General features: G+C 69.2%; 54 protein-coding genes and 2 pseudogenes (1 of these 56 cut by a window edge). 31 read left to right on the top strand and 25 right to left on the bottom strand.

The annotated features are described in order from the left end of the window. Positions 1-1,018, top strand: the 3' portion of a protein-coding gene (locus HWV07_RS03640; protein WP_178332993.1) for a receiver/sensor box histidine kinase. It extends 758 nt beyond the left edge of the window; the window shows 1,018 of its 1,776 coding nt (coding positions 759-1,776); its start codon lies beyond the left edge, outside the window; its stop codon occupies positions 1,016-1,018. 157 nt (positions 1,019-1,175) lie between these two features. Here the strand turns inward: HWV07_RS03640 and HWV07_RS03635 are convergent, their stop codons facing one another. From HWV07_RS03635 to HWV07_RS03620, 4 genes and pseudogenes are all read right to left on the bottom strand, one after another. Beyond that, the gene (locus tag HWV07_RS03635) at positions 1,176-2,600 is read right to left on the bottom strand and encodes an MATE family efflux transporter (RefSeq protein WP_178335977.1); all 1,425 of its coding nucleotides are present in this window, start codon (positions 2,598-2,600) and stop codon (positions 1,176-1,178) included. A 235-nt stretch (positions 2,601-2,835) separates the two neighbouring features. Then, positions 2,836-3,655, bottom strand: a pseudogene (locus HWV07_RS03630) (enoyl-CoA hydratase/isomerase family protein). Then, entirely contained in the window at positions 3,652-4,533 is an 882-nt protein-coding gene (locus HWV07_RS03625; protein ID WP_178332992.1) for a 3-hydroxyacyl-CoA dehydrogenase family protein, read from the bottom strand. The pseudogene HWV07_RS03630 and the gene HWV07_RS03625 overlap by 4 nt, the downstream one beginning before the upstream one ends. A gap of 56 nt (positions 4,534-4,589) precedes the next feature. Further along, positions 4,590-5,876, bottom strand: coding sequence for an MFS transporter (locus HWV07_RS03620; RefSeq protein WP_178332991.1), 1,287 nt, complete (start codon positions 5,874-5,876; stop codon positions 4,590-4,592). A 208-nt stretch (positions 5,877-6,084) separates the two neighbouring features. Between HWV07_RS03620 and HWV07_RS03615 the strand changes: the two genes are divergently transcribed. The 6 genes from HWV07_RS03615 (at position 6,085) to HWV07_RS03590 (ending at position 11,597) form a co-directional block, all read left to right on the top strand. Next, positions 6,085-6,534 (top strand): hypothetical protein, encoded by a 450-nt coding sequence (locus tag HWV07_RS03615; RefSeq protein ID WP_178332990.1) that lies wholly within the window; start codon positions 6,085-6,087, stop codon positions 6,532-6,534. A 76-nt stretch (positions 6,535-6,610) separates the two neighbouring features. Then, positions 6,611-7,789 carry an alpha-hydroxy-acid oxidizing protein gene (locus HWV07_RS03610; protein WP_178332989.1) on the top strand — a complete coding sequence of 393 codons (1,179 nt, stop codon included), beginning with the start codon at positions 6,611-6,613 and terminating at the stop codon, positions 7,787-7,789. A gap of 470 nt (positions 7,790-8,259) precedes the next feature. Continuing rightward, positions 8,260-8,523 carry a hypothetical protein gene (locus HWV07_RS03605; protein WP_178332988.1) on the top strand — a complete coding sequence of 88 codons (264 nt, stop codon included), beginning with the start codon at positions 8,260-8,262 and terminating at the stop codon, positions 8,521-8,523. 76 nt (positions 8,524-8,599) lie between these two features. Beyond that, on the top strand, positions 8,600-8,788 hold the full coding sequence (locus tag HWV07_RS03600) for a hypothetical protein (RefSeq protein WP_178332987.1): 189 nt from the start codon (positions 8,600-8,602) through the stop codon (positions 8,786-8,788). Positions 8,789-8,931: 143 nt separating this feature from the next. Continuing rightward, positions 8,932-9,888, top strand: coding sequence for a transcription initiation factor IIB (locus HWV07_RS03595; protein ID WP_178332986.1), 957 nt, complete (start codon positions 8,932-8,934; stop codon positions 9,886-9,888). Positions 9,889-10,013: 125 nt separating this feature from the next. Further along, complete coding sequence (locus HWV07_RS03590; RefSeq protein ID WP_178332985.1) at positions 10,014-11,597, top strand: succinic semialdehyde dehydrogenase; 1,584 nt, start codon at positions 10,014-10,016, stop codon at positions 11,595-11,597. Between the two features lie 78 nt (positions 11,598-11,675). Here the strand turns inward: HWV07_RS03590 and HWV07_RS03585 are convergent, their stop codons facing one another. Together HWV07_RS03585 and HWV07_RS03580 are read right to left on the bottom strand one after the other, a co-directional pair. Beyond that, complete coding sequence (locus tag HWV07_RS03585; RefSeq protein WP_178332984.1) at positions 11,676-13,271, bottom strand: methyl-accepting chemotaxis protein; 1,596 nt, start codon at positions 13,269-13,271, stop codon at positions 11,676-11,678. 66 nt (positions 13,272-13,337) lie between these two features. Then, complete coding sequence (locus HWV07_RS03580; RefSeq protein ID WP_178332983.1) at positions 13,338-14,708, bottom strand: adenylosuccinate synthase; 1,371 nt, start codon at positions 14,706-14,708, stop codon at positions 13,338-13,340. A gap of 337 nt (positions 14,709-15,045) precedes the next feature. Between HWV07_RS03580 and HWV07_RS03575 the strand changes: the two genes are divergently transcribed. Continuing rightward, positions 15,046-15,351, top strand: a complete 306-nt coding sequence (locus tag HWV07_RS03575) for a hypothetical protein (RefSeq protein ID WP_178332982.1) — start codon at positions 15,046-15,048, stop codon at positions 15,349-15,351. A gap of 42 nt (positions 15,352-15,393) precedes the next feature. On the opposite strand, the gene HWV07_RS03570 is transcribed toward HWV07_RS03575, so the two are convergent. The 3 genes from HWV07_RS03570 to HWV07_RS03560 form a co-directional block, all read right to left on the bottom strand. Then, positions 15,394-17,547: a DUF7527 domain-containing protein gene (locus tag HWV07_RS03570; protein WP_178332981.1), complete on the bottom strand. Its 2,154-nt coding sequence runs from the start codon at positions 17,545-17,547 to the stop codon at positions 15,394-15,396. Between the two features lie 134 nt (positions 17,548-17,681). Continuing rightward, complete coding sequence (locus HWV07_RS03565; RefSeq protein ID WP_178332980.1) at positions 17,682-18,443, bottom strand: DUF7344 domain-containing protein; 762 nt, start codon at positions 18,441-18,443, stop codon at positions 17,682-17,684. A 105-nt stretch (positions 18,444-18,548) separates the two neighbouring features. After that, entirely contained in the window at positions 18,549-19,136 is a 588-nt protein-coding gene (locus HWV07_RS03560; protein WP_178332979.1) for a sulfite oxidase-like oxidoreductase, read from the bottom strand. Positions 19,137-19,315: 179 nt separating this feature from the next. Here HWV07_RS03560 and HWV07_RS03555 point away from each other — a divergent pair, with 179 nt between their 5' ends. From HWV07_RS03555 to HWV07_RS03525, 7 genes are all read left to right on the top strand, one after another. Then, positions 19,316-19,528 (top strand): ribbon-helix-helix domain-containing protein, encoded by a 213-nt coding sequence (locus HWV07_RS03555; RefSeq protein WP_178332978.1) that lies wholly within the window; start codon positions 19,316-19,318, stop codon positions 19,526-19,528. A 99-nt stretch (positions 19,529-19,627) separates the two neighbouring features. Further along, a complete protein-coding gene (locus HWV07_RS03550; RefSeq protein WP_178332977.1) occupies positions 19,628-19,906 on the top strand; it encodes a UPF0058 family protein in 279 nt (92 codons plus the stop codon). A gap of 78 nt (positions 19,907-19,984) precedes the next feature. Continuing rightward, positions 19,985-21,322: an isochorismate synthase gene (locus tag HWV07_RS03545; RefSeq protein ID WP_178332976.1), complete on the top strand. Its 1,338-nt coding sequence runs from the start codon at positions 19,985-19,987 to the stop codon at positions 21,320-21,322. Continuing rightward, the gene (gene menD, locus HWV07_RS03540) at positions 21,319-23,073 is read left to right on the top strand and encodes a 2-succinyl-5-enolpyruvyl-6-hydroxy-3-cyclohexene-1-carboxylic-acid synthase (protein ID WP_178332975.1); all 1,755 of its coding nucleotides are present in this window, start codon (positions 21,319-21,321) and stop codon (positions 23,071-23,073) included. Before HWV07_RS03545 ends, menD begins: the two co-directional genes overlap by 4 nt. A gap of 74 nt (positions 23,074-23,147) precedes the next feature. Continuing rightward, positions 23,148-23,735 carry an NAD(P)/FAD-dependent oxidoreductase gene (locus HWV07_RS03535; RefSeq protein WP_178332974.1) on the top strand — a complete coding sequence of 196 codons (588 nt, stop codon included), beginning with the start codon at positions 23,148-23,150 and terminating at the stop codon, positions 23,733-23,735. 89 nt (positions 23,736-23,824) lie between these two features. Further along, positions 23,825-24,085, top strand: a complete 261-nt coding sequence (locus tag HWV07_RS03530; RefSeq protein ID WP_178332973.1) for a DUF8066 domain-containing protein — start codon at positions 23,825-23,827, stop codon at positions 24,083-24,085. Positions 24,086-24,170: 85 nt separating this feature from the next. Continuing rightward, the gene (locus HWV07_RS03525) at positions 24,171-25,115 is read left to right on the top strand and encodes a 1,4-dihydroxy-2-naphthoyl-CoA synthase (RefSeq protein WP_178332972.1); all 945 of its coding nucleotides are present in this window, start codon (positions 24,171-24,173) and stop codon (positions 25,113-25,115) included. Positions 25,116-25,133: 18 nt separating this feature from the next. Here HWV07_RS03525 and HWV07_RS03520 read toward each other — a convergent pair whose 3' ends face one another. Then, the gene (locus HWV07_RS03520) at positions 25,134-25,754 is read right to left on the bottom strand and encodes a phosphoribosyltransferase (protein WP_178332971.1); all 621 of its coding nucleotides are present in this window, start codon (positions 25,752-25,754) and stop codon (positions 25,134-25,136) included. Between the two features lie 81 nt (positions 25,755-25,835). Between HWV07_RS03520 and HWV07_RS03515 the strand changes: the two genes are divergently transcribed. The 3 genes from HWV07_RS03515 to menE are packed head-to-tail and all read left to right on the top strand — an operon-like array spanning position 25,836 to position 29,275. Further along, the gene (locus HWV07_RS03515) at positions 25,836-26,777 is read left to right on the top strand and encodes a 1,4-dihydroxy-2-naphthoate polyprenyltransferase (protein WP_178332970.1); all 942 of its coding nucleotides are present in this window, start codon (positions 25,836-25,838) and stop codon (positions 26,775-26,777) included. Continuing rightward, entirely contained in the window at positions 26,774-27,781 is a 1,008-nt protein-coding gene (gene menC, locus HWV07_RS03510; protein ID WP_178332969.1) for an o-succinylbenzoate synthase, read from the top strand. Before HWV07_RS03515 ends, menC begins: the two co-directional genes overlap by 4 nt. A gap of 15 nt (positions 27,782-27,796) precedes the next feature. Beyond that, on the top strand, positions 27,797-29,275 hold the full coding sequence (gene menE, locus HWV07_RS03505) for an o-succinylbenzoate--CoA ligase (RefSeq protein ID WP_178332968.1): 1,479 nt from the start codon (positions 27,797-27,799) through the stop codon (positions 29,273-29,275). A 7-nt stretch (positions 29,276-29,282) separates the two neighbouring features. On the opposite strand, the gene HWV07_RS03500 is transcribed toward menE, so the two are convergent. After that, positions 29,283-29,525 (bottom strand): PRC-barrel domain containing protein, encoded by a 243-nt coding sequence (locus HWV07_RS03500; protein WP_178332967.1) that lies wholly within the window; start codon positions 29,523-29,525, stop codon positions 29,283-29,285. Positions 29,526-29,862: 337 nt separating this feature from the next. On the opposite strand from HWV07_RS03500, the gene HWV07_RS03495 reads away from it, so the two are divergent. Further along, positions 29,863-30,027 (top strand): DUF1328 domain-containing protein, encoded by a 165-nt coding sequence (locus tag HWV07_RS03495; protein WP_246279890.1) that lies wholly within the window; start codon positions 29,863-29,865, stop codon positions 30,025-30,027. Here HWV07_RS03495 and HWV07_RS03490 read toward each other — a convergent pair. Then, positions 30,022-30,615 (bottom strand): HVO_2922 family protein, encoded by a 594-nt coding sequence (locus tag HWV07_RS03490; protein ID WP_178332965.1) that lies wholly within the window; start codon positions 30,613-30,615, stop codon positions 30,022-30,024. The genes HWV07_RS03495 and HWV07_RS03490 overlap by 6 nt on opposite strands. 86 nt (positions 30,616-30,701) lie before the next feature. Here HWV07_RS03490 and HWV07_RS03485 point away from each other — a divergent pair, with 86 nt between their 5' ends. Continuing rightward, on the top strand, positions 30,702-31,451 hold the full coding sequence (locus HWV07_RS03485) for an NRDE family protein (RefSeq protein ID WP_178332964.1): 750 nt from the start codon (positions 30,702-30,704) through the stop codon (positions 31,449-31,451). Between the two features lie 29 nt (positions 31,452-31,480). Here the strand turns inward: HWV07_RS03485 and HWV07_RS03480 are convergent. Together HWV07_RS03480 and HWV07_RS03475 are read right to left on the bottom strand one after the other, a co-directional pair. Then, positions 31,481-32,717, bottom strand: a pseudogene (locus HWV07_RS03480) (RNA-guided endonuclease InsQ/TnpB family protein). Positions 32,718-32,721: 4 nt separating this feature from the next. Beyond that, on the bottom strand, positions 32,722-32,871 hold the full coding sequence (locus tag HWV07_RS03475; RefSeq protein WP_178332963.1) for a DUF2080 family transposase-associated protein: 150 nt from the start codon (positions 32,869-32,871) through the stop codon (positions 32,722-32,724). 163 nt (positions 32,872-33,034) lie between these two features. Here HWV07_RS03475 and HWV07_RS03470 point away from each other — a divergent pair, with 163 nt between their 5' ends. Continuing rightward, on the top strand, positions 33,035-33,391 hold the full coding sequence (locus HWV07_RS03470) for a helix-turn-helix transcriptional regulator (protein WP_178332962.1): 357 nt from the start codon (positions 33,035-33,037) through the stop codon (positions 33,389-33,391). 179 nt (positions 33,392-33,570) lie between these two features. Continuing rightward, on the top strand, positions 33,571-34,320 hold the full coding sequence (locus HWV07_RS03465) for a DUF2267 domain-containing protein (protein WP_178332961.1): 750 nt from the start codon (positions 33,571-33,573) through the stop codon (positions 34,318-34,320). A 26-nt stretch (positions 34,321-34,346) separates the two neighbouring features. Here the strand turns inward: HWV07_RS03465 and HWV07_RS03460 are convergent, their stop codons facing one another. Genes HWV07_RS03460 through HWV07_RS03450 form a run of 3 tightly spaced genes read right to left on the bottom strand, consistent with a single transcriptional unit; the run spans position 34,347 to position 37,237 of the window. Next, positions 34,347-34,811 (bottom strand): MaoC family dehydratase, encoded by a 465-nt coding sequence (locus HWV07_RS03460; protein ID WP_178332960.1) that lies wholly within the window; start codon positions 34,809-34,811, stop codon positions 34,347-34,349. Between the two features lies 1 nt (position 34,812). Further along, complete coding sequence (locus tag HWV07_RS03455) at positions 34,813-35,280, bottom strand: PaaI family thioesterase (protein WP_178332959.1); 468 nt, start codon at positions 35,278-35,280, stop codon at positions 34,813-34,815. Position 35,281: 1 nt separating this feature from the next. Next, positions 35,282-37,237, bottom strand: a complete 1,956-nt coding sequence (locus HWV07_RS03450; RefSeq protein ID WP_178332958.1) for a 3-hydroxyacyl-CoA dehydrogenase/enoyl-CoA hydratase family protein — start codon at positions 37,235-37,237, stop codon at positions 35,282-35,284. A gap of 181 nt (positions 37,238-37,418) precedes the next feature. Between HWV07_RS03450 and lrpA1 the strand changes: the two genes are divergently transcribed. Together lrpA1 and HWV07_RS03440 are read left to right on the top strand one after the other, a co-directional pair. Next, on the top strand, positions 37,419-37,844 hold the full coding sequence (gene lrpA1, locus HWV07_RS03445) for an HTH-type transcriptional regulator LrpA1 (protein ID WP_178332957.1): 426 nt from the start codon (positions 37,419-37,421) through the stop codon (positions 37,842-37,844). Positions 37,845-37,932: 88 nt separating this feature from the next. Beyond that, entirely contained in the window at positions 37,933-38,412 is a 480-nt protein-coding gene (locus HWV07_RS03440) for an SRPBCC family protein (RefSeq protein ID WP_178332956.1), read from the top strand. 21 nt (positions 38,413-38,433) lie between these two features. On the opposite strand, the gene HWV07_RS03435 is transcribed toward HWV07_RS03440, so the two are convergent. Both HWV07_RS03435 and HWV07_RS03430 read right to left on the bottom strand, forming a co-directional pair. Further along, the gene (locus HWV07_RS03435) at positions 38,434-39,324 is read right to left on the bottom strand and encodes an SDR family NAD(P)-dependent oxidoreductase (protein WP_211694210.1); all 891 of its coding nucleotides are present in this window, start codon (positions 39,322-39,324) and stop codon (positions 38,434-38,436) included. Between the two features lie 65 nt (positions 39,325-39,389). Beyond that, positions 39,390-40,250: a DMT family transporter gene (locus HWV07_RS03430; RefSeq protein ID WP_178332954.1), complete on the bottom strand. Its 861-nt coding sequence runs from the start codon at positions 40,248-40,250 to the stop codon at positions 39,390-39,392. Positions 40,251-40,354: 104 nt separating this feature from the next. Here HWV07_RS03430 and HWV07_RS03425 point away from each other — a divergent pair, with 104 nt between their 5' ends. Next, positions 40,355-41,215 (top strand): DMT family transporter, encoded by an 861-nt coding sequence (locus tag HWV07_RS03425; RefSeq protein ID WP_178335976.1) that lies wholly within the window; start codon positions 40,355-40,357, stop codon positions 41,213-41,215. 17 nt (positions 41,216-41,232) lie between these two features. Here the strand turns inward: HWV07_RS03425 and HWV07_RS03420 are convergent, their stop codons facing one another. Beyond that, on the bottom strand, positions 41,233-41,649 hold the full coding sequence (locus HWV07_RS03420) for a GIY-YIG nuclease family protein (protein ID WP_178332953.1): 417 nt from the start codon (positions 41,647-41,649) through the stop codon (positions 41,233-41,235). A gap of 81 nt (positions 41,650-41,730) precedes the next feature. On the opposite strand from HWV07_RS03420, the gene HWV07_RS03415 reads away from it, so the two are divergent. Both HWV07_RS03415 and HWV07_RS03410 read left to right on the top strand, forming a co-directional pair. Continuing rightward, complete coding sequence (locus tag HWV07_RS03415; protein WP_178332952.1) at positions 41,731-41,925, top strand: methytransferase partner Trm112; 195 nt, start codon at positions 41,731-41,733, stop codon at positions 41,923-41,925. An 88-nt stretch (positions 41,926-42,013) separates the two neighbouring features. Then, positions 42,014-42,577 (top strand): DUF7524 family protein, encoded by a 564-nt coding sequence (locus tag HWV07_RS03410; RefSeq protein ID WP_178332951.1) that lies wholly within the window; start codon positions 42,014-42,016, stop codon positions 42,575-42,577. Here the strand turns inward: HWV07_RS03410 and HWV07_RS03405 are convergent. From HWV07_RS03405 to HWV07_RS03395, 3 genes are all read right to left on the bottom strand, one after another. Further along, positions 42,566-43,663, bottom strand: coding sequence for a DR2241 family protein (locus HWV07_RS03405; protein WP_178335975.1), 1,098 nt, complete (start codon positions 43,661-43,663; stop codon positions 42,566-42,568). The genes HWV07_RS03410 and HWV07_RS03405 overlap by 12 nt on opposite strands. A gap of 1 nt (position 43,664) precedes the next feature. Beyond that, the gene (locus tag HWV07_RS03400) at positions 43,665-44,555 is read right to left on the bottom strand and encodes a CbiX/SirB N-terminal domain-containing protein (RefSeq protein WP_178332950.1); all 891 of its coding nucleotides are present in this window, start codon (positions 44,553-44,555) and stop codon (positions 43,665-43,667) included. 68 nt (positions 44,556-44,623) lie between these two features. Beyond that, a complete protein-coding gene (locus HWV07_RS03395; RefSeq protein WP_178335974.1) occupies positions 44,624-46,246 on the bottom strand; it encodes a long-chain fatty acid--CoA ligase in 1,623 nt (540 codons plus the stop codon). A 111-nt stretch (positions 46,247-46,357) separates the two neighbouring features. Here HWV07_RS03395 and HWV07_RS03390 point away from each other — a divergent pair, with 111 nt between their 5' ends. From HWV07_RS03390 to HWV07_RS03380, 3 genes are all read left to right on the top strand, one after another. After that, positions 46,358-46,825 (top strand): DUF7523 family protein, encoded by a 468-nt coding sequence (locus tag HWV07_RS03390; RefSeq protein ID WP_178332949.1) that lies wholly within the window; start codon positions 46,358-46,360, stop codon positions 46,823-46,825. A gap of 39 nt (positions 46,826-46,864) precedes the next feature. Further along, positions 46,865-48,358: a cysteine--tRNA ligase gene (gene cysS, locus HWV07_RS03385; protein WP_178332948.1), complete on the top strand. Its 1,494-nt coding sequence runs from the start codon at positions 46,865-46,867 to the stop codon at positions 48,356-48,358. A 133-nt stretch (positions 48,359-48,491) separates the two neighbouring features. Beyond that, positions 48,492-50,822, top strand: a complete 2,331-nt coding sequence (locus tag HWV07_RS03380; protein WP_178332947.1) for an alpha-L-rhamnosidase-related protein — start codon at positions 48,492-48,494, stop codon at positions 50,820-50,822. Positions 50,823-50,866: 44 nt separating this feature from the next. On the opposite strand, the gene HWV07_RS03375 is transcribed toward HWV07_RS03380, so the two are convergent. Both HWV07_RS03375 and HWV07_RS03370 read right to left on the bottom strand, forming a co-directional pair. Further along, the gene (locus tag HWV07_RS03375; RefSeq protein ID WP_178332946.1) at positions 50,867-51,349 is read right to left on the bottom strand and encodes a PadR family transcriptional regulator; all 483 of its coding nucleotides are present in this window, start codon (positions 51,347-51,349) and stop codon (positions 50,867-50,869) included. Between the two features lie 123 nt (positions 51,350-51,472). Then, positions 51,473-53,386, bottom strand: coding sequence for a metallophosphoesterase family protein (locus HWV07_RS03370; RefSeq protein ID WP_178332945.1), 1,914 nt, complete (start codon positions 53,384-53,386; stop codon positions 51,473-51,475). Between the two features lie 173 nt (positions 53,387-53,559). Here HWV07_RS03370 and HWV07_RS03365 point away from each other — a divergent pair, with 173 nt between their 5' ends. Continuing rightward, entirely contained in the window at positions 53,560-54,240 is a 681-nt protein-coding gene (locus HWV07_RS03365) for a DUF6517 family protein (RefSeq protein WP_178332944.1), read from the top strand. Positions 54,241-54,417 lie beyond the last annotated feature (177 nt).

The raw sequence follows: 54,417 nt of genomic DNA, 5'->3' as shown, positions 1-54,417 counted from the left end.
GGCGTGGCTCGAGGACGACACGACCGGCGGGGTCGCCGAGCGGGCCTGCGACCAGCTCGCCGCGCTCTTCGACGCCGAGACCGTCTGCATCTGCTGCCACGACGACGAGGGCGAACTCGTCCCCGCGGCGCGTAGCGGCCCCGATGCCGAGGGCGAGGCCGCGTCCCTGGAGGCGTGCGACTGCCCGGTCGAAGCCGTCGAAGCTGCCGAGACCCGACCGATCGAAGAACCGGACGGGCAGACCGGCAGCGAACTCCTCCTGTCGGCCGGCGACTACGGCGTCGCTCGGCTCACCAGCCCGGAACCGGACGCCTTCGACGACACGGACCTCGCCATCGGGCGGGTGTTCACCGCGAACCTCGAGGCCGTCCTCGAGAGCGTCGAGAACTACCGCGACCTGGAGCGACAGAACGAGCGGCTCGACGAGTTCGCCGGCATCGTCTCCCACGACCTCCAGAACCCCCTGTCGGTCGCGATGGGCTTCCTCGACCTCCTCGAGAACCGCATCGGCGAAGACGACGACCTCGAGCGCGTCCGGGAGTCCCTCGACCACATGGACGAGATCATCACCGACGTGCTCTGGCTGGCGTCCGAGGGCGACCAGGTCGGCGAGCTGGAGCCGGTCTCCCTCGAGCGGTCGGCCGAGCGGTCGTGGTCGCTCGTCGAGACCGGCGGCGCCACCCTCGCCGTCGACGGCGAACTCCGGTTCGAGGCCGACCCCGAGCACGTCCACCGCCTGCTCGAGAACCTCTTCGCCAACGCGGTCGAACACGGCGGCTCCGACGTCACCGTCCGCGTCGGCCCGCTCGAGGACGGCAGCGGGTTCTACGTCGCCGACGACGGCCCCGGCGTCCCCCCGGAGCGACACGACTCCATCTTCGACGTCGGTCACACGACCAGCGACGAGGGGACCGGCTTCGGGCTGGCAATCGTCGAGCGGATTGCGGAGGGCCACGGCTGGGCCGTCGACGTCGAGGAGAGCGACGCCGGCGGCGCCCGGTTCGTCGTCCGTACCTGATTGTCACTCCTCGCCCGTCGCGGCGGCGCTCGCTCGTGGTCGTGGAGGAGCTTCATCCGCGAGCGGACCGACTCCGCGCCGGTCGTACCGGTGGATACGGTAGCGGTAGCCGGGTAGCCGACGACCATCCCCCGAGAATCGGCATCCGGGACAGGGGTCAGTCGTCGACCGACTCGATCTCCTCCAGTTCCGTCTCTGGCCGGTCGCCCTCAATGACGCCCTCGGTCCAGCGGCCCAGCCGGAACCAGAAGACGGCGACGAGGAACGACGCGAACGCGCCGAACGAGAACGCCGCCCAGATCCCCTGGACGCCGATGGACGGGCCGACGTCGACCGTGACGCCGACCAGGGGGACCGTGACCGTGGTGAAGGCGAGCGCGACGGCGACCGGGACGCGGAACACCCACCGCGAGAGGAACGACAGCGCCATCGCGACCTTCGTCTGGCCGGCGCCGCGGAACGCGCCCTGTATCACCATCGTCCCGCCGAAGAACGCCCAGAACGGCGCGATGTAGCGCAGGAAGACCTGCCCCTCGGCGATCACGCCGGGGTCCTCGACGAAGACGCCGATGACGGGCTCCGGGACCGCGACGCAGAGCGCGCCCACCGCGAAGAGGACGACCATCGTCCCGGCGGTCGCGACCCACGTCACCGACTTCGCGCGGTCCGGCGTCCCGGCGCCGAGGTTCTGGCCGACGCCGGTGGAGGTGGCCTGCCCGACCGCGCCGGCGACCGTCCAGGTGACCGACATCAGCCGGACGCCGATGCCGTAGGCCGCGATGGCGGCGGTCCCGAACGGCGTGACGAACGCCGCCATCACCACCGCCGCGAAGCTCCGCGCCCAGCCGTCGATGGCCGCCGGGTAGCCGACGCCGACGAGCTTCCGGAGGAGTTCGACGTCCGGCCGCAGGTCGCGGACGCGGAGCTTGACGCCGAAGCCGCCGTGCAGCAGGACGGCGACGCCGGCGGCGGTGGCGAAGGCCCGCGAGAGGAACGTCGCCCACGCGGCACCGCGCGTCCCCATCGCCGGGAACGGCCCCCACCCGAGGATGAAGAACGGGTCGACGACGACGTTGAGCCCCGCCGACAGCAGCATCAGCCACATCGCAGTCTTCGTGTCACCCGCGCCCTGCAGCGACGCGCGGAACCCCAGGAACAGGAACGTCAGCGGCAGCGCGAGGAAGATGACCTCGATGTACGCCAGCGACGCGTCGAACACCGCGCCCTCGGCGCCGATGAGCGCCAGCATCTCCCGGCGGAACCACAGCCCGAGGGCCGCCAGCGCCGTCGAGACGACGAGCGTCAGCAGGATCGTCTGGGCCACGACCCGGTCGGCGCGGCGGTCGTCGCCGGCGCCGACGTACTGGGAGACGAGCGCGATCGTCGCCGCCGAGAGCCCCAGCGCCGTCGAGATGAACAGGTAGGTCAGCGGGAACATCAGCGAGACCGCCGCGACGGCGTCGGGACTCACCCGCCCCACCCAGAACATGTCCGCGAGGTTGTAGACCGTCTGCAGCAGGTTCCCGAGGACGAGCGGCCAGGCTAACTCGGCCAGCTTCGGGACGATCGGCCCGCTCGTCATGTCGACCCGCTTGCGCTCGGTCCCCGACACGGGCCCCTGCTACTCGGCCGGGGCGAATGAAACCCGCGTTCTGTGGTCTCCCGGTCAGCCGGGGCGGCCACTCGGTGCTGGCGGGGGAACGACGACGCTTGCTGTCCGATTCCCGCGGTTCGCCCCGACCCTCGCTCCGCCTGCCCACGGGACGATCAGCTACTCGTTCGCCTACTCGAAACCCCCTACTCTGCTAGGAGTCTCGCTAGTTCCCCTCGAACTCGGGGTCGCGGTCCTCGAAGAACGCGTCGATCGACGCCCTCCTGCATGTCGTGGGTGCCGAACAGCGAGCTGAACAGCTCGATCTCGTAGTCCAGTCCCTCATTGCGGCCCATCCGCGAGCCGGCGCGGACAGCCTCCTTGGCGTGCCGCAGCGCCAGCGGGCTCTTCTCGGCGATTGTGCCCGCCAGCTCGTAGACGCGGTCCTCGAAGTCGCCCTCGTCGTGGACCTCCTCGACGAGGCCGATCTCCTTCGCCTCGTCGGCGTCGATCAGCTCGCCGGAGAGGATGAGCTTCAGCGCCTGGCCCTCGCCGACGAGGTCGGGGAGCCGCTGGGTGCCGCCGCCGCCCGGGATGATCCCGAGGTTGATCTCGGGCTGGCCGAGCTTCGCGCCGTCCTTGGCGATCCGGACGTCGCAGGCCTGGGCGACCTCGCAGCCGCCGCCGAGGCAGTGGCCGTTGATCGCGGCGATCACCGGCAGGTCGGCGTCGGCGAAGGCCTCGTAGACGCGGGGCCGCTGGCTGATCTCCCGCTGCTCGACGTGGTCGCGCTCGCGGAACTCCGTGATGTCCGCGCCGGCGATGAAGGCGCCGCCCTCCTCGCTGCCGGTGAGGACGAGCACGCGGACGTCGTCGTCTGCCTCCGCGGCGTCGACGGCCGCCTGCAGCTCCTCGCGGACCGTCGCGTTCAGCGCGTTGCGGGCGTCCGGCCGCTCGATGGTGATCGTGCCGACCTTCGCGTCGGCGTCCACGTCGGTCCTGACGAACTCGAAGTTCGAACCGACGTCAGCGAAGGAGTCGCTCATCGGTCCACCTCCCCGCTGACGCCGACCGCTTCACCGTCCTCCCAGACGTAGAAGCCCTCGCCGGACTTCTTGCCGAGCTTGCCGGCCCGGACCTTCTTCTTCAGGAGCTGCGGCGGCCGGAACCGCTCGCCCAGTTCCTCGCGGAGGTACTCGGCGATGTCCAGGCGGACGTCCAGGCCCACGAGGTCGGTGAGTTCGAGGGGGCCCATCGGGTGGCTGTACCCCTCCTCCATCGCGGTGTCGATGTCCTCGACGCTCGCGACGCCGGACTCGACCATCCGGATCGCTTCCAGGCCGAGCGCGACGCCGAGCCGCGAGGAGGCGAACCCGGCGCTGTCCCGGACGACGACCGCCTCCTTGCCGAGCCCCTCGACGTACTCGACGGCGGCGACCTCGACGGCCTCGCTCGTCTGCTCGGCGACGACGATCTCGACGAGGTCCATGATGTGCGGCGGGTTGAAGAAGTGGAGACCGACGGCCCGCTCCGGCGACTCCAGGGCGCTGGCCAGTTCGGTCACCGACAGCGACGAGGTGTTCGACCCGAGGATGGCGTCGCCCGGGGCGGCCGCCTCGACGTCGGTGAAGATCCCCTTCTTGAGGTCCATGTCCTCCGGGACCGCCTCGACGACGAGGTCGGCGTCGGAGACCGCGGCCTCGAGGTCCGCGTCGCCGGTGATGCGTTCGAGGGCCTCGTCGCGCTCCGACTCCGAGACCTTCCCGCGCTCGACGCCGCCCTCCAGGTTCGACTCGATGCCGTCGAGACCCGACTGGACGCGCTCCTCGTCGACGTCGTTGAGCCGCACCTCGTGGCCGGCCATCGCCGACACCTGCGCGATGCCGTGGCCCATACTCCCGGCTCCGATGACAGTCACCTGCATGTGTGGATGTAGCGCGGGCGGGCGACGATAAACTTCCGTTCTCGCGAGCGGAGTTGTCAGTCTGCCGCGGGGGATGGCGTCGCCACGTCGCGGCGCAGCAGCGGCGCCGAGACGACGAGCAGGCACGCCAGGACGAGCAGCCCCGAGAGGACGTATGTGAGCTCGTAGCCGAGCCAGAGCTCGACGGCCGGGATGGCGATCAGCGGTCCGAGGCTGAGCCCGACGTCCCCGAAGACGTTGTAGACGCCTCCCATGCGCCCGAGCTCCTCGCCAGGCGTGATGTCCCCCAGGATGGCCAGCAGCGCGGGCGCGGCCCCGCCCATCCCTAAGCCCATCAGGACCAGGCTGCCGAACAGCGCCTCGATGGTCGGGACGTAGGCGATGACGGCGAAGCCGGCGGCGAAGGAGACGAACGCCGGGACGGTGAGGATAGCGCGGGAGCGGACGCGGTCGGACAGCCAGCCGCTGGCGACCGTCGTCGCGCCGGAGACGACGACGCCGACGCCCATGACGACGCCGCTGATGCCGGCGGCGCTGAGCGCCGAGAGCTGCATCTCGTTGACCGCCGCGTAGCGGACCAGCGTCGTGAGGATGACGCCGCCCCAGAGGAACCGCAGGGTGAAGTTGCCGAAGCCGATGGGGAGGATCCACGGCCGTTGCGCTATCATGCCGGGGACCTCCCGGAGCTTCGCGGTGCGGGCGTCGCCGTCGGCCTCACGGACCTCCGGCAGGACGAACGCGGCGATGGTCCCGGCGGCGAGCGCCAGGACGCCCGCGACGAGGAACGCCGTCTGCATGTCGGCGAGGTCGGTGAGGACGCCGCCGAGGATGAGCCCCGTGGGGAAGCCGAGCGACTGGCCGCCGCGCATGTAGCCGATCCACTGTCCCCGGTTGTCCGTCGTCGTGACGTGGGTGATCGTCGCGAACGCCCCGATGAACACGAATGCGCTGCCGACCCCCCAGAACCCCCGCGAGAGCACGAAGACGATGCCCGGCAGGGACACCTCACCGAGCAGCGGGACGGGCCCGAGCGGTATCGGCGGCGTGTGCAGCCCGAGGACGTACCCGAACGGCGCCAGCGCCTGCGTGAACAGTCCGAAGATCATCGGCTTGCGGGCGCCGACGCGGTCGATGACGCTGCCGGCCGGCGTGTTCATCACCAGTCGGGCGATGCGGTTCGCCGAGAGGATGAGGCTCAGCATCACGGCGCTGATGGCCAGCGCCTCGTCGAGCAGCGGCAGCGTCGGGAACGCGACGCCGGTGGCCACCCCGCCGAAGAAGACGCCGGCGATGATCGCCAGGGCGACCGTCCGGACCTCCGCGTTCGAGTACGTTCGTTCCATCTGGAGCGCGCGAACCGCGCGTTGCCGGCGGTTCGCCACCCCGCCGCAATAACGTTCTGATGGCGGCCAGACCGGTCGGGGAACCGACCGACGGCAGGCTCTCGGACGAGAGTCCGCCGATGGTTCGAGCGAGACATAGCCGAGGGGGTCGACTCAGCGAGTGAGCCGGCCGACCCCCTATATCATTCCTGGGACGATGTCGACTGCCATGGAGTGCGCCGTCTGCGGTTGCGGCGACGAACTCATCTACACCTGCGGACGCTGTGGGTCGAACCTCTGTGCGACCCACCACGGCCGGGGCTACCACCGGTGCGCCCCGACGTTCGACGACGACTGGACCCCGCCTGGGTCGCGCGACGTGACCGCCGACATGGGCCGGACCAGTTACCGACCCGGGGAGGCCGCGGCGGACGAGGACGGCGGAGCGGGCAAAGTCGGCGGGGAATCCCCGACGGACGACCTGCCGCCGGACGCCGCTCGTCCGGGGTACGGCCCGGACCGGTTCAGCGGCGCCCCGGTTGAGCCGGCCGAGACCATCGGCGAGTGGTTCCGCCGGCAGACCTACGTCTCGCTGTCGCTGAAAGTCGGGTTCGTCGCGACGCTGTGGAGCGCGTTCGTCTTCTCGGCGCTGGCGGTCGGCCTGTCCGTCGTCGGCTGACCGCCGGCGACCGCCACCGGGGATATCGACGCCGTTCGAGTGAAACTATATACCACGGCCGTCCCACGGTCGGCGCATGAGCGGATCCAACCGCGGTTCCGACAGGCAGGTGGAGGTCTACATGGAGGGGCTGGCGGACATCACGCCGGACGTCCCGCCCTCGTTCGAGGCGCTCGAGGAGGCCGCCCTCGAGGTGCTGGACGACGAGGCCTACGGCTACGTCGCCGGCGGCGCCGGCGGCGAGCGGACCGTCGGCCACAACCGCGACGCCTTCGCGAAGTGGCGGCTCTGGCCGCGGATGCTCCGGGACTTCTCGGAACGGGACCTCTCGACGGAGCTGTTCGGCACCGAGTTCTCCGTGCCGGTCCTGCTGGCGCCCATCGGCGTCCAGTCGATCATCCACGACGACGGCGAACTCGGGACGGCGCGGGCCGCCGACAGCCTGGACGTCCCGCTGGTGGCCTCCTCGGCGGCCTCCCACACGATGGAGGACATCGCCGAGGAGCTCGGCGACACGCCGGGGTGGTTCCAGCTCTACTGGCCGTCGGACGACGACCTCACGAAGAGCTTCGTCACCCGGGCCGACGAGGCCGGGTACGAGGCGCTGGTCGTCACGCTCGACAACAACATCCTCGGGTGGCGCGAGCGGGACATCGGCGACGCCTACCTCCCGTTCCTCGACGGCGAGGGAGTCGCCAACTACTTCTCGGACCCGGCGTTCCGCGACCTGCTCGACGCGCCGCCCGAGGACAGCGAACTCGCGGCGATCCGGACGTTCATCGACGTCTTCGGCGACCCGTCGCTGACCTTCGACGACCTGGAGTGGCTCTGCGAGTTCGCCGACCTCCCGGTCGTCGTCAAGGGGGTCCTCCACCCCGACGACGCCCGAGAGTGCGTCGCGCGCGGCGCCGACGGCGTCGTCGTCTCGAACCACGGCGGTCGGCAGGTCGACAACGCCGTCCCCGCGCTCGAGGCGCTGCCGCACGTCGTCTCGGCGCTCGACGCGGACGTCCCGGTGCTCTTCGACTCGGGCATCCGCCGCGGCGCCGACGCGCTCGTCGCGCTCGCGCTCGGCGCCGACGCGGTCCAGTTCGGCCGGCCGTACGCCTACGGGCTGGCCATCGACGGTGAGGACGGCGTCGAGGAGGTCGTCAAGAACTTCCTGGCCGACCTCGACCTGACGCTCGGGCTGATCGGCTACGACGACGTGGAGGACGTCGACCGCGAGGCCGTGGTCCGCGCCGACGAACTGTAGACTCCTGTCCGTCGGTGTACGACTCTGTACGCCCGCCAAACGGGTGCTAGTGCGTACCAATACCGCACAATAATTAATACCCTCCCGACTGCACGAAAGAATGACGCGGAGGACACCATGACCACCACCATTCGCTCCCCGACGTACGCCGCCGGCGTTCAGTGGCACGTGGCGGGGGCGAACGGGGTGGCCTACGCTCCGCTCGCATCCGCAATCCGCGCCGCGTGACGAGCTGACCCGGTTCGGCGGCGCGACGACGTTCTCCCGACCCCGACCACTGAGAACGTCGGCTCCGCGGGTGCGACCCGCCTTCTACGTCGCCGACCAGCCAGGTAGCGAGTCCCACGTCCGGCCGTCGCCGTCCCCGGCCGGGCGCCGCGCGGCGCGAACCGCCGACCAGTGACGTCTGACCCCCGATAGCCGCCGGTCTCGCGGTCGCGCGAGGCGGGTTCGACTCCCGCCGGGGGCGTATGCTCGCGGAGACCTGTCGAGCGAAGCTGTCAGTCCGCGTCCCGCGCGGCGCGGCCGGCGACGTCGAGGGCGGCGTCCGCGACGTCGTCTCGAGCGTCGACGGCGTCGCGCGCGTCGACGTCCACGATCTGGAAGGCGTCCGGCCCGACGCGCTGGACCTCTACGTCGAAGCCCGCGCCACCGTCGCCTTCGACGAGGCGGTGACCGACCCCGCCGTCCGCCTGGGCGACGGATTCGGCGTCCTCCAGGTCGACGTCGAGTGATCGACCGGTCCCGTGCCAGCCGGGGCAGTTCGGGTTCGACCCCTGACGGGACCCTGGGGCTCTGCCCCGTGATTCCATGCGACCCCCTGACCTTCGACCCTCCGACCGGTATCGCCCGGACGAACGCTCGCCGCCCGGCGCCGCCACCGTCGGCAGTTGCGTCGCCTTCGCGACGCTCGTCCTCCTGGCGACTTCGCCGATGTTGGTCGTCTCTGGCCTGTTCACGGCCGGCGTCTGCGTCGTCGCCGCGCGAGCGCTCCGGTGACCGAATCCCTCGGCTGGACGGCCCCGAACGGCCAGTTTTTGATTAGACGGGTCCGGAAGAAGTTGCTTTTACCGGAAAAGATGGGGCAAGAAGCCAGGGGTGCAAAGCATTTATATGTTGAGTAGGCAAACCATATAAGCATAATGCCAGGGCCCACCCGTCAGCGAGAGCGCACCAGCGAGGACGAGACGGAGAACGAGCAGGAAACCGGCTGTCCGGAGTGCGAATCGGACTCACTCGTCAGAAGCGCCGACGGCGGGGGTGAGCTCGTCTGCGAGGACTGTGGGCTCGTCATCGAGGAGGAGAACATCGACCGCGGGCCGGAGTGGCGTGCGTTCAACCACTCGGAGCGGCAGTCCAAGTCCCGCGTGGGGGCGCCGACCACGCAGACGATGCACGACAAGGGGCTGACGACCCAGATCGACTGGAAGGACAAGGACGCCTACGGTCGCTCCATCTCCTCGGAGAAGCGTTCGCAGATGCACCGGCTCCGGAAGTGGCAGGAGCGGATCCGAACGAAGGACGCCGGCGAGCGCAACCTCCAGTTCGCGCTGAGCGAGATCGACCGGATGTCCTCCGCGCTGGGCGTGCCGCGCTCGGTGCGTGAGGTCGCCTCGGTCATCTACCGCCGCGCGCTCGACGAGGACCTCATCCGCGGGCGCTCCATCGAGGGCGTCGCCACCGCCGCGCTGTACGCCGCCTGCCGACAGGAGGGCATCCCGCGCAGCCTCGACGAGGTCGCCGAGGTCGCCCGCGTCGAGCAGAAGGAGATCGGCCGCACCTACCGCTACATCGCCCAGGAGCTGTCGCTCGGCCTCGAGCCGGTCGACCCCGTCCAGTACGTCCCGCGGTTCTGCTCCGAACTCGGCCTCAGCGAGGAGGTCGAGCAGAAGACCCGCGAGATCATCGAGGTCACCGCCGAGAAGGGCATGCTCTCCGGGAAATCGCCGACCGGCTACGCCGCGGCCGCCATCTACGCCGCGTCGCTGCTCTGCAACGAGAAGAAGACCCAGCGCGAAGTCGCCGAGGTCGCGCAGGTGACCGAGGTCACCATCCGCAACCGCTACCAGGAGCAGATCGAAGCGCTCGGCATCCACTGATCGGTCCGTAACCCACCTCGTTTCTTCGCCGCCACGCCGCCTAGCGGCGGGGCCGCCAGCGAAACTGCCGTGTCGTTGTTACTCATTCCCGTACGATTATCACCGGGTAGTCACTAAGGGGGGACATGACAGTATCAGAGTCCGCTGCGGAGGCCGAACTGGAGGTGGAGGCCGAACTGCTCGCCGGCCTGGAGTCAGGCGTGACGACCGCCGGCGCCCCCGAGGAGCGCTTCGACGTCGAGGCGCCGTTCCGGGGCACCAAGATCGGCGACCTCCCGGCCTGCGGTCCCGACGACGTCGAGGTCGCCTTCGAGCGCGCCCGGCAGGGCCAGGAGGCCTGGGAGCGCCGGAGCGTCGCCGAGCGCGCCGAGGTGTTCAAGCGCTACCACGACCTCGTCATCGAGAACTGCGAGGAGCTGCTCGACATCGTCCAGCTGGAGAGCGGGAAGGCGCGTCGCCACGCCTACGAGGAGGTCCTCGACGTCGCGATGACCGCGCGGCACTACGCCTACCGCGCCGAGGACTACCTCGAGAGCGAGGAACGGGAGGGCGCGCTGCCGGGGCTGACCGAGACCGAGGTCCACCACCACCCCGTCGGCGTCGTCGGCATGATCACGCCGTGGAACTATCCCCTGTCGCTGGCCGTCTCCGACGCTATCCCGGCGCTGCTCGCGGGCAACAGCGTCGTCATCAAGCCGGCCGAGCAGACCTCCTACACCGCGCTGAAGGCCATCGAGCTGCTCCGTGAGGCCGGGTTGCCGCGCGACGTGTTCCGCGTCGTGACGGGTCACGGGAAGGTCATCGGGGAGCCGCTCGTCGCCGAGTCGGACTTCGTCTGCTTCACCGGCTCCACCGAGACCGGCCGCATCGTCGCCAGCCAGGCCGGCGAGCACCTCACGAAGTGCTCGATGGAACTGGGCGGCAAGAACCCGGGTATCGTCTGCGACGACGCCGACGTCGACCGCGCCGTCGAGGGGCTCATCCGCGGGTGCTTCACCAACGCGGGGCAGCTCTGCATCTCCATCGAGCGGCTCTACGTCCACGAGGACGTCTACGGCCAGTTCGTCGAGGCGTTCGTCGACGCCATCGAGGGCCTCCACGTCGGCGCCGGCTACGACCACGACGTGGACGTCGGGAGCCTCATCTCCGAGGAGCAACTCGAGAAGGTGACCGACCACGTCGAGGAGGCGAAGGCCCAGGGCGCGACGGTCCTCACCGGCGGCACCGCCCGGCCCGACCTCGGGCCGTACTTCTACGAGCCGACCGTCCTGACGGACGTCGACGAGTCGATGACACTCTGTGCGAACGAGACGTTCGGTCCCGTCGTCGCCGTCTACGAGTGGAGCGACGAGGACGACGTGATCGAGCGGGCCAACGACTCCGACTACGGTCTCAACGCCTCCATCTGGACGGAGGACCACGAGCGCGGCCGCGAGATGGCCACGCAGATCGAGACCGGGACCGTCAACGTCAACGAGGGCTACGCCGCCGCGTGGGCCTCCCTCGACGCGCCGATGGGCGGGATGAAGAACTCCGGCATCGGCCGCCGCCACGGCGACGAGGGCATCATGAAGTACACCGAGTCACAGACCGTCTCGGTCCAGAAGCACCTCGGCATGACGAACCCGCCGGGGGTCCCCCACTGGCTGTACGCGAAGCTGATGAACAAGACGCTGAAGATCCAGCGGCACATCCCCGGCATGCGGTAAGCAGCCGCCGGGACGGTTTCTCGCGGACGAATTACGGGAATCGGCGCGCGAAGAGAAAAACCAGGGACCGCAGCCGCGTCAGTCGGTCTTCATCCCGTCGCGGAGCGCCCGGACGTGCGAGACGAGGTCGTTCAGCACCTCGTCCTGCTCGTCGGCCGCCGCGACGACCGCCTCGGTCGCCTCCTCGGCGCGCTCGGCGCGGTCGCGGGCGTTCTCCAGGGTCGCGGTGACCTCCTCGACGGCGGAGGCCTGCTCGTCGTTGGCCCGGGAGACCTCGGCGATGCCGTCGGCGGCCTCCTCGACCGCCTCGGCGATCTCCTCGAAGGCCAGGAGGAGGTCGTCGATCTGGTCGCTGGCGTTCTCGATGCGCTCGCTGGAGTCGACGGCGGCGTCGACCGTCTGCTCCGTCTGGGCGCGGAGCTCGGCGATGTTGTCGGTGATGTCCTCGGTGTGCTGGCGGGTCTCGTCGGCGAGCGTCTTGACCTCCTCGGCGACGACGGTGAACCCGTCCCCGTCGGAGCCGGCCCGCGCGGCCTCGATGTTGGCGTTCAGCGCCAGCAGGTTCGTCTGCTCGGCGACGTCGGAGATGACCTCAACGACCTGCTCGATGTCGTCCATCCGGTCGTCGAGGGCGGTCATGCTCTCGACGAGTTCGTCGCCGATCTGGGTGACCTCGTCGGTGGCCTCCCGGGCGTCCTGGCTGGTCGCCACCCCGGAGTCGGCGACCTCTCTGGCCTGCGAGGCGGCCTGGTCGACCTCCTTGGCGGTGGCGGCGACCTCCTCCATCCGCGCGGAGAACGACTGCATCTCGCCGACCGTCTCGCCGAGCATGTCGTTCTGCTCGTCGACGTGGGTCGCGATGTCCTGGGCGCTGGCGACCACCTTCTCGACGGTCCCCTGCAGCTGGTCGACCTTCTCCTCGACGCGCCCGCTGAGGTCCTCGAACTCGCCGACGAAGGCGTTGAACTCCTCGACGATGGCGAGGTCGACGTCCTCGGTCGCGAGGGCCGCCCGGTGGGCGTCGTCGAGCGACGCGCGCGCCGCGAGGTCGCCGCTCCGCACGGCTCCCAGGGTGGTCGACAGCTCGTCGACGAGCCGCTCGATGGCGACCCGGCGGCTCACCTCCTCGGTCCGGTCGACGACCGTCTCGATGACGCCGACGAGTTCGCCGTCCTCGTACTGCGGGGTCGCCGCGAAGTAGATGTGCTTCTCGTCGCCGTACTGGTCGACCATCGTGCTGGTGTCGGCGACGCGGTTCAGCGCCGGCTCCTCGAGGTCGACGTCGTGGATCTCGTGGGCCGACTCGGGGTTCTCGAGTACCTTGTCGGCGAGGGTCTTCGCCCGCCGGCCGTCGGGGTAGAACATCTCGCTGGCGTGCTCGTGGCCGACCGCCTCCTCGGCCGACGCGCCGGTCAGCTCCTCGATGGCCGCGTTCCAGGCGACGACGCGGCCGTCGGCGTCGAGGACGAACGTCGGCTGTGCGAGGCCGTCGAGGAAGCGCTCCATCCGGTCGTCGACGAGCTCATCGTCCCGCCCCGCCTCGAGGTCCGGCCCCGCGTCGGGACGGACGTCGGGTCCGCCCCCGACGGCCGCCCGCTCGGTGCCGCCGTCGGTGACGCGTCGATCCCCGCGGCCGACCGCGGCGTTCAGGACTCGCCGTACTGTTCGAAGCATACCGGACAACCGCCACAATCGTCCTAAAAACCGCGCAGCGCTTCGAGGCCCGAAACGCGGGCGGCCTCAGAAGGGAGATTCGACGACGATGGTCTCCTCGCGGCCGGGCCCGACGCCGACCGCGTAGACGGGGGCGTCGAGTTCGTCCTCGAGGTACTCCAGGTAGGCGCGCGCGTTCTCCGGGATGGCGTCGTAGCCCTCGTCGGCGACGGCGGCCCAGTCGACGTCCGGCCAGCCGTCGAAGCTGCGGAACACCGCCTCGCAGTCGCCCCACTTCTCGGTCGTCGGGGGCATGGTCAGCAGCTCCTCGCCGTCGAGTTCGTAGGCGTGGCCGACCTTCACCTCGTCGAGGCCGGCCAGCACGTCGAGGTGGTTGACCGCGAGGCCGGTGAAGCCGTTGGCGCGGGCGGCGTGCCGCAGCATCGGCACGTCGAGCCACCCGACCCGGCGGGGCCGGCCGGTCACGGTCCCGTACTCGCCGCCCTCGTCGCGGATATACTCGGCGAGGTCGGCCTCCTCGGGCCGGCCGCCGTCGGGCGGTGTCTGGCCGTCGACGGAGCCGAGTTCGGTCGGGAGCGGGCCGGTGCCGACGCGGGAGAGGTAGGCCTTGACGATGCCGATCACCTCGCCCTGGCCGACGACGCCCGGGCTGACGCCGGTGCCGACCGCCGCGCCGCCCGCGGTCGGGTTCGAGGAGGTGACGTAGGGGTAGATACCGTGGTCGATGTCGATGGAGGTGCCCTGGGCGCCCTCGAACATGACCTCCTCGCCGTCGTCGAGACGGCCGGCGAGGAACTCCCCGCAGTTGACGGTCATGTCCTCCTCGGCGAGGCGCTCGCCGAAGGTCCGGTACCGTTCGAAGAGAGCGTCGACGTCGAAGGCGTCGGGGTCGTCGAGGTCGGAGACGTCGATGCCGTAGACGTCCTCGAGGAGCGCGCGCTTCTGGGGGACGACGTACTCGAGGCGGTCCCGGAGGACCTCGGGGTCGAGGAGGTCGCCGATCCGGACGCCGCGGCGGCCCGCTTTGTCCTCGTAGGTCGGGCCGATGCCGCGGCCGGTGGTGCCCGCCGCGAGGTCTTCGTCGGACTTGACGTCCTCCTCGATGCCGTCGAGGACGCGGTGGTACGGGAGGATGGCGTGGGCGCGCTCGGCGACGCGGACGTCGGGGTCGAGGCCGCGCTCGCGCAGGCCGTCGAGTTCCTCGAAGAGGGTCGCGGGATTGACGACGCAGCCGTTGCCGAGGACGCCGATCTTCCCGCGGACGGCGCCGGAGGGGACCAGGGAGAGCTTGTACTCGTCGCCCTCGTGGACGACGGTGTGGCCGGCGTTGTCGCCGCCCTGGTAGCGGGCGACCACGTCGACGGGATCGCCGAAGACGTCGACGATGCCGCCCTTCCCCTCGTCGCCGAGTTGCGAACCGACGATGGTTACGGTCATCGGACGGGAGTTCCGCCCAACGTGGTAAACCGATTACGGTATGAAAGGGGGCGTCGACCGACCGTTCCAGCGGGTGAAACGGGCACCGAAGGCGGGCTCGAAAGGGCTGACGAGAAGTCCCGCACGTCGGCGGGGAGTCGCCCGTCCGTCGAACGAACCGGCCGTCATCCGGGCGTACGTCCGGCGTCGTCTCCCCTGAACCTTTCGCACGTGTGCCGGGTTCACAAGGACTATAAGCGTCTCACAACCATTACCTACGTACGGAACCGGCCGAACCCCCTCGGCCGTCGAACGGACAGCAACCTTTAAAACCTCCAAACACAAGTTAACAAATGCCATGATAGACCGGCTTGAGAAAGAAGTGGACATGCTGGAGCGCCATCTGCAGGTTTTGCGGATGGTCATCGAGAACGAGCCGATCGGTATCGTGAAGATGTCGAACGAGACTGGCTACCCGCACCACAAGGTGCGGTACTCCCTGCGAGTCCTCGAGGAGGAGAACCTCATCGAGCCGTCGAGCCAGGGTGCCATCACGACCGAGGACACCGTCGAGTTCGTCGACGACCTGGACTCGAAGGTCGACGACATCATCGACAAGCTCGAAGGGATGAAGATCGACGACGTCCCCGAGATCGAAGGGTAACCGCTCTCTTCTTCTCGTCTTCCCGACGGTCGCGAGCCCCGGCTACAGCTCCGGGACCGAGAGGTGGAACGACTCCTCGCGGGACTCGACCAGACAGAGGTGGAAGCCGTTCTTCCGGGCCAGCTTCACGAAGCTGCGGTACTTGTCGCGGCCGAGCAGGCTCCCGCTGGTCGCCTCCCGGGCCGCGTCGAGGGCGTCCGGCTCGAAGAAGCTCGAGGTCACGGAGAACGCCGCCGCGAGCGTCTCGTGGTCCATGCAGACGTCCTCGGTGTCGCCGATGAGCGGCCGGATCGAGTCCGCCCGTGTCGGGTCCCGGCTCTCGTCGATGTCCGCGACGACGAGCGGTTCGCCCATCCGGTTGCGCGCGACCACGTCGAAGGTGACCTCCCGACCCTCCTCGCCGTCGCCGACGGTCACGGTGTCGTCGAAGCCGATGCGGTCGATCTCGGGGAGGGCGTCGTAGAGGTGCCGGAGGCCGGCCCCGGAGCCCGTCGATTGGATCTCGAACAGCAGGTCCTCGATGAGCCACTCGACGAACTCGTGGGGCGCCGACGACCGGAGCCACGACTCGAAGGGTTCGCCGTCGACGGTCGCGTCAGCGTCGTCGAACTGGGTGTGGTACTCGATGCGGAGGTTGTTCGCGAGCGTCTCGCGGTCCGTCCGGCCGGCGTGGGCGTCCTCGAGGGTGGCCTCGCCGCGCGTGCCCTCGCGGACGAAGAGGCTCGTCCCGGCCAGCGCCTCGGCCGGCGACAGCATCGGCCCGTCGCTGGCGGTTCCGTCCGAGGCGGCCGACTCGAGGTTCGAGACCCGCTGTCGCAGGTTGTCGCGCTCCTCGCGGACCGACTGGAGTTCCGACTGGAGCTCCTCGATCCGGTTCTCGTACTCCCGGCTGACCTCCCGGCGGGTCTCCTCGCGGACCTCCTCGAGGCGGTCCTCGTCGACCGGCTCGGGGTCGCTCTGCGTTCCGCTCGCGGACTCGGGTCGAGGGGTGGTTTCCTGGCTCTTCGTCGGCTGTGCGGTGGGTTCTTCCATCGAGCCATCGGGGCTGTTCGACACCGCACGGCCCGTCCGCTCGGGGTCGAGCGATGGGACGGACCGGGTGGTGACTCCCGCTAGCTCGGGTTCGCTGGAGCCACTGCTTCCGGTCCCGGCGGCGGATGACTCGCCATTGGTCTCGACATCGGGGTACTCGAGCCGTTCTTCCGATTCGTCGTCGTCCGGCTCGGGAGTCGGCCCGGAACGAGCCTCCGGCTCCGATTCGGGTTCGGGTTCGGGCTCCGGGGCTCGTTCGGGAGTCGTGGCCGGCTCCGATTCGGGCTCGACCGCGGTCTCTGCTTGCGTCTCCTGCTCCTGCTCGGGCTCCTCGGGAATCGGAGCGGCGGTCTCTCCGGGAGATTCCGGTTTGGATTCCGCCGTCTCGTCGGCGTCGGCTTCCGGTTCGACGGTCGCCGCTGTCTCGACGTCCGGCTCGGTCACTGCGGCGGCACCGTCGTCCGCAGCCGGCATGGGCTCGGGTTCGGATTCGCTCTCGGACTGGTCCAGCGGGTCCTCCAGACCGGACGACTCGGCCGGTTCGTCCGCGGCATCGGACGGCCCCGCGGCGACCGTCTCGCCGGCGTCGTCCGCGGGTGCCGACTCCGGTTCCGGGAGTTCGATATCGGGGAGGGAGACGGCGACGACGCTGTAGATGCCGACCTCGCCTTCGGCCTTCGACTGCGCCTCGTCGTCGGTGATGAGCCGCTGGCTCGACCCGAGCACGCCGAGGTAGTCCTCGTCGCCCTCCTCGTAGACGACGTAGTAGTCGCCGCTGAGGACGTTCTCGGAGAGTTCGACGTAGCCGGTGAAGCCGCCCTCGGAGAGCGTGTCGTGGACCGTCGAGAGCGGGGTATCTTCGGTGAAGTACTGCCCCCTGACCTCTCCGCCGAGGGCCAGCATCGCCGCGAGCGCGGCCGTCGCGGGGTGGGTGGCCTCGTGGATGCGTCCGCTGGCGCCCTCGAACGCGGCGACGTCGCCCGGGCGGGGGTCGACCTCGAGGTCGTCGACGGCGGCCAGCGGTTCGCCGTCGCGGAGGAAGAGCCAGGAGCCACCCGCCTCGACGGCGCCGCTGAACCGCCGCGACGCGAGGTCGCGGAGTCCATCGAAGCCGCCGTCGAAGGGGGACACCTCCCAGTCTTCCATCAGGGTGTGGGCGTCCATACAGGCGGGAAGCCACAGGAGCGGCATATAGCTACCGCCCAACGTCTTTCGTGAGTCGCAGGCGCGCTCGACGCGGCCGCTACGGAGCGTCCCGGTTCCGTCGCCCGCTCGACGCCCCGTGACCCGGCGTGATTCTAGTCGCCGGCCTCGTCGAACGTCGTCTGCGGGCGCTCGACGGTCCCGCTCTCGTCGCGTGTCCCCGATTCGGCGGCGCCGGGGGTAGCCATCTCTCCCGGCGAGGCCAGGTCGATGGAGACCCACGATGCATCGAATTCGGAGTGGCCGTCGTACGTCACCGTCTCGCCGTCGGTTTCGACCAGGCCGCATCTGCGGAGCGCGGGGAGGTGGACGTGGTAGAGCGACGTCTCGACGGTGTCGACGGTCGGTTCGGAGACCGCCGAGCGGGCTTCGTCAGCCTCGCGTGCGGCGACGCGACGCGCGAGCGCGCGCCTCTCTACCGTCCCCTCGGCGTTCTCGAGGGTGGAGACGAGATGCCGGCGGCGGGCGTCGGCCAGGCTGCGGATGAGGGCGTCCCAGTCGTCGATAGCTGCGTCGGCGGAGAGCAGTTCGGCCAACTGCTCGTCGTCGAGCGCCGGGTGGTCCGTGAGGGCGACGGTTTCCTCGCCGGGCGTCCAGTCGACGAGGTCGGCGTCGGCGAGGGCCGGGAGGTGGGCGTGGGAAAGTTGCACGGCGACCGAGGTTCGGTCGGCCTCCGGGACGTCGGCGACCGGGCGCTCGTCGCGGCGGGCGACGACGACGGCGGCCAGTTCCTCCACGGAGACGGCGGTCGTCCGGTCCCGAAGTACGGCGACGGTCTCCCGCCGGGTCTCGTGGGCGAGACAGCCGAGTACCCGATCCGTCGTCGACTCGCTCCGGCGCGTGCGCGACTCGTTCATCGTGACACCCGTTGGAGAAGCGACAGGATGAGGGGCCCTCCTAAATGTTTAGGACCCCAGTTCGGGTCCCGGAACCGGAAGTGCCGTTACCTGCGGTTGCTCGGGCTACGAGTATCGTTCCTCGTTCCAGGGGTTCGCGGTGTTCGAGTAGCCCCGTTTCTCCCAGTAGCCCCGTTCGGGTTCGGTGAGGAACTCGACGCCCGAGACCCACTTCGCGCCCTTGTAGGCGTACCGGTGGGGCGTGACGACGCGGAGCGGGCCACCGTGGTCCGCCGGGAGCGGTTCGCCGTCGAGTTCCCAGGTGAACAGCACCTCCTCGCGCATGCAGTCCTCCAGGGTGAGGTTCGTGGTGTAGCCGTCGTGGGCGTGGAACATGACGTGGACGGCGTCGTCGCGGACGCCCGCCCGATCGGCGAGCGTCGGGAAGGTGACGCCGCGGAACTCGCAGTCGAAGCGCGACCAGCCGGTGACGCAGTGGAAGTCCTGCCGCTGGGTCTCGCTCGGGAGCGCCTTGAACTCCTCGAACGGGAGGGAGAGTTCCTCGTCGACGGCGCCCCAGACCTCGAAGGACCAGTCGTTCGGGACCGACGGCGTCCCGCCCTTCGAGAGGACGGGAAAGCGGCTCGTCTCGCGCTGTCCAGGGGGGAGGCGCTCCCCGTCGAACTCGGCGTGGAGGTCCGTGACGTCCTTCATGCCCCATCGTAGCCGGGACGGACTGGTAGGCCTGTCGCTCCGGATTGCGTTTCGGCACCCTCTTAAGCGGGGTGAACGGTTCCCCAAATATACTTTCGAAGCCGCGTGCTCGTGTTCGCCGCGCGCGAAAATCCCCCGTCAGGATTAAATACCCCATCCCCGAACTTCAATACGTTCCGATGCCGAAGGTACAACTAACGATCCCGGAGCACCTGGAGATGCAGGTCGCCCAGCTCGTCGAGAAGGGTGAGTTCGTCAACCGGGAAGAGGCCATTGAGGAACTGCTGTCGACGGGGCTCCGTGCCTACAAGACAAGCGGTCCGATGGAGGACGAGGAACCGGGACTCGAAGAGGACGGGATGATGGGTCACGACGACGAGTACGTCTTCTGACTCCCTCTTTCGTGCAGTATCAGTCGTCGGTAGCGATGCGTGTGTGGTACGTTGCCGCGCAAAGACTAAGCGGTCCCTGCCGATAGAACACCCAAGAACATGCACAAAGACGAACTCCTGGAGCTACACGCGAAGATGGTGTCGATCATGGAGCACTTCCGCGGGATGGAGGACGTCGACGCCTCGGCCTTCGACCCCTACGACGAACTCGACGTGACGCCCGACGACGTCCACAAGTCGAAGAGCGAGCACAAGCACGCCGTCTTCGTGCTGGGCAACGCCCTGGCGAACGTGATGGCCGAAGACGAGTTCTCCGACGCCGGCCGCATCGGCAAGCGGATGGCGGAGCTCGCCGAGGACGCCGAGTCCAAGCTGTAGACCGGGTCTCTTCTGTGCGCCGCCGGCCGCCGGCGACGAACACGTAACCTAAAATGGTGGGGTACCAACGGGTAAGCAATGGAACCGTTGCGGAGCGAGGAGGCGGTCCCCGACGGCGAGGGGCTCGTCTGCCGAACCGAACGCCTCCGTGAGCCGCCACGCCCGCGCGCCGCGCTCTCGGCGGCCGACGCCCCCCGGACGCTCTGGGCCGCCCCCGCCGAGGCGACCGTCGTCGGCAGCGGCGCGGCGGCGACCATCGCGGCCGACGGCCCCGACCGCTTCGCGGCCGTCCGCGAGGCGGCCGACGACCTGTTCGCCACCGGCAATGTCCACGCCGGCACGCTCGCGGCGCGACCCCGGCTGTTCGGCGGCTTCGCCTTCCACGACGAGCACGCCGCCGACGGCCCGTGGGACGGCTACCCGGGCGCCGAGTTCGTCCTGCCGCGCGTCCAGGTGACCTACACCGACGACGAGGCGTGGCTCTCCGTCAACGCCGTCGGCGCCGACCCCGACGACGTCGAGACCCGCCTCGAGACAGCCCGCGAGGAACTTCTCGACCGTCCCGACCCCGGCCCGGTCGCGGACCCGCCGGGCGTCGTCAGCCGGGCGCGGACCACGTCGAAGGCGGAGTGGCGCGAGAGCGTCACGGCAGCCGTCGACCGCATCGAGGCGGGCGAACTCCGGAAGGTCGTCCTCGCGCAGGCCCTGGAGGCTCGCCTGGAGCGACCCCTGGACGTCCCCGCCGCGCTGACCCGGCTCTCGGGGACGTACCCGGACTGCTTCCGCTTCCTCGTCGAGCCGCGCGACGGCGAGGCGAGCTTCTTCGGTGCGACGCCCGAGCGGCTCGTCGGCCTCCGCGGCCGGACCGTCGAGACCGGCGCGCTCGCGGGCACGACCGGCCGCGGCGACACGCCCGAGGAGGACGAGTGGCTCGCGGCCGAGCTGCTCGACGACGACAAGAACGTCCACGAGCACGAACTCGTGGCGGACGCCATCCGCGAGCAGCTAGCGCCGTACGCCTCGTCCATCCAGTCGGGGCGCCGGGACGTCCGGCGGCTCGCGACCGTCCAGCACATCGAGACGCCGATCACGGCCGAACTGGCCGCCGACGAGCACGTCCTCACCCTGGTCGAGGCGCTGCACCCGACGCCCGCCGTCGGCGGGCTCCCGCCGGACGAGGCGCTCCGCACCATCCGCGACACCGAACCCTTCGAGCGCGGCTGGTACGCGGCGCCGGTCGGCTGGTTCGACGCCGCGGGCTACGGCTCCTTCGCCGTCGCGATCCGGTCTGCGGTCGCCCGCGGCGACGTCGCCACGCTGTTCGCCGGCGTCGGCATCGTCGCCGACTCGGACCCGGACCGCGAGTGGGACGAGGTGCAACTGAAGTACCGCCCGATCCTCGACGAGCTAGAATGACCGTCAACGAGCTGTGGGGGACGGCGATCGCCGACGAACTCGCGAAGGCGGGCGTCGAGGCGGCCGTCCTGTCGCCGGGGAGCCGCTCGACGCCGCTGACCGTCGCCCTCGCCGACCACCCGGATATCGAGACGTACTCGCAGCTCGACGAGCGCTCGGCGGCGTACTTCGCGCTGGGTCGCGCCAAACGGACGGGGGAGCCGACGCCGCTGGTTTCGACCTCCGGGACCGCCCTGGCGAACTTCCACCCGGCGGTCGTCGAGGCCGACAGCGCCAGGGTGCCGATGCTCCTGTTGACCGCCGACCGGCCGCCGGAACTGCAGGACAGCGGCGCCAACCAGACCGTCGACCAGGAGAAGCTCTACGGCGATTCGGTCCGGCAGTACCGCAAGCTCCCGGAACCGGAGGCCGCCGACCGGAAGCTCAGGTCGCTCCGGACGGCAGTCTGTCGCGCCATCGCGACCGCGGCGGGGACCGAACCGGGACCGGTCCACCTCGACGTCCCCTTCCGCAAGCCGCTGGAACCCGGCGCCGGCCCCGGTGCCGCGCCGAAGGGCGTCCCGGACGGCTCGGTTCCGGCCGGGTTCCCGGAGGCGTACCCCCTGGCCGTCGAGGGGCGGGACGGCCCCTTCGTGGAGACGACACGCGGGCGCGCGGCTTTGGCACAGGGTGACCGTCGAGCACTCGCCGAGGCGATCTCGGGGGCGGGCTCGGGGCTGATCGTCTGCGGGCCCGCGGACCGACCGTCGCCGGCCCGCGACGCCCTGCTCGGCCTCGCCCGCGCGAGCGGCTTCCCGGTCGCCGCCGACCCGCTCTCGGGGGCCAGGTTCGGCGTCCACGTCGGGATGGACGGGGCCACCGTCCTCGGCGGGTACGATACCTACCTGCCTACGATCGACGCCGACCCCGAGGTGGTCGTCCGCTTCGGCGCGTCACCGACCTCGAAGCCCCTCCGGCACTACCTCCGGGACTCCGGGGCCCGACAGTTCGTCGTCGACCCGGCGGGCGGCTGGCGGGAGGCGACGTTCACCGCGACAGACCTCGTGGTCGCCGACGAGACCCGGCTGGCGACCGAACTCGCGAGCGCGGTCGACCGCGACCCCGGTGGCTACGCCGACCGACTCCGCGCGGCCGAACGCGACTACTGGGAGCTCGTCGCCGGCGCGGAGCCCGAAGAGGGCGCCGTCCTCGCGGAGGTCGTCGACGGCGCCCCGGATCCGGCGACGCTCTTCGTCTCGAACTCGATGCCGGTCCGCGACCTCGACCGGTTCGGGCGGCCCCGGACCGCGAACCTCACCGTCCTCGGCAACCGCGGCGCCTCGGGCATCGACGGCATCACCTCGACGGGCCTCGGCGCCGGGTCGGCCACCGACGACCCGCTCGTCATCGTGACCGGTGACCTGGCCTACTACCACGACATGAACGGGCTGCTCACCATCTCGCGGTGCGACGTCGACGCGACGATCGTCTGCGTCAACAACGACGGCGGCGGCATCTTCCACCTCCTCCCCATCGAGGAGCACGACGCCTTCGACGAGTGGTTCCGGACGCCGCACGGGCTGGACTTCGAGCACTCCGCGGACCTCTACGGCCTGGAGTTCGCCCGCACCGACGACCGCGCGGAGTTCCGGGAGCTGTACGCGGAGTCCGTCAAGATCGACGGCTCGCAGGTCATCGAGTTCGTCGCGGACAGCCAGCGGAACCACGACGACCGGCGGGCGTTGCAGGAGCGGGTCCTCGACTCGATGTGAAAACTGCGACTCGGTCGTGTCCATCGCGACACGACCGGCGCATCCCTATCCGTCCCACGGCCGTTCTCTCCGACATGACGAACGTCATCGTCGTCGGCGGGGGCCCCGCCGGCCTGAGCGCTGCACTGTTCGCCGCGAAGAACGGCCTCGAGGCGACGGTCTTCGACACCGACGAGACGTGGCTCCACAAGACCCACCTCCTGAACTACCCGGGGATCGGCTCGCAGGACGGGACGGCGTTCCTGGAGACGCTCCGCGGACAGGTCGACACCTTCGGCGCCGAGCGGCGCCAGGGGGAGGCGGTCACGGACGTCGCCGAGAGCGGCGACGGCTTCACGGTCACGACCGAGGACGACGAGTACGACGCCGACTACGTGGTCCTCGCGACCGGCGCGAACCGCGACCTCGCGGAGTCGCTGGGCTGTGCCTTCGACGGCGACGTCGTCGACGTGGACGTGACGATGGAGACGAGCGTCGACGACGTCTACGCCACGGGCGCGATGGGGCGGGCCGAGGAGTGGCAGGCGGTCATCTCCGCCGGCGACGGCGCCGCCGCGGCGCTGAACATCCTCTCGAAGGAGCGCGGCGACAACTACCACGACTTCGACACGCCCGACCAGGTGGAGTCGGTGTTCGAGGCTGCTATCGACCGCGGCGAGTAACGCGCTCGGCGACGCTCCTGTCTGTCGCCTGTAACCTTCCTTACGCGGGGCGACGCAACGGTTAAATCCGACGGCGACCACGAGCAGCCATGTCCTCCGGTACGGCCGACTCATGGCTCGTCGACGTCCTGTTACGACCCGCGTTCGTCCTGGGTGTCCTCCTGGTCGCCGCGTTCGCCTACTCGATACTGGTCCTCAAGAGCATCCTCCTCTTCGTCTGGCTCGTTGTGGCGCTCGCGAGCGTCGTCCTCACCGCGTTCGTCGTCTGGCTGCTCTACCGGCTGGTCGTGGCCGTCGAGGACCTGGCGGGCACCGCCCGGCGGATCGAGACGTCGCTCGACGAAGACTAACGCCTGGCATCGACCCCGCAATCGCCTCCGAGGCCGCGGGGACGGGTCGGGTGGCTTTTTGCTCGCAGGGGTCCCATCGCCGCCAATGGTATCCGAACTGTTCGACGAGGACCGCTGGGAGCCCGTCACCGACGACTTCGAGGACCTCACCTACCACAGGTCGACGGAGACCGGCGCCGTCCGCATCGCCTTCGACCGCCCCGAGGTGCGCAACGCCTTCCGGCCGGAGACGGTCGACGAACTCTACACCGCCCTCGACCACGCCAAGCGCCAGACCGACGTGGGCTGCGTCCTGCTCACCGGCAACGGCCCGTCGCCGAAGGACGGCGGGTGGTCGTTCTGTTCCGGCGGCGACCAGCGCATCCGGGGCGACGCCGGCTACGAGTACGAGGATAGCGAGGCGCGGCGCGCCTCGGAAAACGCGAGCGGGGAGCAGAGCGACCCGCGAGCGACTCCCGACGAGGAGCGGCAGGACGCCCCACGGCTGCACATCCTCGAGGTCCAGCGGCTCATCAGGCACATCCCGAAGCCGGTCATCGCCGTCGTCCCGGGCTGGGCCGTCGGCGGCGGCCACTCGCTGCACGTCGTCTGCGACATGACGCTGGCCTCCGAGGAGCACGCGAAGTTCCTCCAGACGGACCCCGACGTCGCCTCCTTCGACGCCGGCTTCGGCTCGGCGTACCTCGCCAACCAGATCGGCCAGAAGAAGGCCCGCGAGGTGTTCTTCCTCGGGAAGACCTACTCCGCCGAGGAGGCCGTCGAGATGGGGATGGCCAACGAGGCGGTCCCCCACGAGGAACTGGAGGACGTCGCCCACGAGTGGGCGGAGGCGATCCTCTCGAAGTCCCCGATGGCCATCCGGATGCTCAAGTACGCGTTCAACATGGACACCGACGGCCTCGTCGGCCAGCAGGTCTTCGCCGGCGAGGCGACCCGCCTGGGCTACATGACCGAGGAGGCCCAGGAGGGCCGCGACGCCTTCAACGAGGACCGCGACCCCGACTTCGAGCAGTTCGACTGGTACTACTGATTCCGCGCACCCGGACGATCACGGCTCGAGGTACGCCATCACCGCCTCGTCGCTCACCTGCGAGAAGTCGCGGTAGTGGCTGCCGACGGCGCCGAACCGACGGGGAGTCTCGAGGACGACCACCTCGTCCGCCTCCGCGGCGGCCTCGTCGACCGAGCCCGGGGCTCCGACCGGGACGGCGAGGACGACGTGACTCGCTCCCTCCGCCTTCGCCTTCCGGATGCAGGCGATGGCGGTCGCGCCCGTCGCCAGGCCGTCGTCGACGACGACGACGCGCTTGCCGCCCAGGTCCGGAGCCGCTCCCGTTCGGTACGTGGCCTCCTTCTCGCGGGCGGTCGCGGCCGCCTTCTCCCCCTCGTTCTCGACGTACGTGTCGCTCAGGTCGAGGCGTTCGACGAGGTCGTCGTTCAGGTATAGGCTCCCGTCGCTGGCCGCGGCGCCGACGGCGAGCTCGGGGTTTCCGGGCGCGCCGAGCTTCTTCGCGGCGACGATGTCCAGCGGCGCGCCGAGGCGGTCGGCGACGGCCCGCCCGAGCGGCAGGCCGCCCCGGGGGACGGCGAGGACGAGGTCGGCCGCGACGCCCCGCTCCTGCAGTTCCGCGGCCAGTTGTCGGCCGGCGTCCGCGCGGTCTGCGAACATACGAAAAAGTAGGCTCCGGGGCGGTGAAAAGCTCGCGGGCAATCCCGCCCGCTTAAGCCGCCGCCGCCCCGAGCCCCGACAATGACGGAGACGGTCTCCCCGGCGAAGGCGTGGCTGATGGCCGCGCGGCCGCAGACGCTGCCCGCGGGCGCCGCGCCGGTCGTCGTCGGCACCGGGCTCGCGGTCCACGAGGGCGTGTTCGCAGCCCTGCCGGCGCTGTTCGCACTCGTCGGCGCGCTCCTGCTGCAGATCGGCACCAACTTCGCCAACGACTACTACGACGCCGTCCGAGGCGCCGACACCGAGGACCGCGAGGGGTTCACCCGCGTCACCGCCGGCGGCATCATCGAACCCGCCGCGGTCAAGCGCGCCATGTACGCCACCTTCGCGCTCGCCATCCTCCTCGGCGTCTACCTCGTCTACGTCGGCGGCGTCCCCATCCTCGTCGTCGGCCTCGCCAGCGTCGCCGCCGGCATCACGTACACCGGCGGGCCCCTCCCCTACGGCTACCGCGGGCTGGGCGACCTCTTCGTGTTCGTCTTCTTCGGGCTGGTCGCGGTGACCGGCACCTACTACGTCCAGGCAGTCGTCCACGTCGCGGACCCGCTGCCGCTGTGGGTGCCGCCGGAGGCACTCCCTGCCGTCGCCGTCGTCGCCGCCCTCCCCGCGGCCGGGCTCTCGACGGCTATTCTCGTCGTCAACAACATCCGCGACCGCGAGACCGACGCTGCGGCCGGCAAGCGGACGCTCGCCGTCGTCCTCGGCTACCGGCTGTCCCGGATCGAGTGGACCGCGATGGTCGGGCTGGCCTACGTCACCCCGGTCGCACTCTGGCTCGACGGCTTCCACCCGGCCGTGTTGCTCCCGTTACTGACCGCGCCGCTGGCGGCGACCGTCGGCCGCACGGTCTGGACTCGCACGGAGGGCGAGGCGCTGAACCCCGCCCTGGAGCGGACCGGGCAGCTTCTGTTCGCCCACTCGGTGCTGTTCGCCGCCGGGTTCGCGCTCCCGGCGCTGCTATGAACGTCGAGCCGTTCTCGCTGCCGCTGTCCAGCCCGCTGGAGACCGCCGCGGCCACCATCGACAGCCGGGAAGGGTTCCTCGTCCAGGTGGACGTCGACGGGGTGACCGGGCTGGGCGAGGCCACACCGCTGCCGGGCTGGACGGAGTCGCTCGTGGACTGCGAGACCGCACTCCGGTCGGTCGAGGACCCGGCGGCCGCACTCGATAGCGGTCAGCTGGACGAGACCCCCGCAGCGCGCCACGGCGTCTCCCTGGCGGTTCTCGACGCACGGGCCCGCGCGTCGGAGCAACCGCTCTACCGGTACCTCGGCGGCGAGGCACAGGTCGACCGCGTCCCGGTGAACGCGACGGTCGGCGACGGCCCAGCGGAGGCGACGGCGGCAGCCGCCGAGTCCGCGGTCGACGCGGGGTTCCGGGCGGTGAAGGTCAAGGTCGGCGCGCGCGCCCCGGATGAGGACCTCCGGCGACTCGAAGCCGTCCGGGAGCGGTGTCCCGACGTCGAACTCAGAGCGGACGCCAACGGCGCGTGGGACCGGTCGACCGCCGAGCAGCTGCTCTCGCGATTCGCCGCGCTCGACGTCGCGTTCGTCGAACAGCCGCTGCCTGCTGCGGACCTCGCTGGTCACGCCGCACTACGCGAGACAGTCGGGGTTGGTGTCGCCCTGGACGAGGGAGTCGTCGAACACGGGCTCGACGCGGTCCTCGAGGCGGGGGCCGCCGACGTCGTCGTCTGCAAGCCGATGGCGCTGGGGGGCGTCGACGCGGCCCGGGGCGTCGCGATGCGCGCCCGCGACGCGGGCGTCGAACCCGTCGTCACGACGACCGTCGACGGCGCCGTCGCGCGCGCGGCCGCCGTCCACCTCGCGGCCTCCGTCCCGGACGTCCGGGCCTGCGGGCTGGCGACGGGCGACCGCCTCGCCGCGGATCTCCGAGAGGGCGTGGCGACGGTCCGGGCGGGGAGCGCGGTCATCCCACACGGAAAAGGCAATATTCCCCCCTCGTGAAGCGTCGACCGGAACATGCGCGACTGGCTGGCCGTCCGGGCGGACGCGACGCCGGCAGCGACGGCGCTGGCGGGCGCCGGCGACGTCGCGTCCGCCGTCACCTACGACGCGCTGGACGAACGCGTCGAGGTCCTAGCCGGCCGGCTCGCCGCGAGGGGCGTCGGCGTCGACGACAGGCTGGCGGTCTGTGCGGGGACGCGCCCGGCGTTCGTCTCGCTCGTCCACGCCGCACAGCGACTCGGCGCCGTCCTCGTCCCGCTGAACGCCCGCTCGACCGGCACGGAGTTGGCGGAACGACTCGAGCGCGTCGACCCCGCGGCCGTCGTCTGCGAGCGCGAAACCGAAGCCGCCGTCGCCGACGCGACGGGCGGCACGGCGCTCTCGCTGGACGACCCCGCGGCGGGCGCCGAGGAACTCTCAGCCATCCAGCCCGAGCCGTTCGACCTCCCGGAGTGGGAGCTCGACGACCCGCTGGTCGTCATGTTCACCTCCGGGACGACCGGCGACCCCGACGGCGTCGTGCTCACGCTGGGGAACGTCCTGGCGAGTGCGACCGCCTCTGCGTTCAGACTCGGACTCGTCCCCCACGACTGCTGGCACGTCCCGCTGCCGATGTACCACATGGGCGGGCTCGCGCCGGTGTACCGCTCGGTGCTCTACGGGACGGCGCTGTCGCTCCAGCGGGACTTCGAGCCCGAGGCGACGCTCGCCGCGATGCGTGAGGCCGACGCGACGGCCGTCTCGCTCGTCCCGACGATGCTGGAGCGGCTCCTCGACGCCGGGTCGTTCCCCGACCTCCGGTTCGTGCTGCTCGGCGGCGCCGCCTGCCCCCCGGAACTCCTAGCGCGGGCACAGGAGCGCGACGTCCCGGTCGCGCCGACCTACGGGATGACCGAGGCGGCCTCCCAGATCGCGACGGCGCGACCGGACGAGGCGAGGGCGAACCCGGCCTCGGTCGGCAACCCGGTGATGTTCGCCGAGGTCACCGTCGTCGACGACGCCGGCGGCGTTTGCGAACCGGGCGAGGAAGGCGAACTCGTCGTTTCGGGGCCGATGGTGACGCCGGGGTACCTCGACGCGGACCGGACCGCGGAGGCGTTCGCCGCCGCCGGCCTCCGGACGGGCGACGTGGGTCACCGCGACGAGACCGGGCGCCTGTACGTCCACGGCAGAGCGGACGACCGCATCGTCACTGGCGGCGAGAACGTCGACCCGACAGAGGTCGCCGACGCGCTGCAAACACACCCGGCGGTCGCGGACTGCGCGGTGGTCGGGCTGCCCGACGAGGAGTGGGGCGAACTGGTCGCGGCGCTCGTCGAGCTAGCAGACGGCCGAAGCGCCGCTGCCGAGGAACTCCGCGAGCACTGTGGGGACCGGATCGCCGGGTACAAAATTCCCAGAAAAATCGGGTTCGTTGACGACCTCCCCCGGACGGCCTCCGGAACCGTCGACCGGACGGCCGTCCGGGACCGGCTGCTCGACCGCCGCGACTAGCGGCCGATCAGAAGTCGCTTCCGAGTCGGATCTCGTCGTCGGTGACCGACTCGACGTGGGCGTCGTCGAGCGGGTAGTCGTCCTGGTCGACGTCGCCCCAGCCGAGGCGGCTCTTCAGGCTGTCCGTGAGCCCCGGGTCGGGGTCCACGTAGGCGGTGCCGCCGCGGACGCCCGACACGATGCCGATCTCGTCGCCCGTCGTTCCGACGACCTTCTTCCCCTCGTCTTCCTCTGTGAAGTTGTGTTGCATGATTGAGTCACGCTCCGTGTGCCCGCCCGCTCGGCTGCACTCACGGCTCGGGGGGCGGGCGAGGATAGACCCGTCGGGTGGATTGTAATATTTGCGTGATGGTTGTGGCCCCGTTCGTACGGTCACCCTGTCCCCGGCCGGTTTGTGTATATGGTGACATTTCGGCAGACGGCTCGGCGACGAAACGACCGCGCTGGGGCCCGTACAGGGGCGGTCCGGGTATTCTCCCTATAACGAAGGGCAGAACTAGCATAGTGTCAACCGAAGCACGATGACTGTACCAACTGTCGCGGCCGACGTCGGCGTAGCGAATCTGCTGGGCTTCCTCGGGACGCCCATGCAACTGACAGGTGACTTCCTCGAACTGGCGATCCTGTTCTTCGTCCTGGCGCTGATCGCCGCCGTCGTCGGGGCCCGCGACATCGCGGGCGTCAGCATGCAGATCGCGAAGATCCTGGTCGCCGTCTTCCTGATCCTCGCGATCGTCTCGCTGTTGCTATAGGTCGTCGACCACGTCGGCCCCCGGAGCGTTCTCGACGACGCTCCGGAGTCCTTTCTCGGCGTTTCTTCGGCGCGTGTACCCCTCGCCGCTAGTGGCGATGACGTTCCCGTTGCGGTGGACCAACCGCCAGCGCCACTCGCCGGCGCGGTCCTCGAACACCTCGAAGGTCCCGAGGCTGCCGACGGCCTCGGCGACGCCCTCCTCCGGTTCTGCCGGTGTGTGGTCCGCTTCGAGGTCGACGACGTCCGCCTCGCTCTCTGCTTCGTCGGCTTCCCCCACGGGCTCGGTCGTTTCGGATTCACCGTCCGAGGAGACCGCACCGCCAGCGGACCCCGTTTCTCCGTCCGCCTTCTCCGGCCACTCGAGTTCGATCTCCAGTTCGATTTGACGCTCCCCGTCCTCGCCCTCTCGTTCGACCTCGACCTCGAAGTCGATCGATTCTGCCGGCTGGACCGAGACGGTCTCGTCGCCGGCGGTCAGCGAAATCGGTCCCGAACCCGACAGCTGGGCCGTGATGGCGCGCAGCGACGCCGCGATCTCCGCTCGACTCCCCGATCCCTCGAACTCGAATACCGTCTCGTCGTCCATACGACCCGTAGGGCCGCCAGCACGTTAAGCCTCCCCGGGAGCCGGCCCCGACGGAATTTAAACCCGTGGCGACCGTACGGACCTCCGTGTGCACTCTCATCGTCGCGTGGCAGGTGTTCGACGACGCCCCCGTCTGCGTCGCCGCCAACCGCGACGAGGCGACCGGCCGCCCCTCGTCGCCGCCCTTCGTCTGGGAGACGTCGCCGCGGATCCTCGCCCCCCGCGACGAGCGGGCCGGCGGCACCTGGCTCGGTTACAACGAGCACGGCGTCCTCGCGGCCGTCACGAACCGCTGGGTGAGCGGCGAGGGCGAACGCTCCCGCGGCCGCCTCGTCACTGACGCCCTCGAGGAACCGTCGGCGACTGCCGCCCTCGCCCGCGTCGAAGACGAACTCGGCGCCCGCGAGTACGCGCCGTTCCACCTCCTCGTCGCCGACCGGGAGGACTGCGAACTCGTCGTGAACGGCGGGTTGGGCGGCGACGACGCCGGCTTCGAGCGACGACGCCTCGACCCGGGGGTCCACGTCGTCGTCAACGTCGGCTTCGACGGCGACTGGTTCGTCCCGCCGGCCCGCCCCGACGCGGGACGCCAGCAGGCTGCCAACGCCGACCGCGTCCGCGAGGTGCTCCAGCCCCGGGACGGGGAGACGGGCGCCGACTGGACCCGCCGGGCCGGCGAGGTCCTCGGCGACCACGAGTACGGCGTCTGCATCCACGGCGATGGCTTCGGCACCCGGTCGTCGACGCTCGTCCGCCTCGGCGACGACGCCGTCGTCGAGTTCGCCGACGGGCGGCCCTGCGAAACCTCGTTCAGGCCCGTGGATGACACGATGTGAACTACCCCACTTTACTCGCTCGCTTGCGCTCACTCGTTCCGGGAGGGGCTTCCTGTTTCGACGACACACTTTGCATCCACGACGGCGGGATCACCACCAGTCATGGACGTAGTGAGTGCAGTCTCCGCAGGCGTGACTTCGGCGTGTCCCACACCTAACTCCTGAAGACCGCGTTTCAATACGTTGTAGGCAGAGTTCTCATCACGATCAGTCTCGAATCCGCATGTCGGACAAGAGTGCTCGCGAACCCACAACTCCTTTGCAACTTTAACCTCGCACTTTGCACATTCCTCTGTCGTCCCCTTCGGTTCGACTTGCACGAAGTGAGTCCCTTCGCGGTCGCACTTGTATTCGAGGAAGTCGATGAATGTCCGCCATGCCGCGGAAGCTCTGTTCTGGCTATTAGATGGGAGCTGCATCATCCCGTGAACGTCGAGGTCTTCGACGGCCACGAGGTCGTACTCCCGAGCGTAGTACGCAGATAATTTGTGCAAAAAGTCTCGCCGTTTTCGGACGATACGGGCGTGGACGCGCGCCATGCGGCGACATTGTTTGTGCCAGTTTTGCGAGCCTTCTTCTTTGCGACTCAACGCTCGCTGCTCACGTTCTAGCCGTTCGTACTTCTGCTTCGAGGTCGAGACTGCCGACCATCGTACTATCGGTGTCGTGAGTATATTTGAGGATGCCAACATCAATGCCGACCATAGCATTGCGATCAACGTCGTCCAACGCGGGTTTCTCAGGTACGTCCTGTTCGGTTTCGATGCCGAAGATAGCGTACCACTTGCCCGTTTTCTCTTGCTTAATAGTGACTTGTTTGACACGGGAGTCGTCGGGAATGTCCCTGTGGAGGTGTATCGGCATCTCACCAATTTTGGAAAGGGAGAGAACAGTCTGCTCACTCGTGTTCTTGAGCTCGAAACCAGACTGGTTGTAAGTGAGGCTCCGATATTCTCTTGGGCGCTTCCACACGAGTTTCCCGACACTCTGGCCGTTTTCTTTCTTTTCTTTGAGTCGATTGATGTTGTCACTAATGCGTCGAGCGACCATCTGCAACACTTTAGAGTAGACGTCGTTCAACTGATCCCACCAGTCCTTCAGACCGGGCAGCATATTTTGCATCGCGGTGTACGACAGGTACTTATCGGTGGTACGAAGTTCGTACAGAAAATGGTTATAGAGCTGCCTACAGGTATCAATATGATATTCTAACTCGGCTTCAACAGCCTCACTCGGCTCGATTCGATACCTGTAGTTGTAATTCATCGCGTTACTCGCCTTGGTTGTCGGGTTCGGTGATGCGGATGACTTTCACGTCCGCACCACGCCAGTCTTTGGGAACGGTGACATGGGCACTCCCGCCGAACTCCTTTGCCTCACGGTCGATGACTTCTTCACCTTCTAGTTCGAAAGTGCCCATACCAACCTATATATTCAGTATATATTTAGGGTCTTCGGTGGGTGCTAACAGCTGTCCTTCTATCCAAATGAGAAAATCACTTGTTGATACTCTTTGTATTGCTCTCCCGGGCCGTGGACACAGCTTACAAAAATTAAAGGGTTCGCGGCCCCAGTATACGACAATGAGTAGCGCCGCCGAGGAGGAACTCTCGGACGTCGAACGTGCAGGGCTGGAACTGATCCGCGACGTCGGGGGGATCCACCAGAGCGAGTTCTGGAAGGAACTCGACGTCGACTCCCGGAAGGGCAGCCGCATCATCGACAAGCTCGAGGAGCGCGGGCTCGTCGAGCGCGAGGACACGGTCTACGACGGGCACAATACCTACCTCATCACCCCGGTCCGCGACCCGGCCGACCTCGAGTTCTCGCTGCTGATGGCCGGCGACATGCTCTCGCCGTTCGTCGGCGACGAGGAGATCGACGCCCAGAGCGACGCCTTCTCGCAGTGGGTGATGAACCTCGCCTACGAGGAGTACTAGTCGCGCGGCGCTTCGCCGACTTTCTCGGCCCGATTGGGGACCGTCGTTCCGGCGCTTTCACCCTGAAAGTTACCCGTTCTCGGTCTGTCACCGGCGTCAATACAGGCAACCGAACGCCGACCAGACGCCGACCGATTGGGAACTACGCTTTCAACCGTTCGCCAGAAAGTTTCAATCGAATGACTGAACCCGAGTTCCTCGCGTCCGTCCGGCGGTCCGGGCCACTGGAGTCCGACGAAGCGGCCGGTCGAGTCTCCGAGGCGGTGCTCGCGGAACTGGGGCGATGCATCTCGCGAGCGCAGGCCGAGGAGCTGGCCGCCCGGCTCCCGGCCAGGTTCGGCCGCGCGCTCACGCGGGTCGACCGCGAGGAGGCCTGTCCGGAGCCGTTCGAGCGGTTCGTCGAGAGCGTCGCCGACGACGCGAACCTGGACGGCGACGTCAGGGCGGCCATCGGGAGCGTCGTGGACGCCGTCGCCGAGCACGCCGGCGGCGACGCGCTGTCGAACGCCACCGCGCAGCTCCCGCCGGCGTACGGCGAGGTGATCGAACCCGAGTCGGTCCCGGTCGCCGAGACGTTCACCGACGCGGTCGAGGAGGCGTCCGCGCTCGACGGCGAGGAGGCCGCCGTCGCCGCCGAGGCGACGCTCACGACGCTCGGCGAGCGGCTCTCCCAGCGGAAGGCCGAGGACGTCGCGGTCTACCTCCGCGGCGACGCCAAGGAGTGGCTGGTCGAGTCCCACACCGAGGACCTCGCGGTCGACACGTTCGTCGACCGGGTGGCCGCCCGGGCCGACGTCCCGCCGGACCGCGCCCGCGAGTACGTCGTCGAGGTGACGGACGTCCTCGGGAAGGTCTCGCTGGACCACGAACTCGACATCGCAGTCGACCAGCTCCCCGACGAGTACGGAGAGGTCCTGGCCATCAACTGAGACTGGGGCGAAAAAGGGAGGGGCGGCTACTTCAGCAGCGACGTCATCTTGCAGGAGACGACCGTCTGGTCGCGCTGGTTCTTGATCTCCGCGAGGTACTGGACGGTGCCGTTGCCCGGGCTGTCCTCGCCCTTCTCGCGGGTCTCGAGGACCTCCAGTTCGACGCGGATGGTGTCGCCGATGTAGACCGGCTGGCGGAACCGCAGGTCGTCCATGCCGTAGAAGGCGACGACGGCCTCCCGTTCCTCCTCGGAGCGGTTCTGCCAGAGCAGCCCCGTCGCCGCGCTGACGACGAGCATCCCGTGGGCGATGCGCTCGCCGAACGGCGAGTCCGCCATCCGCTCTTCGTCTGTGTGGAGGTGGTTGAAGTCGCCGGAGACGCCGGCGAAGTTCGTCACGTCGGCCTCGGTGATCGTCCGGCCCTGCGTGACGTCCGTGTCACCCTCCTCGATGTCTGCGAAGACGCTTGGTTCGTCGGTGGTGTCGCTCATATCAGTCTCTGAAGAGTCGGTAGCTGGTGCCGCCCGTCGCGACGACCTTCTCCTCGCCGTCGTGCATCGTCGTGACCTCGCTCTCGGTGAACCCCATCGACCCGCCCGCCCGGACCACCTCGGCCTCGACGCGGAGGTCGTTCCGCGCGGGCCGGACGTAGCGGACGTTGAGGTCGGTCGTCGTCAGCCGCGCGGAGGCGGGGTCGTCGAACGTCGACCGCAGGGCGAAGCCCGAGGCGGTGTCGATGACCGTCGCGGTGACGCCGCCGTGGACCGTCCCCGACGCGAGGTTGGCGAACTTCTCGTCGAACGGGAGGTCGAAGACCACGCGACCGGGTTCGACGATTTCGATGTCGAGGTTCAGCCACTGGAAGAGCCCGTGCTCGCGGAGCGCCTGTTCGAGGGCGTCGTCGCGGTGCTCCGCGTCGGAAGGGTCGGTGCCGGCGTCACCGGCTTCGCAGCCGCCCATCCTACTGCCCCTCGAACTCGGGTTCGCGGTCCTGCATGAACGCGGTGGCACCCTCCATCATGTCGTCGGTCGACAGCAGGAGGCCGAAGGCCTGCGACTCCAGTTGCAGGCCCGCGGAGATGTCCTGGTCCCGACCCTCGTTCATGACCTGCTTGGCCTTCCGCAGGGCGATCGGCGGGCCGCCGACGAGGTCGTCGACGAACTCCTGGACGGTGTCGTCGAACTCCTCGGCGGGGACGGCGCGGTTGATGAGTCCCCAGTCCTCCGCGGTCTGGGCGTCGATGCGCTCGCCGCGGAAGATGAGCTCCTTCGCGCGTGCCTCCGTCAGCATCCGGATGGCGCGCTGGGTGCCGCCGCCGCCCGGCAGCAGCCCGAGGTTGATCTCGGGGAAGCCGAACTCGGAGTCCTCGGTGGCGATCCGCAGGTCGCAGGCGAGGGCGAGTTCGTGGCCGCCACCGAGGCAGAAGCCGTCGATCTTCGCCAGCGTCGGCCGCGGGAAGTCATTGACCGTCTGGAAGACCGGCGTGACCTCGACCTCGTGGGGGTCGATGCCGGAGAAGCCGGTGATGTCGGCGCCCGCCGAGAACGCTCGGTCGCCGGCGCCCTCGAAGGTGACCGCCCGGACCTCGTCGACGTCGACGTTCTCCAGGAGGTGGACGACCTCGTCCATGAGGTCCTGGTTGAGGGCGTTCATGCGCTCCGGGCGGTCGAGTTCGACCTCCAGGAGGCCGTTGTCGTGGTGCTCGACGTTGATGGTCGTGTAGTCGCGGTCGGCGGACTCGCCGTACTCGTAGAAGCCGGCACCGGCGTCCTCGCCGGTGTTGCCCGCCTCGACGAGCTGTCGGAGGTGCTCGGATGGCTCGTAGCGGTCGGCGCCGTGCTCCTCGTACAGCGACTCGAGCTTCTCGAGGACGGTGTCCAGGCCGATCTTGTCGGCGCGGCGGCAGGGGCCCTCGGGGAAGCCGGCGCCGAGCCGGAGGCCCGTGTCGATGGCCTCCGCGGTGGCGACGTCGTCGCCGATGAGCCTCGCGGCCTCGTTGATGATGCGGGCCTCGATGCGGAGCCAGTCGAAGTCGTCGGAGGCGTCCTCGGGGCCGTAGTCGGCGCCGTCGCCGTCCTCGTAGTCGTAGTAGCCCTTCCCGGTCTTCTGGCCGAGCTCCTCGGCGTCGACCTTCTCCTGGACGATGGGCGGGATGGGCTGGCCGGCCTCCTTGCGGACGTGGTAGCCGATGTCGATGCCGGTCATGTCCGAGAGCTCGAAGGGGCCCATCGGGTAGCCGCGCTCGTGGACCATCGTGCCGTCGACCTCGCGGACCTCGGCCTCGCCCTGGCTGACCATCCAGGCGGCCTCGTCGCCGAAGGGGCCGAGCACGCTGTTGACGACGAACCCGCGGACGTCCTTGCGGACGTAGATCGGCGTCTTGTCGATGGACTCGACGAACTCGTAGGTCGTCTCGGCGGTCTCGTCGCTGGTCTCCTGGCCGTAGATGACCTCGACGAGGTCCATCTTCACCGGCGGGTTGAAGAAGTGCATCCCGACGACGCGCTCCGGTCGGCTGGTTGCCTCGGCGATCTCGGTGATCGGCAGCGAGGAGGTGTTCGACGCGAGGATGGCGTCCTCGTGGGTGTACTCGTCGAGGTCGGAGAAGATGTCGTGTTTGATCTCCATCTCCTCGGGGGCGGCCTCGACGACGAGGTCGGCGTCCTCGACGGCCGACTCCAGGTCGGTCGTGATGTCGATGCGGTCCAGCACCGTCTCGGGCGACTCGTCGATGCGGTCCTTCTCGGCGAGCTTCTCGAGGGACCACTCGATGTCGTCGTAGCCGTCCTGGATGAACTCCTCCTTGATGTCGCGCATCGTGACCCGATAGCCGGCCAGCGCGACGACCTCCGTGATGCCGTGTCCCATGCTCCCCGCGCCGAGCACGGCGACGCGGTCGATGTCATCGAGCGTCATACGCCACAGACTCCCACCGGCAGCCCCTTAAGGGTACCTCACCAGATTAGCGTTGTTAGGGAATACGTGTCCATCAACTACTGTTGTAAAACCGCGCGACGGCATCGAGCCGACCCGTTCGGGGGTCGAGGGTGTTTTATCGTTCGGAAGATATTTTTTCGTCGACGGAAAACGTACTCCCATGAGCGCGGAGACGGAGGATCGGATCCTATCAGTCCTCGAAGAGGACGCCCAGGCCTCCTACGCCGAAATCGCCGAACGCGCGGACGTGTCGAAGCCGACGGTCCGGAAGTACATCGACAAGCTGGAGTCGGAGGGCGTCATCGTCGGCTACTCCGCCGACATCGACCCCAAGAAGCTCTCCGGGCAGTCCATCGCCCTCGTCGGCGTCGACGTGGCCAGCGAACGCTACGTCGAAGTGACCCGGAAGCTCAAGGACCTCGCCGCAGTGGAGTCGCTGTACTCATCGAGCGGCGACCACATGCTGATGGCGGAGGTCCGGGCCGCCGACGGCGACGAGGTCGGCGAGATCATCCGTGAGGAGATCCTCTCCATCGACGGCGTGGAGGCCGCCCACCCCTCCTTCCTCCAGGAACGACTGAAGTAGCGCCGGCCGCCGATCGCTTCCGCACTCCCGGTCCCGACTCGCGTCCCCTCGTCCGTGCCGTTTTGTTCCTCGCCCGCCTTCGTCCGACATGGCCACCTACCACCGGCGCACGCGGGTCGCCGCCCCGTTCGCCGACGTGTGGCGGTTCCACGCCACAGCCGACGGGCTCGAGCAGCTCACGCCGGCGTTCCTGAACCTCGAGATCGAGCGGGTGACCGGCCCCGACGGCGAGGTCGACCCCGAGGTCCTGGACGCCGGGTCGATCGTCGAGGCGTCCATCCGGCCCTTCGGCGTCGGCCCGCGACAGGACTGGACCTCCCACATCCTCGAGCGCACCGAGGACGACGGCGCCGCGATGTTCCGCGACGAGATGCGGGAGGGCCCGTTCCCCCACTGGGAGCACACTCACCGGTTCTTCGCCGACGGCGACGGGACGGTCGTCGAGGACCGCGTGGCGTACGAACTGCCCTGCGGCCCGCTCGGACGCGCGGCGTCGCCGGTGGGCGTCGTCGGCCTCGAACCGATGTTCCGGCACCGCCACCGACGCACGAAGGAGTTGCTGGAGTAACCTACTGCCGTCGATCTCCATTTAGTAACCGCTGGTCATCCGTCGCGTCTCGAAGCCGTCGGTGAGCTCCTCCCAGCGGTCGGCGATCTCGTCGGGTGACCACTGTCCCTCCTCGCTCGACAGCGTCCGCTCGCGCTCCGGGTCGGAGACGATGGCGACGCTGTCGCCGGCGATGGCGAGCGTACAGCCGGTGACGCCCTCCGCCGCCTCGCCGGCGAGGAACACCGGGACGGCGGTGGTGTGCTGGGGCCCCATGTCGTCGGGGTCGACGCCGGCCATCCCGGGGAGGTCCTCGGTCATCCGGGTGAGCGCGGTCGGCCACATCGCGTTCACGCGGACGTCGTACTGGTCGAGTTCCAGCGCCGCGGTCCGCATGAGCCCGAGGATGCCGGCCTTCGCCGCCGAGTAGTTGGCCTGGCCGACGTTGCCGACCGAGACGCCGCTGGAGACGCAGACGAACGACCGCTCGCGCTCGAAGCCGTCGTCCTGCTTGTACCGGTCGCGCCAGTGGCTGGACGCCGCCCGGAGCAGCGAGAAGTGCCCCTTCAGGTGGACGTCGACGACGGTGTCCCACTCCGCCTCGTCCATCTTGAACAGCATCGAGTCCCGGAGGACGCCGGCGAAGTTGGCGACGGCGTGGACCGCGCCGTACTCCTCGACGGCGTCGGCGACGAGCTGTTCGGTGTAGGCGAGCTCCGTCACGTCGCCGAAGTGCGCCATCGCCTCGCCGCCGGTGTCCTCGATGCGCTCGACGGTCTCCTCCGCCGGTTGCTCGTCGGCGCCTTCCCCGGAGACGTCCACTCCGAGGTCGTTGACCACGACCGTCGCGCCCGCCTCGGCCATCGCGACCGCCGTCTCCTCGCCGATGCCGTTGCCGCCGCCGCAGACGATGCAGACCCTGTCTTCGAGCATGTGTCGCGTCGGTTCGAACGCTCCCGTATATAACGTGCTGTCTCTGAGCCGGGGCGGGGCAGGCATCAGCGTCGCGGCACGAGCACGACGCCGACGAGCACGAGCGCGCCGCCCGCGAGGACCACCGCCGAGACCGGTTCGTCGAGGAACAGGGCGCCCAGCGCCACCGTCACCATCGGCTCGACCGCGCTGAGGATCGCCGTCGGTCCGGCGCCGATCCGTGAGAGCCCGGCGAAGAACGCGAAGATGGGGCCGGCCGTCGCGAGGACCGCGATGCCGACGACGGCGCCCCAGGCGATCGCGCCCTCCGGCATCGCCAGCGAGTCCGTCGCTGTGCCGACGACGAGGAACGTCAGCGCCGCCGCCGGCATGACGTGGGCGGTGAGCGTCGGCGCGGAGACGTCCCGCAGGGTGGTCCGGCTGACGGTGATGTAGGTGGCGTAGACCCCGGCCGCGACGAGGACGATGCCGACGCCCAGCGGGTCGGCCGCGGCCGGGTCGGCGCCCGTGATGAGCGCCACGCCGCCGAGCGTGGCGACGAGCGCCGCGACGCTCCGGCGGCCCACCGGTTCGTCGAGGAACGTCGCCGCGAGCAACAGGACGAACGCCGGGTAAGTGTACAGCGTGATGCCGACCAGCCCAGCGGTCATGTACTCCAGGCCCACGAAGTAGAGGCCGCTCATCGCCGCGTAGCCGAAGGCGCCGAGGGCGAAGCCCACGACGAGGTTCCGACCCGACAGGAGCTCGAGTTCGCCGCGGGCGCCGAGGACCGCCCAGACGACGACGGTCGCCAGTCCGAACCGCAGGAACAGGACCGTCGGGATCGACAGCCCCTCGTCGCCGGCGACGACGCCCAGCACGCCGAGCGTGCCGAACCCCGCGGCCGAGCCGAGGACCAGCAGCGCGCCGACGCGGGCGTCGTCCATACGGTCGTCACCCCGGGCCCGGGCTAATCCGTTGCGGAAGCGACTTGGCGGTTCCCCGCGCGAGTGTCGGTGTGCTCGCCCGCCTGGAGGACCGCACGCCGCCGATGGTCGCCCTCGGCGTCGCCATCCTCGCCGTCTCGACCAGCGCGCTCCTCGTGCGGTGGAGCGACGCGCCCGCCGTCGTCCTCGCCTTCTACCGCGTCCTCCTGACGACGCTGCTCGTCGCCCCGTTCGCCGCCACCCGCTACGGCGGCGACTTCCGCGCCTTCGACCGCCGGGACCTGGCGATCGCCGTGGTCACGGGCGCCGCCCTCGCGGTGCACTTCGCCGCGTACTTCGAGAGCCTCGCGTGGACCAGCGTCGCCGCCAGCGTCACGCTCGTGCAGTCCCAGCCGATCTTCGTCGCCGTCGGCGCCGCCGCGGTGCTGGGCGAGCGCATCGGCCTCCGGAAGGCGCTCGGTATCGGCGTCGCCGTCGCCGGGATGGTCGCGATGTCCGTCGGCGAGTTCCTCTCGGGCGCCGCCGTCGCGGGCGCCCACCCGCTGTACGGCAACGCATTGGCGATACTGGGCGCGGTGATGGCCGCCGCCTACGTCCTCGTCGGCCGGTCGCTCCGCCAGCGCGTCGCGCTCGTCCCGTACGTCCTCGTCGTCTACGCGGCCTGCACCGCCACCCTGTTAGTCGTCGCGCTCGTCGAGGGGCTGCAGCTGACGGGGTACGGCAGCCGTGAGTGGCTCATCTTCCTCGGGATGGCGGTCGGCCCGGGGCTGTTCGGCCACACCGTCGTCAACTGGGCGCTCGAACACCTCGAGTCGTCGGTCGTCAGCGTCTCGCTGCTCGGCGAGCCGGTCGGCGCGACGATCCTCGCGCTGGCGTTCCTCGCCGAGTTTCCCGGGCCGACGACGTTACTCGGCGGCTGCGTCGTCCTGTTCGGCATCTACCTCACCGCGTCGGCGCGGGCCTGACGTCCGCTCGTTCACTTTCACTCGGTCCTGGCGCGCCGGTGGGCCTCGGAGACGGCCGCCCGGAGGCGGGTGCCGTCCGCGTCGAAGGCGAGGTGGGCCGTGCAGTCGCAATCGGAGGCGCCGAACCCCTCGACCGGGGACTCGGGGAGCGCCCGCGCGACCGCGCACTCGACGTCCTCGTCGGGCGTCCGGACGTCGCCGCGGATCCGCGCGTCCGGGTGGCCCAGCAGGTAGTCGACGTGCCAGTGTCGGGCCTCGCGCTCGCCGGCCGCGAGTTCGTAGTGGCGGTCCACCCGGGAGAAACCGCCCGCGCCGAACGCGCTGCCGGTGTAGGCGTACCAGCCCGCGGGGAGCCGTCGCTCGCCGAGGGCGCCCACCTCCAGGGTCACGGCGTCGGGCAGTTCGACGAGCAGGGTGTACGTCCCGCCGGTCACGGGCGGGCTTCGACGCGTCCGGGGAAAACTCCCCCGGAGTGTCCCGGCACGTTTTTGCCGGGGCCCGCCGGAGCGAGTGGTATGAAGGAGTCGCTGATGGACATCCTGTGCTGTCCGCTTGACAAGAGCGACCTCGAACTGGAGGTCATCCGCGAGGACGACGAGGAGATCCTCGAGGGCCGCCTCGTCTGCACCGAGTGCGGCGAGGAGTACCCTATCGAGGACGGCATCCCGAACCTGCTGCCGCCGGACATGCGCGACGAGGCGGCAGCCTGATCGGGCGTCGAACGATGCCGAACGGCGCGAGGCCCGCGCTGCTCGTCGAGCAGTAGCCTTTTTTACCCCACCGCGCGACCTGTCGCCCGTGACCGATACGCTCGGCGTCGCGGTGAACAAAAACGGGCTGCACACCCTGGAAGTCCAGGACACCCTCGAAGTCGGCGGTCCGTTCGTCGTCGAGCTGACCAACCACGGGGAGGGCGTCCACGTCCACCTCAACCTCGACGACCGGCTCTCGGAGGTCGCCCGCATCGGCGCCACGAACCACTTCGTCGACAGCGGCGAGACCCGCGAGATCGAGATCGAGGTCCGCGACCCCGAACACTGGCCGGCCGACGTCGTCCGCGGGAAGCTGAAGGTCGTCGCCGCCCACGGCCAGGAGACCCACTACGTCGACGTCGTCCTCGACCGGACGGCCAACAAGCGACCGGTGGAGGTCGACCCGGACCTCGATCGCCCCAACGACGGCGCCGAGATGGAGGTCTCGCCGTCGCTCCGCGCCCTCCCCGTCGGCGTCCTCGGCGGTATCGCACTACTCCTGGCCGTCGGTGCCATCTTCGCCGCCGACGGCTTCAGCTTCGCCCTCGGGCTGTTCTCGGTGGTCGCCGGCGCGCTCTGTGCCGTCGCCGCCTACTACCTACTGACCTGACTCGCGGTCCGTCGGGACGCCGCCGAGGTTGCCGTCCTCGTCGAACAGCTTCGCCCGGAGGTACCGCGCCCGGTAGCGGTTCGCGCCGTCGTAGACGTCGGCCTCCCGCACCTCGTCGGCCGTCCCCTCGGCGACGGCGTCGACGATGTCCTCGATCTGCTCCTTCTCGCTCGGCGTGAGCTCGAACTCGTACGTTTGGGGCTGCTCGCCCTCGAGTTTAGTCCACTGGCGGGCGGCCGAGACGACGAGCGAGCAGGGCTCCCGGCAGGGGAACTCGCCGTCGCCCCCGTCGACCGCGAGGTCGGTCTCCTCGTCGTACTGCCACTCGCGGCGCTTCAGGCACTGCGAGTCGACACAGCAGGCCTCGGCGACCCGCTCGACGTGCTCGTGGCCCTCGCCGCGGTCCCACGTCTCGATGACGCCGTAGATGCCGGTCTGCCGCGCCATCGTGGGCTTCCAGTGGGAGACGTCGAGGTCGCCCTGCCGCTCGAGGTGCCAGTTCGCGATGGTCGCGGGGTAGACGACGTCGACCGTCCGGCCCAGCCCGCGACCGTCGAGGTCGACGAACGCCCAGCCCGTCGGCAGCGACGGCGCGGTCTTCAGCGGCCGGTACCGACCCTGGTCGTCGTACTTGACGAGCTCCCGGGCGTCCAGTGGGTCGGTGTGAACCTCGAGAGCTTCGACCGCGGCGTCGGCGTCGTCCTCGTGACGGACCGTGTACACGCGTTCGCCGTGGTCGCCGAGGCGAGTCTCGATCCGGAGCTGCCCCCACGACTCGGTCAGCCCGCCGTCGGCGAGAGCCTCGTAGCGCTCCGGGACCGACCGCTCGTCGGCGCCCTCGACCCACCGGAGGAACGCCTGCTCGGGCTCCGGTCGGTCGGGGGCGGTCCAGTAGTGCCAGTTGGAGACGTACCAGGGGTTCTCGGCAGCGACCGTCCTGAGGTCGGCCTCCTCGAGCTCTTCGTGGGTCTCCTCCGGCGTGGCGAAGGTGTAGCCGTCTTCGCCGCGCTCGACGCGGAGGCCGTCGAAGTCGACGTCCTCGGCGTCCGCTGCCGCGACGAGCGCGTCGAGGTGTTCGTCCTGCACGTCAGTCACCCGCGCTGGCTGTGGCGTCCCCACCTGCGACCCGGGTCCGTCGACGGACCTCCGCCAGCGCGTCGCCCACCTCGGCGCCGGCGTCGGCGGCCCGCTCGAGGACGACTTCGGCCATCAGCGCCTCGGTGCCGACGGCGCCGGCGTACCAGACGTCGTGGCCGTCGACCCCGGCTGGCGTCTCCCAGCCCGTCCGGTAGTCGTCGGTCAGGCCCATGTCCTCGGGGATGTCCTCCTGGGTGTGATAGCCGTCGGCGACGAACAGCGGGACGACGACGATGTCGTCGCTCCCGAAGTGGTCGGTCACGTCGTCGATCTCCGGCTCCTCGTCCATGAACAGCGCCTTCACCTCGTCGAAGCGGTCGCGCTCGGCGACGCGGTCGGCGTGGTACTCGATGGCCTTCGCGGAGTTCTCGTTGCGCTCGGTGCCGTGGCCGACGACCGCCAGCCCGAACCCCTCGCCCACGTCGGGGTCGCCGGTGATGGTCTCAGCACGGCGGACGACGACGTCGGTCATCGCGTCGTGGGTGCCGACCGGCCCGCAGTAGTGGACCGTCTTCGCGACGTCGCCGGCCTCGAGGGTGGCGTGCGTCGCGCTCGTGCCATCAGACTCCCAGGTGTCGGCCTCCCAGCCCTCCAGGCGGAGCTCCCGGGGGATGACCTCCTCGGTGAAGTACCCCTCCGAGATGAACAGCGGGACGACGTAGACCTCGTCGCTCTCGAGGGTCCGCAGCACCTCGCGGAAGTGCGGTTCCTCCTTCCAGAAGGCGGTCTCGACCTCGTCGAAGACGCCGGCCTCGCGGATGGTGTCGGCGTGCTCGTAGGTCGGCGTGCTCGCGTCCGGGTTGAGGTGCGACCCGTGCGCGACGATGACCAGCGCTTGCATACCCGACCGTAGGCTACGGCGGCCTTAGGGCCTTCGAAGGCGGCGGGATAGCGCCGGGAATCGCCCCCTCAGGAGGCCTCCTCGGAGAGCGTCACGTCACCGAACTGCTCGCGGAGCTGCTTCTTGTCGAACTTGCCGGTCGAGGTCCGCGGGATGGCCTCGAGGAACTCGTAGACGTCGGGCAGCCACCAGTCGGGGAACGTCTCCGCGAGGTGGGCCTCCAGTTCCTCCTCGGTGACCTCGTGGCCGTCGCGGACGACGATGCAGGCCAGGGGGCGTTCCTGCCACTTGCTGTGGTCGACGCCGACGACGGTGGCCTCCGCGACGGCTTCGTGGGCCATCAGTTCGTTCTCGAGGTCCAGCGACGAGATCCACTCGCCGCCGGACTTGATGACGTCCTTGTCTCGGTCGGCGATGTCGACGTACCCGTTCTCGGTCATCGTCGCGACGTCGCCGGTCCGGAGCCACCCGTCGTCGGTGAACGACTCCTCGTTCTCCTCGGGCCGCTCGTGGTAGTGGTCGGCGACCCAGGGGCCGCGCACCTGGAGTTCGCCCATCGACTCGCCGTCCCGCGGGACCGCCTCGCCGTCGTCGCCGACGATGCGGGTCTGGACGCCCGGGACGGGCATACCGGCCATCGCGCGGTGGGCGTACCGCTCGTCGGCCGGCGCGTCGTCGAGTTCCTTCCGGAGGACGCTCAGCGTGCCGAGCGGCGACATCTCGGTCATCCCCCACCCCTGGATGATGGGCGCGTCGTACTCCTCGTCGTACCGCCGGATGAGCGCCTCCGGCGGCGCGCTGCCGCCGACCGTCAGCCGGTCGATGTTCGAGATGTCGACCTCGGGGTGGTCGTCGAGGTAGTCGGCCATCTCCAGCCAGATGGTCGGGACCGCCGCCGAGACGGTCACCGCCTCCGAGTCGATGAGTTCGGCGATGGGGCCGGGGTCGGTGTGGACGCCTGGGAGGACCTGTTTGGCGCCGACGAGCGTCGCGGCGTAGGGGAGCCCCCAGCCGTTGGCGTGGAACATCGGGACGACCGGCAACACGGTGTCCCGCTGGCTCACCCCGTTAGCGTCGACGTGCCCGCACATGATGCTGTGCAGGTAGATGGCCCGGTGGGTGTAGGGGACGCCCTTCGGCAGGCCAGTCGTCCCCGAGGTGTGGCACATCCCGCACTCGGTGTCCTGGTCGAGTTCGGGCCACTCGTAGTCGGCGTCGTGGTCGTCGAGGAGGTCCTCGTAGGCGACGACGGGCTCCAGCGACGTCTCGGGGACGGACTCCCCGAGGACGACGTACTGCTCGACCGTCTCGAGTTGGTCTGCGCTGGCCTCGACCTTCTCGAGGAACGCCGGGTCGACGAACAGCACCTTGTCCTCCGCGTCGTTGACCGTGTGCTGGAAGTGGCCGTCGGGCAGGCGCATGTTGCACATGTGGATCGACCGGCCCGAGCAGGGCGGCGCGAAGTACAGTTCGAGGTGCCGGTGGTGGTTGAGCGCCACGGTGCCGACGCGGTCACCGCGTTCGACGCCGAGGCTGTCGAGCGCGTTGGCAAGCGTGCGAACTCGGCGGTCGAGGTCGGCGTAGGTGTAGCGGTGGATCGAACCGTCCGGCCGCTTCGTGACGATCTCCCTGTCGGGGAACAGGTCGACGGCGCGGTCGAGGATGGCGTCGACCGTCAGCTGAACGTCCATCATAGGGTGGGACGTGTGGTACCGAAGCACATAGTCGTTTCCCGGAACCAGATCCGGGCGTCGCCCTCTGGAACCGATACCGGTTTGTCGCCGAGCGCCGACGCACCGTCCATGACCGTCGCAGCCGACACGCGCGAGGCCGTCCGCGAGCACCCGTTCCTCCAGACCGCGCTCCGGGCCGGCGTCGTCAACTACACCGCCGCGGCGCGGTTCCTCGACGTCGGGGAGCAGGAGGCCGTCGCCGCCGCGCTCCGCCGGTACGTCGAAGACCTCGAGGACTATTCCCCGTCGGAGCGCCGCGCCAGCGTCTCGATGAAATCCGGAGTCGGCCGCGCCGACGAGTCCGACGACGCGCTCCTCGTCGTCGGCGACACGGGGTTCAGCGCCGACGGTGGTGACTACACCGCCGTGGTCGCCGAGGGGGAGGTCGACGCCGCCGTGCTCGGGGACGTGCTCGCCCGGCTCGGGACCGCGGAGGTCGAGGTCGAAGCGGCCGGTGGGACGGAGGGAACGCTCGTCGTCGTGGTCGGCCGCCGAGCCGGCGCGAACGCGGTGCGGGCCGTGGAAGACGCCCTGTAAGCGACGCATTCAAACCGCCTCCGGGCGACGCTCCCGGTAATGAGCCTTCGCGTGACGAACACGCTCACGGGCGAGCGCGAACTGTTCGAGCCGGCGGACCCTGACGACGTCCTGCTGTACTACTGCGGGCTGACCGTCTCGGACGACGCCCACCTCGGGCACGCCCGGACGTGGGTCCACGTCGACGTCATCCACCGCTGGCTCGAGCACCTCGGCTACTCGGTCCGGCACGTGGAGAACATCACCGACGTCAACGAGAAGATCGTCGCGCGCGTCGGCGAGCGGACGGACGACGACGTCCTGGGCGACGACGAGGGCGGCGTCGCGCGGCACTTCATCGACCAGCTGCTCACCGACATGCGGTCGCTGAACCTCAAGCGGGCGGAGGTCTACCCCCGCGTCTCCGAGCACGTCCCGGAGATCGTCGACCTCGTCGAGACGCTCGTCGAGAAGGGCTACGCCTACGAGTCGAACGGGTCGGTGTACTTCGACGTCACCGAGTACCCGGAGTACGGCAAGCTGTCGAACCAAGAGATCGAGGAGGTCGAGGCCCAGGGCCCCGAGGAGGAGCGCGCCGAGAAGCGCCACCCCGCGGACTTCGCGCTCTGGAAGGCCGGCGGCGTCGACGCTGACGCCGTCGACGAGCACCGCCACGACGACCGGGAGTACGACGCCGACAGTCCCGCCGGCCAGACCTGGGACTCACCATGGGGGGAGGGCCGCCCGGGCTGGCACATCGAGTGCTCGGCGATGTCGATGACGCACCTCGGCGAGACCCTCGACATCCACATGGGCGGTCGCGACCTCGTGTTCCCGCACCACGAGAACGAGATCGCCCAGAGCGAGGCCGCCACGGGCGAGCCGTTCGCCCGCTACTGGCTGCACGCCGACCTCTTCCAGATGGACGAGGAGAAGATGTCCTCCAGCCTCGGGAACTTCGTCCCGGTCAACGAGGCCGTCGAGCGCTTCGGCGTCGATTCGCTGCGGATGTTCTTCCTGTCGGCGTCGTACAACTCGACGCAGACCTACAGCGAGGAAGCGGTCGAGGAGGCCCTCGAGCGCTGGGATCGGCTGGAGAACGCCTACGAGCGCGTCGAGGAGGCCGTCGACGACCCGGACGCGCGCACGAAGGTGGAGTCCGAGCTGCGTGACGGCGTCGCCGAGACGCGGGAGGCGTTCACCGACGCGATGAACGGCGACTTCAACACCCGGGAGGCGCTCGCGGCGCTGCTGGACCTCGCGGGCGCGGCGAATCGCCATCTCGACGAGCGCGACGAGTACGACTACCGCGCGCTCCGGGAGACCGTCGAGGCCTTCGAGGAGTTCGGCGGCGAGGTGCTGGGCTTCGACTTCGACGGCACCGCGGAGGGGGAGGCAACGCTGGCCGGCGAACTCGTCGAACTCGTCCTCGACGTCCGGGAGGCCGAACGCGACGCCGGCAACTACGAGCGGGCCGACACGCTCCGCGACGACCTCGAGGCCCTCGGCGTCGAGGTGCAGGACACCGACGACGGGCCGAGCTACCGACTCTGAACGTCGTTCGTGGCTGATGATGTGGGGTTGCGTCTTCCTGCCCAGTAATCGTCGGTGTTCCGATCCGCTCACTTATAATCAACAGTAAACACATGGTAGAATTGATAAACCGCTGGGTTCGCTCTGGCCGCCCATGCCAGACGATCCCAGTCGACGGTCGCTGTTGCGTGCGGTCGGCGCAGCCGGCGTCGCCCCGGCACTGTTAGGAAGTGTAGACGGCAACCCACTGGAGGATACCGTAGGGGACCTGAGAGAGCAGGACCCGGGTATCGAGAACGCGCTGGTGAAGTCGGTCGGCTGCGTCAAGCCCCAGGAGGACCCCGAACTGTACGGCCCGACCGATATCCATGCCCAGAGCGGGAACCGCGGCCTCTCGGTCGCGCTGAACGACGAGGGGATGATCACCGTCCTGAAGTGGCCGTCGCCGTCGTTCTACGACCACGTCAAGTACCACACCACGTCGCGGGACGAACCGCGCTGGGGCGTCGCGCAGAACGAGGGCGCGTTCCTCGGCCTCGTCGTCGACGGCGAGACGACGTGGCTCCGGGAACTGGCGACCGAGCAGAGCTACGAGTACGACCGTTCGGACAGCGTCGAGACGGTCCACCGCGACGACGAACGCGGCCTTACCGTCAGAGTTCGGTCAGTCGTCGCTCGGGAATCGGACACGTTCGTCCGCGGCGTCACCGTCGAGCGAGATTCGGACGCGCCGACCGACGTCCGACTCGTCGCCTTCGCGAACGTCAACCCCGTGACGACGAAGCACGTCGGCAACCCCACGCAGGACTGGTGCTTCGAGGAGGCCAACGACGGGCTCGCGCAGTACGACGCCGAGTCGGACGCCGTCGTCTTCCAGGGTGACGGCGTCGACGACTCGACGGGCGAGCGGTCGCGGGTGGCCCTCGCCTGGGGGTTCGACGGCGAGACGACCGCCCACCATGTCGGCGGCGACGCCCACGACCCGGCTGCAGCGCCCGCGGCTGCAGGGCCGACCCGCGACGCGTTCGACGCCGCCAGCGAGGGGGCCTTCCCGGGGAACGACGCCTACGCCGGCCAGGCGACTGCTGCGATCGTTACCGACCTGACCTTCGAGGATGGTAGAGCCGAGGAGACGGTCGTACTGGGGGCGGGCGAGACGCCCGTCGACGCGACTGCTGCCCTGGAGTCGGGACGCCAACGATCGGTCGACGACGTCGTCGCAGCTAAGCGCGAGTGGTTCGACGACCTGCTGGCCGACGCACCCATGCCGAACACCGACGACGAGCGGATCCAGACGGTCTGCAACCGGGCGCTCGTGACGCTGGTGACGAACGTCGACCGGGAGACGGGCGCCGTCGTCGCCTCGATCGCCACGCAGCCGCCCTACGGGGAGGACTGGCCACGGGACGGCGCGTTCTTCAACCACGCGCTCGACCTGGTCGGTCTCCACGAGTTCGTCGACACCCACAACCGCTGGTACGCCGACCTCCAGCAGCGAACCGGCGACCCGAACGAAGGGAGCCCGCAGGTGCCGCCCGGTAACTGGGCGATGAACTACTACGCTGACGGCGCCGTCGGTGGGCCGGTCCCCTGGGAGATCGACCAGACTGGCTTCACGGTCTGGACGCTGTGGGACCACTACGAGGCGACCGGCGACCGCGAGTATCTCGAGGCGGTCTACCCGGCCATCGAGGCCGCCGCCGATTTCTTCGTCGAGTACCGCGACCCCGAGAACGGCATGCAGCAGCGCGCCCACGAGGACGACAACGCGGCGTACACCCAGACGGTAGTCGGGGCGGCGCCGGTCTGGCTGGCGCTTGACTCTGCGGTCCGGGCCGCTTCCGAGCTCGGAAACGCCGAGGCGTCGTCGCGCTACGAGGCCCGGAAGCGGGAACTCGGTGACGCGATCGACGCGGAGACGTACGACGAGGAGGCGGGCGGCTACACGAAAGACCCGGACGTCCCACGTCCGGGCGGCATCCCGGTCGCACCGTTCCCCGGCGTCTACGCCCCGGTCGCCTGGCCGGTCTGCTTCAAGCCGTTCGACGACGACCGAATGCAGACGCATTTAGAAACACTGTGGGAGGGGGTCTCCGAGACGTTCGAACAGCCCAAGCCCGACGCCGACGGTGCGTTCGGCGGGTACGAACTGAAGGCGCTGGTCGCACTCGCGAAGGCCTGGAAGGACGACGACGAGAAGCTCGCGAGGGTTCGGGAGGGTATCGACTGGGTCGCCCACGAGCACGCACGCGAGTCCGGCATCATCGGCGAGTTCTGGATGGTCCACGACGGTGATGTGGTCTCCATCAACGCCCAGCCGCACACCTGGGAGCAGACGCTGTTCTACCTGGCGACGCTGGAGGCGTACCCGCCCACAGACGTCGCGGCGCGGGCAGAGCAGTTCGCGGATTGCGGCGGCGTTATCGTGGCGCTCCGAGAACGGGATCGGGGACGGTCCGATACTGCTCACGGTCGTGGCCGGTAGCTGTCGCTCAGGAGTTAGCGTTCGAAGAAGTGGGAATTGGGGTTTTACTCGTCGGAGTCGTCGAGCTCTTGGATGGCGCGGTGGAACAGGACGCCGAGTGCCAGGTGCTGGCCCATCGCGTCGCGGAGGGCCTCGCTGGCCGCGTCCGTGTCGTCGACCGCGTACTCCTTCGTCTGGATGAGCTCGCGCATCTCGAGGACGCCCTGCTCTTCGAGGTCGTGCAACGTCGGGTACACCGTACCCGGGCTGAGCTTGGCGCCGAAGAACCGGCTGAGGTCCTCCATGATGCCCTTCCCGTGGGTCTCGGCTTCGCGGAGGCCCACGAGGACCACGAGCAGTTCCGGGAGGGACTGCTTGATGAGGCCGTCGTCGATGTCCGGACCGGCGCCGCCGAACATGGAGCTGGTCGTCTCTTCGACGAGTGACTCCGTGCGTGCGGCCGGGTCGCCGGTCGTGGGTGCGCGGCTCTTGTTGAGGTCGTCGACGAGGCTTTCGAGGGACGGCCCAGGTCCTTCCTGGGAACTCATTGGCTTACCACCTGCAAGGTTTCCATACTCCTCCCGTAGACATCCACTACTATAAATGCCACGTAATGTAGGACGGATGAACGGTTCGCAAGTAAATGATAAGCATGGAGTTTGGCGGCTTAATCAACCGTTACTAGACTCCTTAGAGGCCGTCTCGGCGGTCACGTCTATCGATTTCCCCTGATCGGCCGAAAAAGCGATGCGGACGTCCTGCCAGTCGCCGTCCGACCGCTGCCAGCGTTTCACCCCGTTCCATACCCGGACGCCGCGGCGCGCGCGGAGGGGGATCGTCACCGCGCCGTCGAACTCGCGGTGTAGATCGTTGATAATGCGGACCGTAACTCGCTCCGGACTGGCCTCGACTATGCGGGCGTCGACTCGATACGAGGGGGTTGAGTACAAGCCAAGGTCGGCGTTCGCCGCGGACCACTGGTCGGGTTCGAGGGCTCGCTCGGCCAGGAACTCGTCGGTGACCGGATAACCGAACTGCGTGGGGTCGACCCGACTCCCGTCGCGAGCCACCGAGACCGTCCGCCACCCCCAGTACTCCGTCGTCCCGGAGGCCGCGGTCGTCACCTCCAGGAACAAGGGCCCTTCACCCTCGGTGAGGATCTCTCGCTTCCGACCTGTCGTCGTCTCCAGCACCTCGCCGTCCGGTCCGACGTGTTCGAGGCCGGTCCCCGTCGTCGCGACAACCGTGTCGTCACCGTGGTAGCGTGCGACCCGGTCGCGGTGTTCGTGTCCGGAGACGTGCAGGGAGACGCCCACCTCCGCGAGCAGCGAGCGGAGTTCGAGGCGGTTCTTCCCGACCCAGCCGCCGCCCGACATCTCCGCGCCGCGGCCGACCTGCTCGACACCCGGGACACCGTCGGTCGTTCCCGTCGCTTCGCCGCCCTCGGTCTGCCGCCACGATGGGTTGTGATGAGCCATCGTCACGATCGTCCCCTCGTTGTCGTCGCGCCACGATCGGAGGTCGTCCGCGAGCCATCCAAACTGCTCGTCGCGGACCTGTCCGCCCCACGTCGAGGGGACCGACGAGACCGTCGTCCGGTCCAGGGCGGGCCAGTCGTACGAGTCGATGGAAACGAAGTGCAGGTCCGGGCGGATGTCGACGCTGTAGTGCCACGGCGCGAAGTAGCGACGCCACAGTTCCTTGCCGTCGATGCCGGCGCCCGGCGAGATGTAGCCGTCGTGGTTGCCCAGCGTGACGAACGTCGGCGCGTTCACCTGGTTGAGCACTCGGTAGGCGTCCTCGTACTCCTGGTAGTAGTTCGCCGAACCGAACGCGAGGTCGCCGATGACGAACACAAGGTCCGGCGCTTCGGCGTTGATCTCCGCGGCCGCCCGCTGGAAGGCACCCCACCTGTCGTCCTCCGTGCCCGTTCCGAACGTCTCCCCGTACCGGAACAGGAACGGTTCGGGATCGCGGGCCTCGAACGCCTCGCGGGCGCCGTCCTGGAACGGCCGTGGATCGCCGACGTGCGGGTCGCCCATGATCGCAATCTCTGGGTTGTCCGGGAATGAGTCGTAGATACTGACTGCCCGCGGCTGGCCGTCGACGTTCCCTTCGACCTGCGAGTCTCCACTATCCCACTCGACGCGGAGATCGTACAGCCCCTCGGTGAACTGTCGGTCGAGTTCGGGGACGACGATCTCGGCGACGTAATACTCCTCATCGCGCCAAATCTCGCTTTCCCCTCTGTCGATGGACTCGAGTTCGAGTTCGGTCTCTGGCGTGGCGATGCCGAACGAGGGCTCCAGCGTCGCCGAGATGTCTCCCGGGTCGGCCTGGAAATCTAGTTCGACACGGAGCGTCTCGCCTGGCTCCTTGATCGCGGGGACGCCGACGAGCGGATACCGGACCTCGTCGATGCGTCGGCCGATCTCACCGAAGACGCTCGGTGCGGTCTTGACGGCATCGTCCACCGGTTCGCTCACCGGGTCGGCCGCGGCGTCCCCGACCGCGAGGGGGACGAGTCCGGCGCCGACGCCCTGCAGTACCGACCGTCTGCGGACCGAGGGGTCTTCCTTCGTCATGGCTGATGGTCACATGCAACCTGCCTCGGGAAAGGCTACTGCAGGCCTACTCCGCCACTATAAGAACGCCACGAGTGGGTCGGTGCCATTTCCCCCCGCCCCTACGAGATATGATATACTTCGTCGCTGTGTCGGCCACCGAATTTATGGCGACCCGTCGGATAGCAGGACTCATGAAACGACGCGCGGTACTGGCAGGGGCTTCGTCGGCACTGTTGCTCGGTGGCTGCACCGACCTCCTCTCGGGCGACGAGGTCACGTTCGAGGCCGACACGGCGGTCGTCCCCGACCAGGTCCAGTCCGAGACCGACTACCAGGAGCAGCGGGTCGAGGACATGACGATCGAACGCGACTACGACCAGGTCGACCGGACGGTCGTCGTGATCAACCGGCTGGCCGAGTACTCCAACGAGGTGGAAATCGGGCCGATCGGTGGTGAACTCGCCCGCTTCACCGTCCTCTCGACGCCCAAGGTCGAGGTCGGCCCGGTCGGGCCGCTGAACCCGGTCAACGACATGAGCGAGAAGGAGCTCGCACAGAAGCTCCAGCAGGAGTACGGGAGCGTCCAGAACGTCCAGGAGGTCGACGAGCGGGACGTCTCCATGCTCGGCGAGACCGTCTCGGTCACGAAGTTCAGCGCGGAGGCCGAGACGCAGGGCGGCCAGAACGTCGACGTGTTCCTCCACATCGGCAAGGTCGAACACGAAGACGACATCGTCCTCGCCATCGGCGTCCACCCACAGAGGCTCGAAGAGCAGGAGAACGTCGACACGCTGATGGGCGGCGTCGAGCACCCGGTCTCGACTGGATCGGACGCAAGCGAGAACGGGACGAACGACAACTCGAGCGCGTAGCGTTCCAGTCGGGCTTCACTATCTGTTCTCAGCGGCGTTGGAACCGCGAGGCCGTACAATCGATGTGCGACGTCGTAGCGACAGCGAGTCCCTCGCTGCCCCGGTTGCGAAATATAGGCGCACCAATGGAGACCGTCGGTACTGTCGCTGTTGCTGTCGCTACTCGCCTGAAAGATA

It is taken from the genome of Natronomonas salina, from assembly GCF_013391105.1.
Taxonomy (GTDB): domain Archaea; phylum Halobacteriota; class Halobacteria; order Halobacteriales; family Haloarculaceae; genus Natronomonas; species Natronomonas salina.
Note: the sequence above shows the minus strand (reverse complement) of the source record. Positions and strands in the feature narration are given on the sequence as shown.

Excerpts from the sequence above, each read along its gene's own strand:
- HWV07_RS03635 (WP_178335977.1), bottom strand. The coding sequence starts at position 2,600 with ATGACGAGCGGGCCGATCGTCCCGAAGCTGGCCGAGTTAGCCTGGCCG.
- HWV07_RS03625 (WP_178332992.1), bottom strand. The coding sequence starts at position 4,533 with ATGCAGGTGACTGTCATCGGAGCCGGGAGTATGGGCCACGGCATCGCG.
- HWV07_RS03620 (WP_178332991.1), bottom strand. The coding sequence starts at position 5,876 with ATGGAACGAACGTACTCGAACGCGGAGGTCCGGACGGTCGCCCTGGCG.
- HWV07_RS03615 (WP_178332990.1), top strand. The coding sequence starts at position 6,085 with ATGGAGTGCGCCGTCTGCGGTTGCGGCGACGAACTCATCTACACCTGC.
- HWV07_RS03610 (WP_178332989.1), top strand. The coding sequence starts at position 6,611 with ATGAGCGGATCCAACCGCGGTTCCGACAGGCAGGTGGAGGTCTACATG.
- HWV07_RS03605 (WP_178332988.1), top strand. The coding sequence starts at position 8,260 with ATGCTCGCGGAGACCTGTCGAGCGAAGCTGTCAGTCCGCGTCCCGCGC.
- HWV07_RS03600 (WP_178332987.1), top strand. The coding sequence starts at position 8,600 with ATGCGACCCCCTGACCTTCGACCCTCCGACCGGTATCGCCCGGACGAA.
- HWV07_RS03595 (WP_178332986.1), top strand. The coding sequence starts at position 8,932 with ATGCCAGGGCCCACCCGTCAGCGAGAGCGCACCAGCGAGGACGAGACG.
- HWV07_RS03590 (WP_178332985.1), top strand. The coding sequence starts at position 10,014 with ATGACAGTATCAGAGTCCGCTGCGGAGGCCGAACTGGAGGTGGAGGCC.
- HWV07_RS03585 (WP_178332984.1), bottom strand. The coding sequence starts at position 13,271 with ATGCTTCGAACAGTACGGCGAGTCCTGAACGCCGCGGTCGGCCGCGGG.
- HWV07_RS03580 (WP_178332983.1), bottom strand. The coding sequence starts at position 14,708 with ATGACCGTAACCATCGTCGGTTCGCAACTCGGCGACGAGGGGAAGGGC.
- HWV07_RS03575 (WP_178332982.1), top strand. The coding sequence starts at position 15,046 with ATGATAGACCGGCTTGAGAAAGAAGTGGACATGCTGGAGCGCCATCTG.
- HWV07_RS03570 (WP_178332981.1), bottom strand. The coding sequence starts at position 17,547 with ATGGACGCCCACACCCTGATGGAAGACTGGGAGGTGTCCCCCTTCGAC.
- HWV07_RS03565 (WP_178332980.1), bottom strand. The coding sequence starts at position 18,443 with ATGAACGAGTCGCGCACGCGCCGGAGCGAGTCGACGACGGATCGGGTA.
- HWV07_RS03560 (WP_178332979.1), bottom strand. The coding sequence starts at position 19,136 with ATGAAGGACGTCACGGACCTCCACGCCGAGTTCGACGGGGAGCGCCTC.
- HWV07_RS03555 (WP_178332978.1), top strand. The coding sequence starts at position 19,316 with ATGCCGAAGGTACAACTAACGATCCCGGAGCACCTGGAGATGCAGGTC.
- HWV07_RS03550 (WP_178332977.1), top strand. The coding sequence starts at position 19,628 with ATGCACAAAGACGAACTCCTGGAGCTACACGCGAAGATGGTGTCGATC.
- HWV07_RS03545 (WP_178332976.1), top strand. The coding sequence starts at position 19,985 with ATGGAACCGTTGCGGAGCGAGGAGGCGGTCCCCGACGGCGAGGGGCTC.
- menD (WP_178332975.1), top strand. The coding sequence starts at position 21,319 with ATGACCGTCAACGAGCTGTGGGGGACGGCGATCGCCGACGAACTCGCG.
- HWV07_RS03535 (WP_178332974.1), top strand. The coding sequence starts at position 23,148 with ATGACGAACGTCATCGTCGTCGGCGGGGGCCCCGCCGGCCTGAGCGCT.
- HWV07_RS03530 (WP_178332973.1), top strand. The coding sequence starts at position 23,825 with ATGTCCTCCGGTACGGCCGACTCATGGCTCGTCGACGTCCTGTTACGA.
- HWV07_RS03525 (WP_178332972.1), top strand. The coding sequence starts at position 24,171 with ATGGTATCCGAACTGTTCGACGAGGACCGCTGGGAGCCCGTCACCGAC.
- HWV07_RS03520 (WP_178332971.1), bottom strand. The coding sequence starts at position 25,754 with ATGTTCGCAGACCGCGCGGACGCCGGCCGACAACTGGCCGCGGAACTG.
- HWV07_RS03515 (WP_178332970.1), top strand. The coding sequence starts at position 25,836 with ATGACGGAGACGGTCTCCCCGGCGAAGGCGTGGCTGATGGCCGCGCGG.
- menC (WP_178332969.1), top strand. The coding sequence starts at position 26,774 with ATGAACGTCGAGCCGTTCTCGCTGCCGCTGTCCAGCCCGCTGGAGACC.
- menE (WP_178332968.1), top strand. The coding sequence starts at position 27,797 with ATGCGCGACTGGCTGGCCGTCCGGGCGGACGCGACGCCGGCAGCGACG.
- HWV07_RS03500 (WP_178332967.1), bottom strand. The coding sequence starts at position 29,525 with ATGCAACACAACTTCACAGAGGAAGACGAGGGGAAGAAGGTCGTCGGA.
- HWV07_RS03495 (WP_246279890.1), top strand. The coding sequence starts at position 29,863 with ATGCAACTGACAGGTGACTTCCTCGAACTGGCGATCCTGTTCTTCGTC.
- HWV07_RS03490 (WP_178332965.1), bottom strand. The coding sequence starts at position 30,615 with ATGGACGACGAGACGGTATTCGAGTTCGAGGGATCGGGGAGTCGAGCG.
- HWV07_RS03475 (WP_178332963.1), bottom strand. The coding sequence starts at position 32,871 with ATGGGCACTTTCGAACTAGAAGGTGAAGAAGTCATCGACCGTGAGGCA.
- HWV07_RS03470 (WP_178332962.1), top strand. The coding sequence starts at position 33,035 with ATGAGTAGCGCCGCCGAGGAGGAACTCTCGGACGTCGAACGTGCAGGG.
- HWV07_RS03465 (WP_178332961.1), top strand. The coding sequence starts at position 33,571 with ATGACTGAACCCGAGTTCCTCGCGTCCGTCCGGCGGTCCGGGCCACTG.
- HWV07_RS03460 (WP_178332960.1), bottom strand. The coding sequence starts at position 34,811 with ATGAGCGACACCACCGACGAACCAAGCGTCTTCGCAGACATCGAGGAG.
- HWV07_RS03455 (WP_178332959.1), bottom strand. The coding sequence starts at position 35,280 with ATGGGCGGCTGCGAAGCCGGTGACGCCGGCACCGACCCTTCCGACGCG.
- HWV07_RS03450 (WP_178332958.1), bottom strand. The coding sequence starts at position 37,237 with ATGACGCTCGATGACATCGACCGCGTCGCCGTGCTCGGCGCGGGGAGC.
- lrpA1 (WP_178332957.1), top strand. The coding sequence starts at position 37,419 with ATGAGCGCGGAGACGGAGGATCGGATCCTATCAGTCCTCGAAGAGGAC.
- HWV07_RS03440 (WP_178332956.1), top strand. The coding sequence starts at position 37,933 with ATGGCCACCTACCACCGGCGCACGCGGGTCGCCGCCCCGTTCGCCGAC.
- HWV07_RS03435 (WP_211694210.1), bottom strand. The coding sequence starts at position 39,324 with ATGCTCGAAGACAGGGTCTGCATCGTCTGCGGCGGCGGCAACGGCATC.
- HWV07_RS03430 (WP_178332954.1), bottom strand. The coding sequence starts at position 40,250 with ATGGACGACGCCCGCGTCGGCGCGCTGCTGGTCCTCGGCTCGGCCGCG.
- HWV07_RS03425 (WP_178335976.1), top strand. The coding sequence starts at position 40,355 with ATGGTCGCCCTCGGCGTCGCCATCCTCGCCGTCTCGACCAGCGCGCTC.
- HWV07_RS03415 (WP_178332952.1), top strand. The coding sequence starts at position 41,731 with ATGAAGGAGTCGCTGATGGACATCCTGTGCTGTCCGCTTGACAAGAGC.
- HWV07_RS03400 (WP_178332950.1), bottom strand. The coding sequence starts at position 44,555 with ATGCAAGCGCTGGTCATCGTCGCGCACGGGTCGCACCTCAACCCGGAC.
- HWV07_RS03395 (WP_178335974.1), bottom strand. The coding sequence starts at position 46,246 with ATGGACGTTCAGCTGACGGTCGACGCCATCCTCGACCGCGCCGTCGAC.
- HWV07_RS03390 (WP_178332949.1), top strand. The coding sequence starts at position 46,358 with ATGACCGTCGCAGCCGACACGCGCGAGGCCGTCCGCGAGCACCCGTTC.
- cysS (WP_178332948.1), top strand. The coding sequence starts at position 46,865 with ATGAGCCTTCGCGTGACGAACACGCTCACGGGCGAGCGCGAACTGTTC.
- HWV07_RS03380 (WP_178332947.1), top strand. The coding sequence starts at position 48,492 with ATGCCAGACGATCCCAGTCGACGGTCGCTGTTGCGTGCGGTCGGCGCA.
- HWV07_RS03375 (WP_178332946.1), bottom strand. The coding sequence starts at position 51,349 with ATGAGTTCCCAGGAAGGACCTGGGCCGTCCCTCGAAAGCCTCGTCGAC.
- HWV07_RS03370 (WP_178332945.1), bottom strand. The coding sequence starts at position 53,386 with ATGACGAAGGAAGACCCCTCGGTCCGCAGACGGTCGGTACTGCAGGGC.
- HWV07_RS03365 (WP_178332944.1), top strand. The coding sequence starts at position 53,560 with ATGAAACGACGCGCGGTACTGGCAGGGGCTTCGTCGGCACTGTTGCTC.